The sequence below is a fragment of the Enterobacter cloacae complex sp. P13B genome (assembly GCF_014895915.1).
GTDB classification, from domain to species: Bacteria; Pseudomonadota; Gammaproteobacteria; order Enterobacterales; family Enterobacteriaceae; genus Enterobacter; species Enterobacter bugandensis.
In genome coordinates, this window is record NZ_JADBQN010000005.1 from 1 (window position 1) to 57,671 (window position 57,671).

A 57,671-nucleotide genomic window follows, 5' to 3' on the forward strand; every position below is an offset into this window, starting at 1 on the left:
TTATGGGGATTCCTCAGCCCCGTGGGAGAGGGCCGGGGTGAGGGCATCAGGCCGCACCGTCGTTCAACACGACCTCCTGCCTGAACCGCCGCAATTCCACCAGCGCCACCAGTAAGATCGCGCCAACCATCGCTAACACAAACCCGCTGCTGCTCGCCGACGCCACCGGGGTCATTATCGCCCCCAGCCCGCCGAGGATCGCCGCGCCAATCGCATCGCCCGTCACGTTCTGCGCGGTCCACAGGCCGTTGATACGCCCCAGCATCCCTTCCGGCGTCTGGGTCTGGATCAGGGTGTACTGTAAAAGTGAGCTGACCGCACTCAGCCAGCCGAAAATCACCAGACACATCACCCCCAGCGCCCAGACCGGCATCAGGCTGAAGAAGCCGATGGCGATAAACGAGGCCAGCGTCGCCACCAGCATAATCAAGCCCGGACGCGCGCTTTGGGCCAGGTTACCGCTGGTCAGCGCCCCGCAGGCCGCACCGAGCGGAATGGCGGCGTACAGCACGCCAATCTCTGAGGCGCTCATCTGCCACTCGCCCGCCAGCGCCGGGTAAAGCACGCGCACGGCGCTCGCCATCGTCAGCAGGCCGCCGAGCAGCGCAATGCCGCCAATCAGCGGGTTGCTGAACAGAAAACGAATAGCGGCCATCAGGGACTTCAGCGGGTGCTCGCGCGGCTGCGGTGGCGGTGGCAGGAGCGGCAGACGCAGCAGCGTCAGCGTGGTGATAAAGGTCCCCGCCGCCGCAAGACCATAGTTCCACGCCACGCTGCCGGTGGCCAGCAGCAGGCCGCCGACCATCGGCGAAATCACCGAGCCGAGGCGTACCGTGAGCATGGTGATCGCCCCCGCCTGCATCAGGTTCTCGCGCCCCACCAGCGCGGGTGTCGCCGCCAGCAGCGCCGTCACGCCGAGCGAGGCGAAAAAACCGTCCCACAGGCCAAGGGCATAAATCGCCATCAGCGACGGCTCCGGCAGCATGGCGTTCAGACACAGCCCGATAAAGCCCACCCCGCAGGTGCCGCGCGCCAGCAGGATCAGCTTTTTACGCTCGTAGCGGTCCGCCAGCACGCCGCCGACCATCAGGCCGATGAACATCGCCCCGCCGGTTAAGGTGACGGATAACCCCACCAGCCAGCTGGAGTGCGTCATGGTCTGGATCTGTACCGGCACGGCCACGCCGAGCAGACCGAGGGACAAAATGGAGATAAAGCGAGCGATAAAAACGGCGCGATAGGCCGGGTGCGTTTTCAACAGGCTGAGGTTAAGCAGCCAGGATTTTTGATTCATGACAAAGCCTTGAGTCTATTTCTACCCATTCCATGGGCGCACATGCTAACATAGCCAAATAAGATAGATAACGATAATCACTATCATTATCAAATCATGGATGTTGCTATGTCGTTTTCCTCTTCTGCGGCGCGCGCCATTGCCGTGCCCGTATTATTGCTACTGCTAATCCTTGCGATTGCACTCAGCCTGCTGGTCGGCGCGAAGCCGCTACCCGCCTACGTTATCGTTGATGCGCTCTCCGGCACCTGTCAGAGCGCCGACTGCACCATCGTGCTCGACGCCCGCCTTCCCCGCACTCTTGCCGGACTGCTGGCCGGTGGCGCGCTCGGCCTTGCGGGTGCCCTGATGCAAACCCTTACCCGTAACCCGCTGGCGGACCCCGGCATTCTTGGCGTCAACTCCGGGGCCAGCTTTGCCATCGTGCTCGGCGCGGCGCTGTTCGGGTTGACGTCACCCTCTGAACAGTTGGCGATGGCTTTCTGCGGCGCGCTGGCCGCCTCGCTGGTGGTCGCGTTTACCGGCAGTCAGGGTGGCGGGCAGCTCAGCCCGGTACGCTTAACCCTGGCAGGCGTGGCGCTGGCCGCGGTGCTGGAAGGTCTGTCCAGCGGCATCGCCCTGCTCAACCCGGACGTCTACGACCAGCTGCGCTTCTGGCAGGCCGGCTCGCTGGATATCCGCACCCTTGAAACCTTAAACGTGGTGGCAATCCCGGTCATTATCGCCGCCGTCGTGGCGCTGTGTTTAAGCCGGTCGCTGAACAGCCTGAGTCTCGGCAGCGACACCGCGACCGCCCTCGGCAACCGCGTCGCGCGCACGCAGCTGACTGGCCTGCTCGCTATCACCGTGCTGAGCGGCAGCGCAACCGCCGTGGTCGGTCCGATCGCCTTTATCGGCCTGATGATGCCGCACATGGCGCGCTGGCTGGTGGGGTCAGACCACCGCTGGTCGCTGCCGGTCACGCTGCTGGCCACTCCTGCCCTGCTGCTGTTTGCCGACGTGCTGGGCCGCCTGCTGGTGCCCGGCGAGCTGCGCGTCTCGGTGGTGAGCGCGTTTATCGGCGCGCCGGTGCTGATCTTCCTGGTACGTCGCAGACGCGGAGGTGGCGCATGATGGCTCCTTCCCGTCGTTTACTCACCAGCGTCTTCCTGCTGGCTATCGCCATTACTCTGCTGGCGGTCTGGAGCCTGCAAAGCGGTGCCGTAACGCTTGATTTCGCGCAGGTCTTTCACGCCCTCACCGGCAGCGCGCCGCGTAACATCACCATGGTGGTCACCGAATGGCGACTGCCGCGCGTGGCGATGGCGATCCTGGTGGGCGCGGCGCTCGGCGTCAGCGGCGCGATTTTCCAGTCGCTGATGCGTAACCCCCTCGGCAGCCCGGACGTGATGGGCCTGAATACCGGCGCGTGGAGCGGCGTGCTGGTGGCGATGGTGCTGTTCGGGCAACATCTGACGGCCATTACCTTTACGGCGATGGCGGGCGGCATTCTGACCTCGCTGCTTATCTGGGCCCTGGCCTGGCGCAACGGCATCGACACCTTCCGGCTGATCATTATCGGGATAGGCATCCGCGCGATGCTGATGGCCTTTAACACCTGGCTTTTGTTGCAGGCGTCTCTGGAAACCGCGCTCTCCGCCGGGCTGTGGTACGCCGGCTCCCTCAACGGCCTGACGTGGGGCAAAACCTGGCCCGCCGCGCCGCTGATTTTGCTGATGTTTATCGGCGCCCTGCTGCTGGTACGCCGGATGCGGCTGCTGGAGATGGGCGACGACAGCGCCTGCGCGCTGGGCGTGAGCGTTGAGCGTTCGCGCCTGATGCTGATGCTGGTGGCGGTATTGCTGACCGCTGCGTCCACCGCGATTGCCGGGCCGATCTCGTTTATTGCGCTTGTCGCGCCGCATATCGCGCGGCGTCTTAGCGGCACCGCGCGCTGGGGCTTGACCCAGGCTGCCCTGTGCGGTGCGATGCTGCTGCTGGCAGCCGATCTTTGCGCCCAGCGGCTGTTTATGCCTTATCAACTGCCGGTGGGCGTGGTGACCGTCAGCCTCGGCGGGATTTACCTCATCGTCTTGCTCGTTCAGGAGTCACGCAAGAAATGACAGATTCAACAACCCGCTTGCGCGGCGAAAACTTGACCCTCGGCTATGGCAAAAAAATCATTGCCCGTGATTTAACCGTCGCCATTCCGGACGGCCACTTCACCGTGATTATCGGTCCGAACGGCTGCGGCAAATCGACCCTGCTGCGCACCCTGAGCCGCCTGATGTCGCCGACAGAGGGCAGCGTATTCCTCGACGGAGAGCAGATCCAGCGCTTCGCCAGCAAAGAGGTGGCCAGGCGCATCGGGCTGCTGGCGCAAAACGCCACCACGCCGGGAGATATCACGGTGCAGGAGCTGGTCTCGCGCGGGCGCTACCCACACCAGCCGCTGTTTACCCGCTGGCGCAAAGAGGACGACGAGGCCGTGAAGCGCGCGATGGAGGCAACGGGCATCACCGATCTGGCTCAGCAAAGCGTGGATACCCTCTCTGGCGGACAGCGACAGCGGGCGTGGATCGCGATGGTGCTGGCGCAGGAGACCGCCATTATGCTGCTGGACGAGCCGACGACCTGGCTGGACATCAGCCATCAGATTGACCTGCTGGAGCTGCTGAGCGAGCTGAACCGCACGCAGGGGTATACCCTGGCGGCGGTACTGCATGATTTAAACCAGGCGTGCCGCTACGCCACGCATCTGATTGCGCTGCGCGACGGCGAGATTGTGGCGCAGGGCGCGCCGAAGGAGATTGTGACGCCAGAGCTGATCGCGCGGATCTACGGCATGCGCTGCATGATTATTGACGATCCGGTGGCGGGTACGCCGCTGGTGGTGCCGTTAGGTCGGCGGTAATAGCCGGGTGGCGGCTACGCCTTACCCGGCCTACATTCAGGCCCGGTAAGCGCAGCGCCACCGGGCATTTGCACTATCCTAAAATTTCCTTCAGTACCGGCCCAATCTTTTCAAACGCCTGCGGTGAAATGATATCCACGTGGGCGCAGTCCTGGCTGTAGACCTCCAGCTCGCCCACCCACGGCGCCCAGGCCGTATGCGGATCCATCGTTCGCGTGCGTTCGGCAACAAACAGCGTCGCTTTACCGTCAAAGCGTGAACTGTGCGCGGTGGTGAGCAACCGCACCGCGTCCGCGTAGTTGCCTTCAATGGTGTTAAACAATTCGCTGGAGCCCTGTCCCTGCTGAGCGGCGATAAACGCCTGACGCTCGCGCTCGATCTCCGCCAGCACTTCCGGGTCAAGGCCGTTTGCCTCTTTCTCCGCCCAGTTCTGGGTTTCCGGCGGCCAGGTATCCAGCAGGCCGAGGAACGCCACCGCTTCGCCCTGCTCGCGCAGACGCGCCGCAATGCCCTGCGCCAGCGTGCCGCCGAGCGAATAGCCGAACAGGTAATACGGCCCGTGCGGCTGCTGCTTACGCAGCGTTTTCAGGTGATGTTCGATCACCCCATCGAGATCCGCGCACTGCTGCATCGGGCCGTTTGGCCGCGGCGACTGAATGCCGACGATGGACCAGCGCGGGCTGAGGTAGCGCGCCAGGACGCTGAACTGCCAGGCAAAGCCGGACGCCGGATGGAAGCAGAACAGCGTCGGGCCGTTGCTTTCACGCAGCGGCAGCAGGGTTTCATACCCCAGACGCTGCGCCTGTTCGTCGCTCAGTTGCGAGTCCAGCAGCGCGCTGAGCTTGCCGACCGTCGAGGCGACCATAATCTGCCCCGGCGTGACCTTGCGGCTGAACGCACGGCCGAGCTGAGCCGCGAGGCGCATCGCCAGCAGCGAGTGGCCGCCAAGGGCAAAGAAGTCGGCGTCGATATCGTTCACTTCGCAGCCCAGCAGCGCAGAAAACGCCTGCGCCACGGCGGCTTCGGTTTGCGTCTCGGGTGCGCGACCGGAGGTTTTGCTGGTCAGCTCCGGCAGCGGCAGCGCCTTGCGATCCAGCTTGCCGTTGGCGCTTAGCGGCAGCGCGCTGATTTGCAGCAGCACCACCGGCACCATATGCGGCGGCAGCTGTGCCCTGAGCGAGTCCAGCAGCGCGTCGCGATCCAGCGGTAAACCTGATTCAGAAACCACGTACCCCACCAGCTGGCGGGCATCGCCGCCCGTTGCCGCAGCCTGGTTGAACACGCACGCATGCGCCACGGCCTGGGTCACGTCAGGCAATGACAGCATCGCCCGGTCGATTTCGCCCAGCTCGATGCGCTGACCGCGGATTTTCAGCTGGTCATCGCTGCGGCCCAGATATTCCACCGCCCCGTTGTCCAGCCAGCGGGCGACGTCTCCGGTGCGATACATCCGCTCGCCTGGGGCAAACGGATCGGCAATAAAGCGGCTGGCGGTGAGGTCGGGACGTCCCAGATACCCCTGTGCCAGCTGAATGCCGGTGAGATACAGATCGCCCGCCACGCCGAACGGCACCGGGCGCATCATCGCGTCCAGAATGCGCAGCCCCGTATTCCACACCGGGAAGCCGATCGGCACGCTGTTGCCCTCCACCGCCGCCAGCTCCGGGCCGTAAGCAGGATACCAGCTCACGTCCACCGCCGCTTCGGTTGGGCCGTAGAGGTTATGCAGCGGTACATGAGTGAGCTGCTCCCACTCGCGGCACAGCGCTGTTGGCAGCGCCTCGCCGCTACAGAACACCTGCTTCAGCGTCCTGCAACAGTCGACGTTTTCCGGCGTCAGCGAGGCGACAAATGCCGCCAGCATCGAGGGCACGAAGTGGGTGGTGGTTACGCCATATTCTGCGAAGAAGCTCTGCATCGCCTGCGGATCGCGGTGCGCGTCCGGCTCGGCCATCACCAGCTTTGCCCCGGCGATAAACGGCCACCAGAACTCCCACACCGACACGTCAAAGCTGCACGGCGTTTTCTGCGCCACGACGTCATGCGCCGCCAGTGGATAATGATCCTGCATCCACTTCAGGCGATTAACGATGGCGGTATGCCCCACCATCACCCCTTTCGGGCGTCCCGTTGAACCTGAGGTAAAGATGATGTACGCGGTCTGCTCCGGCTTCGCCAGACGCAGAGGTTCAGCATCGGTGGCCGGTAATAGTGTGTTGTAACTAAAGGTGGCGATCGGCAGATCGTTAAAGCGCGGAAGCTGTTCATCGGTAGTAATGAGCAGGGACGGCTTCGCGTCCTCGAGCATCATCCGCAGGCGATCGTCCGGGTAGCCGGTGTCGAGCGGCAGCCACGCGGCGCCCGCCTCCACAATGCCGTGCAAGGCTAACGTCAGGAATACCGAGCGCGGCAGGGCCACTGCCACGCTGTCGCCCGGCTTCACGCCGCGCGCGCGCAGCAGGTTTGCCAGCGCGACCACCTGCTCACGCATCTGACGATAGCTGAGTTCAACGTGCGCATCCGCCAGCGCGGGCGCGTCCGGCGTTTTGCTCGCCTGTTCCGCCACCAGATCCGCGAGCGTGGTGGACGGCAGCGCCAGACCGGTATCGTTGATGCGCGCGAGTTTTGCGTATTCCTGTTCTGAAACGGTTTCCACCTCGCCGCAGCGCAGGTCCGGGTTGGCCGCAAACTGCATCAGCATCGCGTTCAGGCGCGCAACGTGTCGCGTCAGCGTCGCCTCGTCGTAGCGCTGCTTATTGGCGAGGATCTCCATGCTCAGCCCGCCCTGCTCGTCCGGGAACAGCGCCAGCTCCAGATCGTTCACCGGGCCGGTCGCCAGCGTGTGGGTGATGGCCTCCACGCCGTCGATATCCAGCTGGTAGTCGAAGACTTTTACGTTCAGCACCGGGCCAAACAGCGCTTCATCACCCGCCGCTTTTCCGCTGTCGCGCACGATCTGCTCGGCGTCGTAGCGCTGATGTCGGCGCATCTTTTTCAGCTGGTTCGCCAGGCGCAGCGCCAGCTCCGGCAGGCTCTCAAGCGGATTAATATTCACCGCCAGCGGCAGGACGTTAAGCACCGGGCCGGTTGCGGTCAGCGCGGCGGACCCCATGCGGCGCATAAAGATAAACCCGGTGGCGTAGTCCAGCCGTCCGGTGAGGCGGCCCAGCCACAGCGCCACCAGCGCAAGCGCCAGATCGGTGCGCTGTGCCTGCCCGGCTGCCTGCGCCAGCTGGCTAAAGGCGCGAGCGTCCATTGCAATTTTCAGGCGCAGGATGTCGGTAGTGGCGGCGCGGCCCGGCAGCGGCGCGGGGGAGAGCGAGACCGGAGAAGGCAGCTGTTTGCGCTGCCCGGCCCAGAAGGCGCCGTCGCGCCGGTACGCCTCGCTGTCGCGGTAGCGCTGATACTCGTCCACCACCTCTGCAAATGGCGTAAACGGGGATGCGGGCGTCGGTTCACCCTTTTTCCACGCGGCATAAATCGCGGCGATCTGGCGGGTTATGGCCGGGAAGCTGAAGCCATCCACCACCAGATGGTGATAGCGCTGATACCAGTACCAGTGGTTTTCACCGGCCTGAATCAGCTGATGAAAGGCCAGCGGCTGCCCGCTGTCGACGCGCAGGTTCTGGTTAAGATCGGCGTTCATCAGCGCCACGGCGGCGGCGTGGGAATCAACGCGAACAATGGACGGTTCCGGCAGAATGAAGGTGTCATCCACCCACTGCCACACCTCACCGTTGTCTTCCGCAAAGCGCATGCGCAGGGTATCGGCCTGCATCATGCCCGCGGCAACGGCTTGTGCCAGCAGCGGCGCATCGATATCGCCTTTCAGCTCGGTGTAGTGCGCCACGCTCCAGGCGTTTGGCAGCGAGGAAAGCTGTTCCGCCATCCAGATACCCGGCTGGGCGGCGACGAGAGGAAGACGGTTCATGCGCGCTCCCCCGCAAAAGAGGACGGCTCAAGCGTCTGCCAGCGTTGCGCCAGCCACTGCTGGCACGCCTCCTGAGAGTGCGGTTCGCACACCACGCGCCAGCCCGCGGGCAATTCGCACTGCTGCGGCCACAGGCTGTACTGCCCCTGGTCATTTTGCAAAATGGCGAACTGTCCCTGCGGATTATCGAAAGGATTGCTGAATTCCATACAGACTCCGTTATTGAATGAGCGGCTGCCAGAGGGTCATCAGCCCCTGCGTCAGCCCACCGCGCCAGCAAAGCGCATCGTGTCCGCCGTCAACCTGACGCCAGATAACTGGTTGCTGAGTGTGTAGTTCGGCGAGGATCGCCTGGTTTGCGCGTAAGATAAGCGGCTCGTTGCGCCCGGCTTCAAGAAGGATGCGTAGCCCGCGAGGGGATATTTCGCCGGTTTTAAGTTGTTCGATTAACAGCCCGTCCTGCTGCCCGCCGCGGTGCGGCCACCAGTAGGAGCCGGACTGGCTAAGCACGCAGCCAAAACGCTGCGGCCAGTGCAGTGCGGCATAAAGGGAAGAGAGACCGCCAAAGCTTTGCCCTGCGACCACCGTACGGTCGGCGCGGTCGCTAAACGGCGCGCGTTGTTGGACAAGGGTGAGAAGTTCTTCCTGCACCGCCAGCCAGAAGTCGGGATTACACGGCAGCTCGCGGTTACGGTGCTCCATATTAATAACATCGATTAAGACGTAGACCGCAGGCGGCAGGTTGCGCTCGGCGGTGAGCGACGCCAGCGCAGGCCAGACGGGCATGCTTTCGGCCCAGAACTGCCCGTCGAGCAGCACCGCCAGCGGGCGTTCCCGGTCGTCCCCGCCGGTGGTGAAAATCCAGACGCGACGGCGATTTTTCAGGCGCGCGCTTTCCCACTCAATGCAAATGGGCGCGTTGAAGGGCGTATCAGGATGGTTCCAGCCGGGCTGTACGGGCGCCTCCGGCATCTCAAGCGCCGAGACGGCGTGCCCGCGCCCGCCGCGCCAGCTCTGCGCATTCAGCGGGTCAGAAATTGCGTGAGGCAGCAGCTTGCGCCAGCCTTCGCGCAGCGCCATGCGGTCCGGCTGCTCGCCTTCAAATACTGCATCGGCAAAATCGTTTTCATTCACGGAAGGGATAAAACAGTAACTGCCGCGCCACTCGGGGCTGAACTCGCCCTGCCACTGCCAGACGTCGGTATCGGGAATGCGTTCGAGGGACTGCGGGCGGGCATTTTGATGGTGATCGGTCACGCCGGTGACGTAGAGCCAGACGCGTTTGATCCGTGACGTTGTTTGCGTTCCTGCCGGGTCACGCCACCAGAACGTGACGCGATAGTTTCCCTTTTCCGGCCTCCATTCAGGCCCGTTTTTCGACTGCCACCACGCTTCACTTCCCGTTGTTAACGCCGTCACCCTTATAACCTCATGTTTAACAGTCTTTTTTGTTTCAGAGCAAATTTTATTGATAATATTATTGATAACTATTTGCATTTGCAATAGCGTAGTGGCCGCGCTGTGGGAAGCGCTCATAAAACAACCATAAAGCAGGACGTACAATGAATAAGAAGATTCACTCTCTGGCCTTGCTGGTCAATTTAGGGATTTACGGCGTCGCGCTGCCCGCTCTCGCAGACGACAACACCGCCTCAGCGCAGCACGAAGACACGATGGTGATCACCGCTGCCGAGCAGAATCTGCAGGCGCCGGGGGTATCGACCATCACCGCCGATGAGATCCGTAAAAACCCGCCCGCGCGCGACGTGGCTGAAATCATCCGTACCATGCCGGGCGTTAACCTGACCGGTAACTCCACCAGCGGCCAGCGCGGGAATAACCGTCAGATTGACATTCGCGGCATGGGGCCAGAAAACACCCTTATCCTGATCGACGGCAAGCCGGTGACCAGCCGTAACTCTATCCGTCTGGGCTGGCGCGGCGAACGTGACACCCGCGGCGATACCGGCTGGGTCCCGCCGGAGATGATCGAGCGTATCGAAGTGATTCGCGGTCCGGCCGCCGCGCGCTACGGCAACGGCGCGGCAGGCGGCGTGGTGAACATCATCACCAAAAAATTCGACGACCAGTGGCACGGCTCCTGGAACACCTACCTGAATGCGCCTGAGCACAAGGATGAAGGTTCCACCAAACGCACCAACTTCAGCCTGAGCGGCCCGCTGGGCGGCGACTTCAGCTTCCGCATGTTCGGTAACCTGGACAAAACCCAGGCCGACGCGTGGGACATCAACCAGGGTCACCAGTCTGAGCGTACCGGAGCCTACGCCAACACCCTGCCCGCGGGCCGCGAGGGTGTAGAGAACAAAGACATCAACGGCGTGGTGCGCTGGGACTTCGCGCCGATGCAGTCGCTGGAGTTTGAAGCGGGCTACAGCCGCCAGAACAACCTCTATGCGGGTGACACGCAAAACACCAACAACGACAACGCGCTGGTGAAGAAGAACTACGGCAAAGAGACGAACCGTATTTATCGCCAGAACTTCGCCGTGACCTGGAACGGCGGCTGGGACAACGGTATTACCACCAGCAACTGGGCGCAGTACGAACACACCCGCAACTCCCGTCTGGGCGAAGGGCTGGCGGGCGGTCTGGAAGGTCTGTTCAACAGCAATAAATTCACCGACACCGACCTGGCCGACGTGATGCTGCACAGCGAAATCAACCTGCCGATTGATTTCCTCGTTAATCAGAACCTGACGCTCGGCACCGAGTGGAACCAGCAGCGCATGAAGGACTCGACCTCCTTCACGCAAACCCAACAGGGGGGCACCATCCCGGGCATGAGCGAAGACCGTAGCCCTTACACGTCAGCGGAGATCTTCTCCCTGTTCGCTGAGAACAACATGGAGCTGACCGACAGCACCATGCTGACCCCTGCCCTGCGCTTCGACCACCACACCATCGTGGGCAATAACTGGAGCCCGTCCCTGAACCTGTCGCAGGGTCTGGGGGATGACTTCACCCTGAAGATGGGCATCGCGCGCGCCTATAAAGCGCCAAGCCTGTATCAGACCAACCCGAACTACCTGCTCTACAGTAAAGGCCAGGGCTGCTACGCAAGCTCCGACGGCGTGGGCTGCTACATGATGGGCAACGACGATCTGAAGGCCGAAACCAGCATCAACAAAGAGATTGGCCTGGAGTGGAAGCGCGACGGCTGGCTGGCGGGCGTGACCTGGTTCCGCAACGACTATCGCAACAAGATTGAAGCGGGCTATGCGCCGATTGGCCAGACCTCCACCGGCAAAGTCACCACCGATATCTACCAGTGGGAAAACGTGCCGAAGGCGGTGGTGGAAGGTCTTGAGGGCTCCCTGAACGTGCCGGTCAGCGACACCATCAACTGGACCAACAACATCACTTACATGCTGCAGAGCAAGAACAAGGAGACCGGCGACCGTCTGTCGATTATTCCTGAGTACACGCTGAACTCCACCCTGAGCTGGCAGGTGCATCAGGACGTGTCGCTCCAGTCGACCTTTACCTGGTACGGCAAGCAGCAGCCGAAGAAGTACAACTATAAAGGTCAGCCTGTTACCGGATCTGAGAAAGACGAAGTCAGCCCGTACAGCATCGTTGGCCTGAGCGCGACCTGGGACATGACCAAAAACGTCAGCCTGACCGGCGGCGTGGATAACGTCTTCGACAAGCGCCAGTGGCGTGCAGGTAACGCCCAGACCACGGGTAACGCCACCACCGGCGCGTATATGTACGGTGCTGGGGCGTATACGTATAATGAACCGGGTCGCACCTGGTATATGAGTGTGAATACACGTTTTTAAGGCACTGAAGTCAATCCTTCCCTCTCCCCGCCGGGGAGAGGGTCAGGGTGAGGGGAAAAATCATGCACACCACCCACAGCACATTTTCTCTCGCTAAGCTCACCGTCCACCACGTCATCTTCGATCCCACGACCTTTACCGACGCAGATCTCCTCTGGCTCCCCCATCACGCCCAGCTCGCTGACGCCGGACGTAAACGCAAGGCTGACCATCTGGCAGGACGCATCGCCGCCGCGCACGCCTTGCCTGACCACACCGTTCCCGCCATCGGCCCCAGCGGGGAACCGCTCTGGCCGGACGGAATTTCCGGCAGCATCACCCACAGCGGCACGGAGGCGATGGCTGTCGTCGTGCCATACCCTGCGCTTATCGGTATCGATAGTGAAGCGATCCTCGCCGAAAATGAAGCAAGGGAAATCAAAGATGGCATTATAGATGCCCATGAAGAGCGTGTGTTTTCCCGCTCGGGTTACCCGTTCGCCCTCGCCCTGACGCTGGTTTTCAGCGCCAAAGAGAGCCTGTTTAAGGCCCTCTTTCCGCAGGTGCAGGCTTACATGGGGTTTGACAGCGCGCGCGTCACGATGCTCGATAAAGAGACGCTAATGCTGGCGCTAACTCGTCCGCTGACGGGATTTGACGAAGGTTTAGCCTTCACACTTCACTGGCTAGTCGACGGCGAACAGGTCATCACCCTGCTGTCACACGTTCCTGCCGACGCGCCTTCACGCTGGTCACCACAAACGTCACGATAAACACCACCGCGAACAGGACCACTATGGTCGGCGCGGGTGCGCTGTCGAGATAAAACGAGGCATACACGCCGCTGACCGACACCAGTACTGATACCACCACTGCCACCAGCAGCGCCATGTGGAAGCGTCGGGCGATCAGCACCGCCACCGCGCCGGGGGCAATCAGCAGCGAAATCGACAGAATAATCCCCACCGCCTTCAGCGTCGCCACGATGGTCAGCGCGACCATGCACAGCAGGCCATAGTGCAGCCAGCGGGCGCGCAGGCCGCTCGCCTGGGCCTGCTGATAGTCAAAGCTGAAGAGCAGGAAGTCGCGCCACTTGAGGCCAATCACCAGCGCAATCAGGCCCGCCACGAGGCCGCTTTGCAGAATATCCATCCCGTTAATGCCCAGCATATCACCGAACAGAATGTGGTCGAGATGCACTTCAGGTTTGACGGCGATATAGAGGATCAGCCCGGCGGCGAACATCCCGGAAAAGACAATCCCCATCACCGTATCCTGCTTGATTCGGCTGTTGTCCTTCAGGTAGCCGGTGGCGACGGCGCAAAACAGGCCGGCAACGAATGCGCCCAGGGCCAGGTGCAGGCCCATCACCCACGCCAGCACCACGCCGGGAAACACCGCGTGGCTCATGGCGTCACCCATCAGCGCCCAGCCTTTCAGCACCAGAAAAACCGACAGCAGCGCGCAGGGCACGGCTACCAGAAGTGAAATCAGCAGCGCGTTGTTCATGAACGCAAACTGGAAGGGTTCAAGGAGCAGCGCCATCATGGGTGTGCCTCCTTCGCGCGACGACGGCTGGCGAGCAGCCCGTGCTTCGGCGCAAAGACGAATGCCAGCAGGAACAGCAGCGTCTGGGCGACCACAATAATGCCGCCGGTCGCGCCGTCCAGATAATAGCTGGCCCACGCGCCGAGGAAGCTGGTGAGGCTGCCAATGGCGACGGCAATCATCAGCAGGCGCGGGAAGCGGTCGGTCAGCAGCCACGCGGTCGCGCCGGGGGTGACCACCAGACAGATCACCAGAAACGCGCCGACGGTTTGCAGCGCCGCCACGGTAGAGACCGCCAGCAGGGTGAAGAACAGGATCTTCAGGCGCTCCGGGCGCAGGCCGATGGCGCGGGCGTGGTTCTCATCAAAAAAGGTCACCATCAGATCTTTCCATTTGAACAGCAGGATAACCATCGACACCACGCCGATAATCGCCAGCTGGACGATATCCTCCGGGGCGATAGCCAGAATATTGCCGAGCACGATGGTCTGAATATTCACCGAGGTCGGGTTAAGCGAGACCATAAACAGCCCCAGCCCGAAAAAGGAGGAGAAGATCAGCCCGATAATGGCATCCTCCTTCAGGCGGCTGCGCTGGTTGAGAAACAGCATGCTGCCCGCCGCCAGCCCGCCCGATAAAAACGCCCCCAGCGAGAACGGCAGCCCAAGCATGTAGGCTCCCGCCACGCCCGGCACGATGGAGTGCGAGAGCGCATCGCCGATCAGCGACCAGCCTTTGAGCATCAGATAGCAGGAGAGAAACGCGCACAGCCCGCCGACCATCGCCGAGACCCACATCGCGTTAAGCATGTACTCATAGCCGAAGGGTTCGAGAAGCGCGTTCATTTTGCCTCCTGCCGGTGCGTCACGAAGGGCCGCTCGTCGTCGGTGATAATGCGCTCTTCAGAACCGCTGAGCACCACGTGGCGCAGCACGCCGCTGAAGGCACGCTCAAGGTTTTCGGCGGTGAAGGTGGTTTCCGTCGGGCCGCTCGCCAGCACGGTGCCTTTGACCATCACCGTGTAATCGCAAAACTCCGTGACCGAGCCTAAATTGTGGGTCGAGACCAGCATGGTTTTGCCCTCATCGCGCAACTCGCGCAGCAGGCTGATGATTCTGGCTTCGGTTTTGACGTCCACGCCGGTAAACGGCTCGTCGAGCAGGATCACTTCGCCCTGCTGGGCAATCGCCCGCGCCAGAAAGACGCGCTTCTTTTGCCCGCCGGACAGTTCGCCAATCTGCCGATGGCGCAGCTCAAGCATGTCCACGCGCTTCAGGGCGTCGGTCACGATCTGCCGATCCTGCGCTTTAGGCCGCCGCAGAAAACCCATGTGTCCGTAGCGCCCCATCATCACCACGTCCTCAACCAGCACCGGAAACGACCAGTCGACCTCTTCAGACTGCGGCACGTAGGCGACCAGGTTCTGGCGCAGCGCCCGGTGAGGCGGCAGCCCTTCAATAGAGATTGTGCCGCTCGCCGCCCGCACGAAGCCCATCACCGCCTTAAACAGCGTGGATTTACCGGAACCATTCACCCCCACCAGCGCGGCAATCGATCCGCCCGGTACGCTGAACGACGCGTCGCGGAGCGCCGTATGGCCGTTGCGGTAGGTCACGGTTACGTTCGTGACAACAATGCCCTTCTGCATGGTTACTCCTTCATGCCGTCGCGAATGCCCTGCACCAGCGTGCGGGTCGTGACGTTCAGCAGGTCGATATAGGTCGGCACCGGGCCGTTTTCCGCACTCAGGGAGTCAACGTACAGCACGCCGCCGTAGTGGGCGCCGGTTTCCCGCGCCACCTGACGCGCCGGCTTATCGGAAACCGTGCTTTCGCTGAACACTGCCGGGATGCGGTGTTTCTTCACCAGATCGATCACCTTGCGCACCTGCTGCGGCGTCCCCTGCCGATCGGCGTTGATCGGCCACAGGTAAAGTTCCTTCATGCCCAGATCCCTCGCCAGGTAGGAGAAGGCGCCCTCACTGGTCACCATCCAGCGCTTGTCTTCCGGGATGGCCGCCACCTGCTTGCGCAGCGGTGCGAGGGTGGCGACGATCTTCTGCTTGTAGGCTTCGGCGTTGCGCTGATACGTCTGCGCATTCGCCGGATCGTACTTCACCAGCGCGTCGCGGATGTTATCGACGTAAATCAGCGCGTTGTCCGGGGACATCCACGCGTGCGGGTTGGGCTTGCCGTCGTACGGCCCTTCGCTGATGCCCATCGGCGTAATGCCTTTGGTGACGATCGCTTCAGGCACGCCGTTCAGATGCTGATAAAACCGCTGGAACCACAGCTCCAGGTTCATGCCGTTCGCCAGAATCAGCTGCGCCTTCTGCGCGCGTTTGATATCCCCCGGCGTGGGCTGGTACTCGTGGATTTCCGCCCCCGGTTTGGTGATGGAGGTGACGTCTGCGGCGTCACCCGCCACGTTTTTCGCCATATCGGCGATGACGGTAAAAGTGGTGATAACCTGAAATTTTTCAGCCGCCTGCGCGCCGGTGGCGGTCGCGGCCATCAACAGCGCGCCGAGCAACAGACGCTTCAATCCTTGCCGTGGGTACATCGCAGCACTCTCCCGAGGTGATTAAATTCAAAGCAAAATTAGCCCGTGCTATAAGGTATAGCACAGGCTATATTTAAATGAAAATGGTTATCATTAAAGTTATGTCAATGAAGGGCGGGCCTGACGGCGCTTCGCTTATCAGGCCTACGGAAAAGCAGTTTTGAAGGCCGGGTAAGCGCAGCGCCACCCGGCAAAAAAATGGCTGGATTTTTAATTAAAGGAGCTTGTCATTACTCAAACATCCGGGAACATCACGCTATTCCCCGGCGCTTCCCTGTGCAGATGGATAAAGTTCAGGTGCCGTTCATACTGGTCCAGAATATCCGTAATCACCTGTTCCTTGCTGTAGTCCATCAGGTCATTCCCCTGGCTCCCTTCCAGCAGGAACGTCTCCAGCCGGTAGTAGGTTGATTTCCCGCTGCGCGCCCGGTAGGTAAAGCCGGGTACCGAGTACTGCTGCGGCCAGATCTGATAGACAAAGTTCTGCTCGTCGCCCATGTGCACCAGCAGATCCAGGTGCCCCAGGGTTTCGCCCTCCTCCGGCGGCAGGTTTTTCAGCTCCACGTACGCACCGCGCAGCTTCAGCTCCTGCGCCACCTCTTCCATCGCCGGGAAGCAGACCGTCTCCATCATCTGTTTGGTGTAGCGCGTGCCCGGGTAGTTCATCAGGCGCGACAGGCGTTTCTTCCAGCTCAGCCTGTCCTGAGCGCCCATTGGCCGCGGTGCGGTGTCGCGGCTGGCGCTGACGCGGCGGTAGTCTTCCACCTTGAGCGATTTATACAGCCCGGCCATCACAAAGAAGATAACGAAGCTGAAAGGCAGGCCCATAATCACCGTGGTGTTCTGCAGCGCCGAAATGCCGTTGGTCATCAGCATGCCGAGCGTAAGCAGGCCGATGGCGACGGACCAGAAGATGCGCAGCCAGTTCGGCGCGTCGCTGTTGATGTCCTTCAGCTTCGAGGTGAAGTTCCCCAGCACCAGCGCGCCGGAATCCGCCGAGGTGACGTAAAACAGCAGGCCGGTGATGGTCGCCACGGAGGCGCTAAAGGTGAACGCCGGATACTGCGCCAGCAGGCTGTAGAAGCCGCGCTCCGGGTGCGCCATCGCTTCCTGGGCAAAGGTTGCGTTGCCGTGGATGATCTCGTGCAGCGCGCTGTTGCCGAAAATCGACAGCCACAGCAGGGTAAAGGTGAACGGGATGATCAGGGTGCCCATCACGAACTGGCGGATGGTACGGCCACGCGAAATGCGCGCCAGGAACAGGCCAACAAACGGCGACCACGCGACCCACCACGCCCAGAAGAACAGGGTCCAGCTGTTCATCCACTCCACCGGGCGGTCAAAGGCGAAGCTGTTCAGCGTCATGCCCATGAAGCGGTTCACGTAGTCGCCCACGTTCAGCACCAGGGCGTTGAGCAGGAACGACGTGTCGCCCATAAACAGCACGAACAGGATCAGGCCCAGCGCCAGCGCCACGTTCAGCTCGGAGAGCACGCGGATGCCCTTATCCACGCCGGAGGTCACCGAAATGGTGGCGATAATCACCGAGAGCGCAATCAGCGCCGCTTTCGCCGCCATCGAATCCGGGATATCAAACAGCACGCTCAGCCCGTAGTTGAGCTGGACCACGCCAATGCCGAGCGTTGTAGCAATACCGAAGATGGTGCCGATCACCGCCGCGATATCGACGCTGTGGCCAATCGGGCCGTTAATTCTTTTCCCGAAAATCGGGTACAGCGCGGAGCGGATGGTGAGGGGTAAATTATAACGATAGCTAAAGTATCCGAGCGCCATGCCCATCAGGGCATACATCGACCAGCCCGTCAGGCCGTAGTGGAACAGCGTCCAGACCATCGCCTGGCGCGCGGCCTCCATCGTCTGCCCTGCCCCTTCCGGCGGCTGCATATACTGCGTGACCGGCTCGGCTACCGAGAAGAACATCAGATCGATGCCGATGCCCGCGGCAAACAGCATCGCCGCCCAGCTCAGCAGGCTGAACTCGGGCTTGGACTGCTCTGGCCCGAGCTTCACCGAGCCGAAGCGCGAGCAGGCAATGCAGACCACGAAGACGATATAGAGCGTCGCCGCCAGCAGGTAGTACCAGCCGAAGGTCTTCGACACCCAGTTCAGGGTGCGGCCAATCCACTCGGCAGAAAAATCGTTAAAGAAAATGGTCGTCAGGGAAAACAACAAAATCAGCCCGGCGGACGTATAAAAAACGACCGGGTTGATTTTGTCTTTTTCTCTGTCTTGTGAAAGGTCTGTCATCCAGTATCCCCACTGTTTTTGTAACTATTAAAATCCAAATCCGCAACAATTAAGACACATTTTATATTGAACGTCCAATCAAAAACCGCTTTAATAGATTACCAACGCTGATGAATGGAGTGGCAAAAATGCCCAAAGTGGGGATGCAGCCGATCCGGCGCAGGCAACTTATCGACGCCACGCTGGAAGCAATTAATGAAGTGGGCATGCATGACGCAACCATCGCGCAGATCGCCCGTCGGGCGGGCGTGTCCACGGGGATCATCAGCCACTATTTCAAAGATAAAAATGGCCTGCTGGAAGCGACCATGCGCGACATCACCGGCCAGCTGCGCGATGCGGTATTAAGCCGCTTACGCGCCCTGCCGAACGGCAGCGCGGAGCAGCGTTTGCAGGCGATTGTCGGCGGCAATTTTGATGAAACCCAGGTCAGCGGCGCGGCGATGAAGGCCTGGCTGGCCTTCTGGGCGAGCAGCATGCACCAGCCGATGCTCTATCGCCTGCAGCAGGTGAGCAGCCGCCGACTGCTGTCGAACCTGGTCTACGAGTTCCGCCGCGAGCTGCCGCGTGAGCAGGCTCAGGAGGCGGGCTACGGACTGGCGGCGCTGATCGACGGGCTGTGGCTACGCGCCGCGCTGAGTGGCAAGCCGCTGGATAAAACCCTGGCACAGTCGCTCACCAGCCACTTTATCAGCCAGCATTTACCGACCGAATAACCGAGGAGAATTTATGTCCCGAATGGCAGAACAGCAGCTTTATATCAATGGTGGTTATACATCGGCCACCAGCGGTCGCACCTTCGAGACCATCAACCCGGCCAACGGTGAAGTCCTGGCGACCGTGCAGGCCGCCGGACGCGAAGACGTGGACCGCGCCGTAGAAAGCGCAACGCGCGGGCAAAAAAACTGGGCGGCGATGACCGCCATGGAGCGCTCCCGCATCCTGCGTCGCGCCGTCGACATCCTGCGCGAGCGCAACGACGAGCTGGCAAAGCTGGAGACCCTCGACACCGGTAAAGCGTTTTCTGAAACCTCGACCGTCGACATCGTCACCGGCGCGGACGTGCTGGAGTACTACGCGGGGCTGATCCCGGCGCTGGAAGGCAGCCAGATCCCGCTGCGCGACACCTCATTCGTCTACACGCGCCGCGAGCCGCTGGGCGTGGTGGCGGGCATCGGCGCGTGGAACTACCCGATCCAGATCGCCCTGTGGAAATCCGCCCCGGCGCTGGCAGCGGGCAACGCGATGATCTTCAAGCCGAGCGAGGTCACCCCGCTCACCGCCCTGAAGCTGGCGGAAATCTACACCGAGGCGGGCCTGCCGGACGGCGTGTTTAACGTCCTGCCGGGCGTGGGCGCGGAAACCGGTCAGTACCTGACCGAGCATCCGGGCATTGCCAAAGTCTCCTTTACCGGCGGCGTCGCCAGCGGCAAAAAGGTGATGGCGAACGCCGCGGCCTCGTCCCTGAAGGAGGTGACGATGGAGCTGGGCGGCAAATCCCCGCTGATTGTGTTTGACGATGCGGACCTCGATCTCGCCGCAGACATCGCCATGATGGCCAACTTCTTCAGCTCCGGGCAGGTGTGCACCAACGGCACCCGCGTGTTCGTGCCTGCAAAATCTAAGGCCGCGTTTGAGCAGAAAATCGTTGAGCGCGTGGGCCGCATCCGCGCGGGCGATCTGTTCGATGAAAGCACCAACTTTGGCCCGATGGTCAGCTTCCCGCACCGCGACAGCGTGATGCGCTATATCGCCAAAGGCAAAGAAGAAGGCGCGCGCGTGCTGTGCGGCGGCGACGTGCTGAAGGGCGACGGATTTAATAACGGCGCGTGGGTGGCCCCGACCGTGTTCACCGACTGCACCGACGAGATGACCATCGTACGCGAAGAGATCTTCGGCCCGGTGATGTCCATCCTCACCTATGAAAGCGATGAAGAAGCCATTCGCCGCGCCAACGACACCGACTACGGTCTGGCGGCGGGCATCGTCACCGCCGATCTGAACCGCGCGCACGGCGCCATTCATCAGCTCGAAGCGGGCATCTGCTGGATCAACACCTGGGGTGAATCCGCCGCGGAGATGCCGGTTGGCGGCTACAAGCACTCCGGCATTGGCCGCGAAAACGGCGTGATGACGCTGCAGAGCTACACCCAGGTGAAGTCCATCCAGGTTGAGATGGGTAAATTCCAGTCCATATTTTAACCGGGAGGTTTATTTGCAATTTGACTACATCATTATCGGGGCCGGCTCTGCCGGCAACGTACTGGCTACACGACTGACTGAAGATCCGAACACCACCGTCCTGCTGCTTGAGGCGGGCGGGCCGGACTACCGCTTTGACTTCCGCACCCAGATGCCCGCCGCGCTGGCCTTCCCGCTGCAGGGCAAGCGCTACAACTGGGCGTACGAAACCGAGCCAGAGCCTTTCATGAACAACCGCCGCATGGAGTGCGGACGCGGAAAAGGGCTGGGCGGTTCGTCGCTGATCAACGGCATGTGCTACGTGCGCGGCAACGCGATGGATCTGGACAACTGGGCGAAAGAGCCGGGTCTGGAGCACTGGAGCTACCTCAACTGTCTGCCCTACTACCGCAAGGCAGAGACCCGCGACGTGGGGCCGAACGACTACCACGGCGGCGACGGTCCGGTGAGCGTTACCACCTCGAAACCGGGCGTGAACCCGCTGTTTGAAGCAATGGTGGAAGCAGGCGTGCAGGCGGGCTATCCGCGCACAGACGATCTAAACGGCTATCAGCAGGAGGGCTTCGGCCCGATGGACCGCACGGTCACGCCGCAGGGCCGACGCGCCAGCACCGCGCGCGGCTATCTGGACCAGGCGAAACCGCGCCCAAACCTGACCATCCGCACCCACGCCATGACCGATCGCATCCTCTTTGAGGGCAAGCGCGCGGTGGGCGTCGAGTGGCTGGAGGGCGAAAGCACTATTCCGTCCAAAGCAACCGCGAAGAAAGAAGTCCTCTTGAGCGCCGGGGCGATTGCCTCCCCGCAGATCCTCCAGCGCTCCGGCGTGGGCAACGCTGACCTGCTGAAGCAGTTTGATATCCCGCTGGTGCACGATCTGCCCGGCGTGGGGGAAAACCTGCAGGATCACCTGGAGATGTACCTCCAGTACGAATGCAAAGAGCCGGTCTCCCTCTACCCTGCCCTGCAGTGGTGGAACCAGCCGAAGATTGGCGCGGAGTGGCTGTTTGGCGGCACCGGCGTGGGTGCGAGCAACCACTTCGAAGCGGGCGGATTTATCCGCAGCCGCGAGGAGTTCGAATGGCCAAATATTCAGTACCACTTCCTGCCGGTGGCGATTAACTACAACGGCTCGAACGCGGTGAAAGAGCACGGCTTCCAGTGCCACGTCGGCTCCATGCGCTCCCCGAGCCGTGGACACGTGCGCATTCAGTCGCGCGATCCGCACCAGCATCCGGCGATCCTGTTCAACTATATGTCCCACGAGCAGGACTGGCAGGAGTTCCGCGACGCGATCCGCATTACCCGCGAGATCATGCACCAGCCCGCGCTGGACAAGTACCGCGGCCGCGAAATCAGTCCGGGTATTGACTGCCAGACCGACGAACAGCTGGACGAGTTTGTGCGTAACCATGCCGAAACCGCGTTCCATCCGTGCGGCACCTGCAAAATGGGCTATGACGAGATGGCGGTGGTTGACGGTGAAGGCCGCGTTCACGGGCTGGAAGGATTACGCGTGGTGGATGCGTCGATCATGCCGCAGATTATTACCGGCAACCTGAACGCCACCACGATTATGATCGGTGAGAAAATTGCTGATGCGATTCGCGGGCGCGAGCCGCTGGCGAAGAGCACGGCGGCGTATTACGTGGCGAACGGCGCGCCGGTTTGTCAGGCATTACAAAACGTTTAATATTCTGCCCTCTCCGTAAAACGAGAGGGTTTTCAATACATCCCTTCATTACGATAATATTTTTCGATAACTATAAGAAATAAATATTACCCGGCAATTATTTTGTTCATTTAAAAGTCTGTTGACACTGCTCTCGTAATTCAACTAAGTTTAATCGAATGTCTTTCCATTCGAAATATACAATATATTTAAAACTGAAATTAAAGAAAGCGTCATTATTTTTTAATTCTCCCCTGCCTTTATTTTTGCATCACTCAACCGCGAGATAAGATCATGAATAATAGTGCAAACAACGTTGTTGTTATCACCGGCGCCAGCAGCGGTATCGGTCAGGCTATTGCCCTGTATTTAGCGAATAAGCCTTTTTCTCTGGTACTGGTGGCGCGTCGCCTGGACAGAGTTAACGCCCTGGTGGATCGCATTATCCAGCAGGGCGGCCGGGCGATTGCCGTGAAGGCGGACGTGACCCGTCAGGAGGAGGTTCAGCACGCGATTGACGCTGCCGTTGCCGCATACCAACGTGTCGATGTGCTGATCAACAACGCGGGCTTTATGGCTATCGCCCCCATCAGCGAGCGCAAGACCGACGAGTGGGATCGGATGATCGATACCAACCTCAAAGGCGTTTTATACGGCATTGCGGCGGCGTTACCGGTGTTCCAGCGCCAGGGTGGCGGGCATTTTATTAACGTTGCGTCTGTGGCCGGTATTAAGGTGCTTGCGCCCGGCGGCGTGGTCTACAGCGCCACGAAATTCGCCGTCCGCGCGCTGAGCGAAGGCTTGCGTCAGGAGGTGGGTAAAACGGTCCGCACTACGCTTATTTCCCCCGGTGCGGTCGAGAGCGAACTGCAGTTCGGCAGTTCTGACGAAGAGAGTAAAAAATTTCTCCATGAATTTTATAAGCAGGCTATTCCGGCAGATGCCATTGCGCGGGCCGTATTATTTGCTATCGAGCAGCCTGATGATGTTGATGTAAATGAAATTGTCGTCCGGCCAACGCAGGAAGAATTTTAGCATGACTTAAATAACGCTGAATGAGGTGTCATTATGATTAAGTCATTAACGTCCTTATCAGATTTAAATATGCGATCAGGTGCCGACATTCTCCTTGAGGTTCTTGAGAGTGAAGGCGTGGAATATATATTTGGCAACCCCGGCACGACGGAACTCCCGCTGATTGACGCCCTGCTCCGGCATGAAAATATTCACTATATTCTGGCGCTCCAGGAGAGCAGCGTGGTCGCCATTGCTGACGGCTACGCGAAAGCCTCCGGCAAGACCGGTTTTATCAATTTGCACACCGCCAGCGGTCTTGGGCACGGAATGGGAAATTTAATTAACTCGCGGATCATGAAAACGCCGCTGGTTGTCACCGTCGGGCAGCAGGACACGCGGCACTACGTGCGCGACCCGCTCCTGTACGATGACATAGTCTCCATTGGATCGCCGGTGGTGAAATGGGCGCAGGAGGTCACCAGCGCCGACCAGCTCCCGGTGCTGGTGCGTCGCGCGTTCCATGCTGCCAGCTATCCCCCCGCCGGGCCCGTATTGCTCTCTCTGCCAATGAACGTGATGGAAGAGCTGAGCGACGCCGGGATACAAACGGCCTCCAAAGTGAACTATCACACCGTCGCGGGCTCCCTGGACGAGCTGGCGGCGGACCTGAGCCAGGTTACGCCCGGCAGGATCATGATTGTGGCGGGGGATGAAGTTCACTCCAGCGGCTCGACGCCGGAGATTGTCCAGCTTGCAGAAGCGCTAGGTGCACACGTTTACGGCTCATCGTGGCCATTGAATTTGCCCTTTCCCACGCAGCATGCCCTCTGGCGCGGCAATATGCCTACCACCGCCAGTGAAATTGCCAGCATCGTTAACGCCTACGACGCGGTGTTTATCATCGGGGGCAGAAGCCTGATCACCATATTATACAGCGAAGGAGACGCGATTCCTGGCTCATGCGCGGTCTACCAGCTCTCCGCCGACATGAACGAGTTGGGCCGCACCTACGCTACACGCCTGTCGGTGATGGGGGATATCAAACTCTCCCTGAAGGCGCTCTTACCTCTGCTTCAGCAGCGCCTGGTGGCTGGCAAATTGACGCATCAGCGGCTGCTCAAAACGGCACGCGCTGAACGTGAAAAAGAGTGGCAGCTGCAGGAAGAACGTCTGGCTGCCGAGCGGCTACGCCCGGCCATTTCGCCGATGGTGGCGGCCTATGAAGTCATCAAAGCCGTTCCGCCGGGCGTCACCATTGTTGATGAAGCGATTGCCACAGCCAGACATGTCCGACGTTTTATCTCCGACACGCAGCACCAGCGCTACTATTTCATGCGCGGCGGCGGTCTGGGCTGGGGTATGCCTGCGGCGGTGGGCCACTCGCTGGGGCTGGGCCGCGAGCCGGTAGTGTGCCTGATGGGCGACGGCGCCTCGCTGTATTCGCCGCAGGCGCTCTGGACGGCAGCACACGAAAACCTGCCGGTCACCTTTATCGTGATGAATAACCTGGAGTACAACGTTCTTAAAAACTTTATGAAAGGACAGCCGGGTTACAGCTCGACGCAGTTGGGGCGCTTTATCGGGATGGATCTGATTAATCCGCACATCGATTTTCAGTCGCTGGGCACCGCCATGGGCATTCGCTGTTGTCGGATAACCGATGCTGCAGACATCGCCGAAGCGGTAACCCGCGGACTGCAGTCAGGAAAAACCAACCTGATTGAAATCGCGATTTCCGCGGATTAACTGCATCTTTGCGCTGTACCCTACATCAAAAGCTTATAAACGAAACGCCTCCAGCCGCTTAATCTGCCGCCCCTGGGCGTCAAAATTCTCCGCCGCCAGCCACGCGCGCAACGCCGCGTCCCTTTGCGGCCACTCGCCGTCAATAATAGAGAGCATGTCGCTGTCGCGGTTGCGCCCTTTACGTACCAGCCTCTGGCGCAGGCGCCCTTCCCAGACAAACCCCAGCCGCTCCGCCGCGCTGCGTGAGGCGGTGTTCATCGAATCGCATTTCCACTCCAGCCGACGGTACTTATGCTCAAAGGCATTTTTCAGCAGCAGCCACACCGCTTCGGTGCCGATGCGGGTGCCTTTCATCCTCCGCGACCAGGTGACATGGCCGATCTCCACCGAGCCCTGGAACCGCTCTATCGCCATGTAGCTCACCAGCCCTACCGCTTTTTCAGTGCGTAAATCGATTACCGCAAACGGGACCAGATCGTCATCCATCACCTTGCCGAGCACCCAGTGGGCGGTGGCTTCCACGCTTTCAGGCTGGGTGCTGGCAAGCCACGTCCAGTCGCTGTCATCACCCAGCGCGTAGGCCTCATATAAATCAGCCGAGTGACGATCGGCGTCCAGCGGCTCCAGACGACAATACTGACCGGTGAGCGGGGTGCGGGTTAAGACCCGGGCGCATTTCCAGTCCGGGACGATATCGTTAACGGTTTGACCATATTGATTGATTTCGGGCACGGCGATGACTCCCTGAAAGGTAAGGAGTTTGTTATAGCAGGTTAAAAAGCGGGCGAAAAGGGAGGATTTGCAGGCCGGGTAACGTGGAACCGCCACCCGGCATAAAATTACTTCAGCAGTTTAACCGTCGCGTCGATGTCGATTTCATCTTCGGTAAAGATCATCGTCGTGTTCTGGAAGGTGGTGATCGCCAGCTTCTTCACCGTACGCATTTCGCCCGGCTTCTTGTCGGATTTTGGTTTGATGCTGTTCATCAGCAGACCCACCGACAGCACCGCGTTCTCTTTGTCGATTTTGGTCTCAACGGGCTCTTCTTCGCTGAACACCACGAAGGATTTGATCGAGGTGAGCTTCACGCGCTCGCCTGCAATATAGAGGTGCTTACTTTCGGGGATCACCTTCACCGCGTACGCGGAAAGGCCTTTGGTGTTGGTGGTTGGCTCGAAGGTCACCGCAGCGTCTTTTTTAATCAGATCGGGGTTCGCGACCTTAATCACATGAAAATAGCGGTTGTCGCCGTTTTCATCTTTGATAAATCCGAAGCCTTTATCTTTAAACCACGTTGTGATTGTACCGTTCATCGCTGTTACCGCCTGTCAGATCGTAATAACTAAAGTTTTGCAGCGCGCAGTGTAATGCACAATGGCGGAGGAGACAAAAAAAAGCCCCTGCGCGGAGGCAGGGGAAAACTCATGTCAGAGCTTATTAGAATTTAGTTGAACACCATCCCACCATCGATGAGCAGAGACTGGCCGGTCATATAGTCAGAGTCTGGCCCGGCAAGATATGAAACGCAGGCGGCAACGTCTTCCGGTTCGGACAGGCGGCCAAGCGTAATGCGTTTGGCAAAGGTCTCGGTCCCGTAGCCGAGCGGTTTACCCGCTGCCTCGGAGACCTGACGGTCGATCTCCGCCCACATCGGCGTTTTAACGATGCCCGGGCAGTAGGCGTTAACGGTGATCCCCAGCGGAGCAAGATCCCGTGCGGCGGTCTGGGTTAAGCCGCGCACCGCAAATTTACTGGAACTGTAGACGGCCAGCTCCGGGTTGCCGGTATGCCCCGCCTGTGAGCAGGCGTTGATGATTTTGCCGCCGTGCCCCTCTTTGCGGAACGCGACAATCGCGGCCTGGATCCCCCAGATCACCCCTTTCACGTTAATGTTGTAGACCTTGTCGACAATCTCCGGCGTGATGGATTCGATTGGCGTGGACGGCGCGACCCCGGCGTTGTTGACGATAACGTTGAAGCCGCCCAGCGCGGTGCGGGCTTTCTCCACCGCCGCAAATACCTGCTCGCGGTCAGAGACGTCCACCTTCACGGCAACGGCCTTCCCGCCGCTGCGGGTGATTTCATCGGCGACCGCTTTCGCCGTCTCCTCGTTATAGTCGGCGATGGCGACGGCAAACCCATCCCTCACCAGGCGAAGCGCAATCGCTTTACCAATCCCCTGGCCTGAGCCTGTTACGAGAGCAACTTTTTGCATTTCTCTGTCCTTATGTTGAGTCACAAAATCTGGCTGAGATGGAGCTGGCCCATCAGCAGCGGGTTATCGCTGTAGTCGACGGGAATGGCCACCACGGCCGGGCCATCGACATCCATCGCCGCACGCAGCGTCGGTTCGAGCGCGTCGGCGCTCTCCACGGCAAAGCCTTTCGCGCCAAAGGCGTCGGCATAGGCTTTGAAGTCGACCGGGCCGAACTCGACGCCGGAAAGACGCTGGTATTTTTTCTCTTCCTGAATGGCAACCATGTTGTAGGCGTTATCCACCCAGATGATGTGCAGCACGTTGGCGTTGAGGCGTACGGCGGTTTCCAGCTCCATGCTCGACTGCAAAAAGCCGCCGTCGCCGGAGACCGAAACCACCTTGCGGCGCGGGTTGACCAGCCACGCGCCAATGGCCCACGGCAGCGCGACGCCCATGGTCTGCTGACCGTTGGAGATCATCACCTGACGCGCGCGGAAGCTGTAGAGGTAGCGGGCGATCCAGATGTGGAAGCTACCCATATCGACGGTAAGCGTCACGTCGTTGTTCACGATGTCCTGCATGGCGCGCACGATGCGCAGCGGATGCAGGGCAAACTGGTTAAGCGATGCGCCGCGGCGGTCGAGGAGGTCCCGCTGATGCTGGCGATCGACCAGAATTTCCGAGGCGCGCTGGCTCAGTTCAAGCTTGTGCTCAATGCGGCTGGCGAGCAGGTTCAGCGTGGCGGCGATATCCCCCACCAGTTCCAGATCCGGGACGTAGTTACGTTCTTCATAGGCAGGCAGCACGTCGATGTGCACCAGCGTGGCGTCGCCGCTGTTCCACATGGACGGCTCGTACTCCACCGGGCTGTAGCCGATGCAGATAATCAGATCCGCCAGATGCAGCAGCCGGTCACCCGCCTGGTTATTGAACAGACCGACGCGTCCGGCAAAGCGGGTGAAGTGCTCCTGGTTCACCGCCCCGGCGGCCTGGTAGGTGCTGGTGACCGGGATACGGCTTTTTTCCAGCAGCTTGCGCAGCGCGGCGCTGTTCGCGGGCTGGCTGGCCATCAGGCCGAGTAAGATGACCGGGTTTTTGGCCTTTTCAATAAGCTTCGCCACGTCGTTAATGGCGGATTCCGGTGCCGGCCCCATCAGCGCGGGACCGCTGGCGGGCAAAATCGCCCCCGTGGTGGGCTGGTCGACAATATCCTGCGGCAGGCTGACAAACGCCCCGCCCGGCCTGCCGTGCTCGGCGGCGCGAAACGCGTTGGAAACCACCTCAGCAATCGCGTCCGGGGAGTTCACTTCCACGGCGTATTTCGTCACCGGGCTGAACATGGCGACGGTGTCCATGCTCTGATGCACCAGCTTGGCTTTATCCGCCCGCTTCACCGCCCCGCCCAGCGCGACCACCGGGTCGCCTTCGCTGTTGGCGGTGGCAATACCGGTGATCAGGTTCGAACAGCCCGGTCCGGAGGTGACCAGCGCAACCCCGGCTTTGCCGGTCAGACGCCCCACTGCCGCCGCCATAAACGCCGCGTTGGCCTCGTGGCGTACGGGAATGATCTCAATGGAGGAGTCCAGCAGGGAATCAAAGACCTTGTCGATTTTTGCGCCCGGGATCCCGAACACCTGCTTCACGCCCTGCGCTTCCAGCTGGCCGACAACCATATCGGCGCCGTGCGCCCACTGACGTGACTGTTTCTCACTGTTCACGGTAGTTCTCCTGTTAGTTTTCGACGGCGCGGATAGCCGCATCAAGGTTGCTGGGGTGCAGGTTGGCCTGTAAAAACGCGCTGTCGGCGGGCAGGTCGATCATCAGCTTGTGAATTTCACCGAAGGTGAGTACGCCGCTCTCCAGCTGGTAATCGAGCAGATGGCCGCCGCCCTGTCGGTCGTCGGTGATGAAGTGTTCGTGATAGCCCGCCACGTTGATGCCCTGCATATGCTGCGGGGTACGGAACCCCACCAGCACGCCCTCGCGCTGGTTAAAGCGGAACACCGGCTGGTCGTCCAGCACGTCGGTCATCGCCCGGTACGGCGGCGTCTGGCGCGGTACGGTGCGGGTGTGCGCATGGCGGAAATTGCCGTCGATGCGCAGCGCGCAGAACAGGTTGTCGGAGGGGATCTGCTGGTCGATCACGTCGTGGATCTGCTGACGGCTGACCGGCCCGTCGAAGGTTTTGCGGTACTGGGGCTGGAACCAGGTCATCACCGCGAACGGCGTTTTCTGCTCCGGCTTCGCGGCGCGGGCGCTGCCGTCGGCGCGCAGCTGGTACACCTGGCTGCTGAAGGCAATCATTTCGCCGTCCAGCTCGTTAAAGGTGCCGAGGCCAAAATCGCCGTGTGCCAGCAGGTCGGCGATGGTGGTCTCCCCTTCGTAGACGCCGCTTAGCAGGGCGCTCATTAGCGATGTCTGATAGATCACGCTGTCAGGATGTTGAGCCGAGAACCCGCGCAGGGTCTCGCATAAACTCGCCTCACAGTCGCATGCAGATGAATGCATCATCATGCTCGTCCTCTTCAACTTTATTTATAAAGGTTAAATAAATGTTGACCCGATTCAGCAGAGAGTTCCAATATAGAATCCATGCTGGTTTGAGACGTTTTTGATATGGAACTTCGTTATCTGCGCTATTTTGTCGCGGTAGCACGCGAGCGACACTTCACCAGGGCGGCCAACGCGCTGGGTATTTCACAACCTCCTCTGAGCCAGCAGATCAAACGGCTTGAGGAGGAAGTGGGCACGCCGCTGTTCAGGCGCCTGACGCGGGGCGTGGAGCTGACCGAGGCGGGAGAAGCCTTCTATGAGGACGCCTGTAAGATCCTGGCGCTGAGCGACGCCGCGCTGGAGAAAGCCCGGGGCATCGCGCGCGGGCTGAACGGCAGCCTGTCGATTGGCATTACCAGTTCGGATGCTTTTCATCCCAAAATCTTCGCCCTGATCCGCCAGTTTCAGGTGCAGAACATGGCAGTGCAGGTTCACCAGGTGGAAGCCAACATGTCGTCGCTGACCACGATGCTGGCGGAGGGTGAACTGGATATCGCCTTCGTGCGCCTGCCGTGCGAAAGCAGCAAGGTATTCGAATTAAAAATCCTCGACCGGGAGCCAATGGTGGTGGCGCTGCATCGCGATCATCCCCTGGCGACGTGCGGCGATCTGGCGCTGGAGGAACTTCGGGATACGCCGGTGGTGTTGTTCCCGCAGGAGGTCGCGCCGGGGCTGTATGACCGGGTTTACGGCTGCTGCGAGCGAGCCGGAATAAACGTGCAGCGCGCGCTGCAGTCGTCGCAGCTTTCCTCTTCCCTGAGCATGGTCTCCGCCGGCGGCGGGTTCGCGCTGGTGCCGAAATCCATGGCGGCCATTTCACCGCCGAATGTCACCTACCACGCGCTGCGCTCGCCGGAGCTTTATACCGATATCGCGCTCTGCTGGCGGCGCTTCGAACGTTCGCGGACGGTGAAGCGGTTTCTGGCGATGATGAGCGAGGATTAATGGTGCGGCGGTGCCCGGAAATGCCGTTCTGGAAGCCGCCTCGCAAACCTGCAAGCAACCTTATGTAATTCAGGGTTATCGCTTTTCATCCCTTGTTTATGGTCGTAAAGTGCCTGCGTTGCGGCACAACCGTAACCGGGCGTAGGAACCCGTTAGCATAACATGACATTTTTTAGACAAAGAGGATGCTAAATGGCGACTACCCCAGGATTTTCTTACGCGCTCTATGAAGAAAGCGCTGTTCATCACCTCATCAACGCTTCAATTTCCGATTCTGCGGATCTTTTTGAAGTGGTCGATGCCTGTACCGCGTATGTCAGCGTACTGGTGGAAACTGACGACGCAGTGACCTTTGCCACGCTCTGTAAGCGATTGCTGGAGGCGCTGAAGCAGCTGCGGGAATGCTGTGATGCTGAGCTCCCACCGTATCTGGTTGAACAACTGATTGCGGGGGAAAAGATCGCTTCCTGTGTGCCGGACTGCTGGCAAGAGACAACGTTGCAGGTGGACTATGCCGTAGCGTTAACGCTGGCGGTAATGGGAGGGACATTACCTGCGAGCGTGGCGAAAGAACTCACCGGGCTGCTGCATGATATGGTCTGGCTGCTGGCGGAGTTTGTGAAGGAGCCTTATATAACGGCACACTGAGGCGGATGATGGGAGGCCGGGGTTCTGCTGGGTAAAAAGCAGGTCTTTGGCCTTAATAAAAGAAGAGCGTTGTTTGTTGAATGTCCGTTAAGAGCGAGGAGCGGACTCTGGTATTATTTGTTTGTATTGGTGATAAGTGATAATGCTTGCTAATATCTGAGCGTATGCAAAAAAACAAACATATCTTTGATATGTTAATATGGAAGGCGGAAATGGCAAAATTATATGTTGTCGACAGATACAATCGCTACCAAGAAAAACAAATTGTATCGCTGAAGAAATTTGATGATATCACACCTATCGAACTGGGAGATTTAGTGATGGATTTATTCCCTGATGGTGTGTCAGATCAAGGTAACTACTATTTCCTTTCGAATGTACCTTATATAGACCCAACGATTAATATAGATTGGTCATTTGAATTTTATCGGCGCGCAAAGTTCCCAACCAAACCATCGCGATGGCAAAGCTTATACGCTTGGCAATCCTTGAGTGAAGCGGTAGCGTTCAGAAACTCTAATGGAAGTCCCGATAATCCCATTTATGAGCTTGACGTAGATTTAAGTAGATGCCATATCGCGGATATGCGCTTATTAGATAATTCCGACTCTGCACTTGTACATACTTACCGTGCAGAGTTGTATTGGCAGGGACAAACAATACCAACTCATATTGTTCCCGACTGGCCCACTAAATGGGAGGTTCTGGTTCCCTTACCAATCACAATAGGGAAGCAGATTTATTAAGATTATCAACAAGAGTTACCTGTTTACAACTCAGGGCTGCTGTTGCAGCCCTGACAATCTTAGACTTCAATCGACTCAGAGATCTCTAACGCATCATTGACTTCAATGCCCAGATAACGGACTGTGCTTTCCAGTTTCTTATGGCCCAACAGAAGTTGGATCACCCGGAGATTCTTGGTTTTCTTGTAGATTAAGTAAGGTTTTGTTCTTCTCATGGAATGTGTGCTGTAAAGCGAATCTTCGAGACCAAGCTTTTCTACCCACCCATGAAAAATTCGGTTGTATTGCCGGGTTGATATATGCTGGTTAGTTCCGACCCGAGAGCGGAACAGGAAGTCTTTACTATGCAAGTTGCCGAGCTTTATCAATGCAGTAACCGCTTCCCTTGTCCCTTTGGCTATCTCAAATTGGACAGGGCTGCCGGTTTTCTGTTGCAACACCGTTGCTCTGCTTGAAACAGAACTGCCATATGCAACATCTGATACTTTGAGTTTGACCAAATCACAGCCCCATAGCTTACTGTCCAAAGCCATGTTGAACAGAGCTAGATCGCGTGTTTTACCTTCCAGCTCAAGTCTAATCCGGATCCCCCAGATATGAGATATCTGAAGTGGCCTTTTTTGACCGATGGTACGGTCTTTATTCCACGGTGACGTTTTCATATTCAAATCTCCTGCAATGTGGGAGATTTGAGTATGGTTGTCTCTCAAGAGCGAAAATAAGTCAACTATCACTAGTTGTTGCGCATGTACGTATTCTGTCAATTAATTATTGACAATCATCAATTCTGGAATGATCAAAATCATCATATCGAATTATAGTCTGGTTGACTGTATCTATTGTTGGTGTCATTTCAGTTATAATATCCTGATAACCTAAAGAGTTAAATACATTTACTAAGGCCTCACACCGAAGGGCCGTAGCAATTACAACATTATAAATTGCCAGCCGTTTATTTTCTTGTTTAACTGCAAGAATGAATTCGATAGCAGTAGTTTCATCGCTTTGGATTGCATTATATAGAGATACTATATTTGCCATATCATCAGAGAATGTATGTATTGAATCACAAAGGGGAACGTAATGGGCATGATAGTGTGTTTCCCAGCCAATTACTTCAAAAATCTTTCTGGTTCCTGGATATTCAGGTGTATTTGGCCACAATCTATTAAATCTATCAGTTAGTTCTTTTCCCATGCGAATCCTTTCATTTGCTGCTGGATTAGTCATTTCTTTGGATTTTAAACACTCCAGCCACCGCTTTCCATTACTATGAACTAATTTCTTACTAGCCTTGAGTAATGCTTGTGCATTTTCACCATCATCTATTGCTATATAAAATTGATTGGCAGCCTGTTCTATTATAACCCTAGTTAATACTTCCGATGCTGAAAAGGCTCCGATATTCAAAGAAGAGATAGCCTGATTACTAAGTTCATTCAGTACATTAAAGTACTGTAAGACCATCAATTTTTGTTCCACACCCTTTAGGTTGTCTATTTTATTTTTATGCTCCCCAAATTTTGCATGGATATATTTATTTATCGCGGCTATTTTTTTTACATCTTCGTCGAAATCAAACGGGCAACGTCCAAACGATTCTTTTTTCATATATTTCTCCTGTTGTACAAGCTTCCATAAGTTGGCAGATTATACACTGAAGATTACCTATAAATAGCTGTGCGGCATAGCAGGTCAGTGCAAGAAGTACAACCAAGTGAACTGTGCGTATTCAGATACCTGGCCTAACGTTCGCGATAGCCGTCCCCTGCACAAAGCCATATATTAGGTGTATTAGCTCAGACCTTATCTGACAGGTTGGGTAGGTAGAATCTAATCAAAGCTGACAGTCTGGTTTGGAGTGTGAGTTCAACCGATGGATGCAACACACAGCGATCTACGGACATTACTAGCATAGCGGTGTATTAATCATCGGGGAGCAGGTCAGTCCGCTCCTGGCACAAAGCTGCCTAAAAGGGTCCAGTCTATCTAAGGTCAGGACGGACGTTCTGGGTGAAAATGTTGAGTGCCGCTTTGTAGCTGATTCGCCCTCAGAGACATTTAACCATTTTTAGCAAAAATCGGCATATTTTTTATCCAATAAGACAATAATGCACTATCCGCAACAATCTGCTGGGTTTTGTTAAATTTTGGCAATAATCCCCCTTTCCTTCTCCGCAGATCTGAAAAAAGCCAAAATTGAATATTAGGATGAAGAATCTTGCATGAAGGGCATCGGGATACATTTTCCTGAGAAAAAATGGTCATTACCGCTTATTATTCATGGAATTTCTTATGAATAATGTAGGATATCTATGTTTGGAAAAATCCTCACAAGTGTCTCATGGCTGGTCAGGGCTGAGTTGCGCCGTAGCCTGAAGTCGAACCGGGATTACAAAAAACTCAGCTGGAACCCGATAGAAAGAGTTCTGGTTTCCTGCTCCACCTATTACATCCGAGCTATGCTTTTCCTTTGGCTCACTGCAATCGGTGCTGTTGGCGTGGTGGAATACTTTCGCCCTGTATTGCATCCGTTCGCTCTTCTGCATTTTAAGGGGATTACCCTACTTTCAGGATGGATGTCTAATTTACTGGGTAGCCAGTTGACTATTATCGGTATTGTTTTTCCACTGGTCGTGGGTCTTATAAGTGTTCTGTTTCAAAAGAAATCTGCAAGGATCCATATCCAGTCTGCGTATCAACTTCACTCCGGATATATGTTTTCTGGTCTGAGTGGACTGTCACTTGCCGCATTTATTGTGTTAGCCGGTATGACATTATCATTTGGTGACAGATATCTTAATACAGCTTTCGCCATTACAGCTTTCGTGTGGATGCTTTTCAATATTTTTCTGTCTATCTGGTTCTTTGTCTCCAGTCTCAATGTTCTGGATGAGAATAAACGTGATCGTCTTATGAATAAGTATTTTTTGTCACAGATAGTGGATGACTATATTCAAAATGCATTTATTATGGCATGGCTGCGTTATCCGGGAGCAAACATCGGTGAGAGTTATCTCGGTAGTATTAAAATACTTCCTTACTCAATATCTGAAGATGAGGAAATGACGCATTTTAAATTTGATGTCAGTAAAAACGATGTTGTTATAGATATCTATATAAGACCACTTTTATTCCTGCTGAGAAGACTAAAAGCGGCAGATGGACAAGATGCAGAAATTATCATTTTGCCTTCTTTTGGTGTTCGTTCTGGTGAACTGACTTTATTGTCATCGAAAGGTCTCATGCCTGTTTCAGGATTATGGCGGTGGTTATGCCGGCGTTGCATTGTGACCGGGCATTCCGAGAACAAAAGGGATCTGGATGATATTACTTTTGATTTCTTTGGTGAGGCATACGATGCCCTTAATGATAAAAACATTAGTGTCTTCAGGACAGGTGTTGAACGATTGACGGATACCTATACCTCTATTAAGCGAAGTTATAATTACGGGGGTGACAGAAATTATGTGGATGAAGTAAAAGAATCGGGGTTTAGCCATGCATTCAGTGATTCATTCCACTATGAATTGAGGAAATTTGTTCGTGAAACCGTAAAATCCATAGAATATTCAGGCGAGTATTTCCGTGAATCTATGGCTATTCCATTACATGTTTACAGAAAAACACAGAGTACTCGTTTTACCGATTTCAGACAATTTTTACTTTCGCTTTTCAGGGTATGGCATGTGTTAAACGAGTGGAAAGCGGGACTGGGGGGCACCCTCACGGCCAGCCAAGAGCAGACTCACCAGACGCTTATCCGCGATTTTATCGGCCTGTGGGAAGGCTGGAGTATGGGCACGATCATTGGCAAACCCGGTAGTGAAGATTCTACTGACCGTCTGATGTATCATCTGCATAACACCACCAGGCTGCTTATCCCGTCAGTGGTTGCCGATAATGCTTCTTCCGTGCGATATGCTCATGACGTTCTCTGTCTCTGGCTTAACCAGAGCCGGTGTTCACGGCACTGGGAGGAAGAGTACCGCTGGCACAGTTTCTTCCTGACTCCGGATTACCTGTCTCTGGAGGAAACAGATTCGCAGTGGGATATGTTACTCAGGGGGAGCCTATATAAAAAAGATGCGGCTTTATCCATTATATTTTCAAATGCCTTATCTGATTTACGCCTGTTAATGGCAGGCTATCTTATTGCGCATTTCGAACCACAAGAAAATATAGACTTAGCCGACCTTGTTAATCATCTCATTATGTCTGAATTATATGAAGAAAGAGACACTCATGATACACTGACACCTGCATTCAGACGTTCTGTCGATATCATTGATATGATATTGAGAATTGAATACTGTAATCTTCATACAAATACAAATACAAATACAAACTGGTATAGTGGTTTATCAGAAACCATTGAGGTTATGAACTCTTATAATGAAAGGCCTTACATTTCCTCGCGTACGTATACAGGAGTACATGAGGATGTTGGGAGCCTATACGGAGCGTTTTCCTTGCTGGCTATAAAGCTCGCCAAACCTACTGAACAGGTTACACAGCGTGTTAATGAAGCTCTGGCGGGAGGGTTGTTTTCCTATTCCAGTAAAGTCCGAATAATTTCTATTCTTGAACGACTGAAGCGGGATCCTTCAATCCTTTATGAAGGCTATATCATTTCAGAAACGGATTATGCAACGAATGTAGTTTTCTTTAATGATGTTCTGGATAAATATATTGAAGTCTTCAATCGTAGCAAATTGGCAGATATCGTTGCTGCCGAAGTAGATCTTGAACGTCTCAGAAATACCGACAATCGTCTAACAAATGAACTTCCTGGGGCATTGTCTGAAGATACTCTACTCAATCACTTCACATTTTCTCAAAATTCAGAATGTGATCGCAACTGGCTGGTGAGAAACATTCCTGTTGGTGTTTCCAAAGATTATGTTGCCAGAGAAGTTAATCGGAATGTATACGGTGATTTCCCATCGGCATCAGAAGTGAAGAAAAATATTCTCCACAGACTGCATTATTTACTGTGGCAATCACAGGCTAAATTAACGATGGAGGTCAAAAACCTCGAAACGCTGTTAATGGAAGTTGCGCAACGGTCCGCTGATCAGAATAATTACATTCTGGTGATCTATGGTTCCCGCTTTAGCGAAGAACTGAGGGAACTGGTCTATCAGCCGGAAAGGCATGGCGCGTTTAGCATACATGTTGATGTGACAGCCAGAGGTATCCGCTCTCTGCCCTTTAGGATCAATAACTGTCTTGTTTACCTTGTCATCAATTCCGAACAGGAATTTTCTCTTATGGTCAGTGCTGAATCATTTGGTGAACTCAGGCTGTTCAGGTACCCGGATGGTACCCTTTTTAACACTTTCTACCGCAGTAGCGACGATCCACTTGAAGGTGTGATGAAAACGCTCTGGGAAATGGAAATGGAAATCACTGGTCCACTAGTGGCGCGGTTTGAACATAGCTGAGCTAAATTACGGCGACCCTTTATGGGGTCGCTGTTAAATTGCTTTATAGTTAATAATGAATTTGAATTTTGTAATTAATATCAATAATCCCCTAATCGCAACAATTCGTCAATTTTTATGACTCTCTAGCAATAATGTCTTTCTCTTTCTCCGCAGATCCGAAAAAATCTAAAGTCGGATCTGGGTGGATTAATCGTATGCAAGGGCGAAGGAGATACGGAAGAAAGGGGGCAAAGCAAAAAGCAGGTGGGAAAGAAAGGTCCGCTTTGAGCGAAGCGGACATCGCGGAGACAATGTGCTGCCGGGTGCGAATGTCCCACGGCTCGTCATATCGCTCGCCGTATCACTTGTTATTTGTATTTGAAACGAGAAGTTGATGCAATTCCTTCAGGGATAGGTCCAATAACTCATTCTCCCTGATGAGATTGTTATCAGCATCTGTACCCTCTGCGCAGGATTCATTTAAATAGTTCAGAGTTTCCTGATCATCATCCAAGCATTCATAGCTGCCTGAATAAAATTCATCGCAACTTGCTTTGTTATTTTTGTCAATGTAACCAATGCATTGAATCACGCCTTTAACAACTTCAGCAGCAGAATAAACAAAGTAACTGCATTCATTTATATAGCGTTCAACATCAGAAATCATATAAAAATAGTGCATCGAAGCTTTTTCAATTTCAAACTCACTTTCAATCGTAGCAACTTCACATTCAAGGTCTTTCAGACCATCTAACATTATGGAAAGTTTATATTGTTTTTCTTGCGCAGTTTCATTCTTAAATGACTCTCTACCCTTTGCCCTGATATTTATTCTTTCTTCAATTGCATAAATATAAGCAGGATATGTCCGCGACCACACTTGGTTTACTTTCAGGATTAACCGGTCTCTTTTCAGTCTTTCTTTTTTAGCTATAAATTCTGCATATAGTGCGGCATCCTCTTCGCACCATACATCAACTTTTCGTTTATAACCCAACTTTAATTCTTTCCCTACGCATACAGGAAACAAAGGATCAAAGGCCTTTAAGTATTCAAACTCACTTAGATAGAACCCTATATTATAACGATTAAATAATTGTCTAAACTCTTTCCCACTTAAGGTTTTCATTATCTCGCCAACTCCATTTTCATTAAAGCAAAATCAACAAGATAAAACCATAAACACTCTTACACAACCGGTTGATGTTGTTCAAATGGAAGATAATATAAGACAAGCATAACCTCGTTCACTTCCATACTGCTCCTACCGTTGTTTTGCGTCACAGGACACCTGCCGGACAGCTGCATCGCAGACCAGACGGAACTGCTGCCGTCGATTAATCAGATGCTAGCGCATGACCACGATCAACAACCTGTTTGACAGCTTCAATTTTAAACTCTTCGGGATAACGCTTACCGTGTAGTATCCCTGCAAAGTGAACCATCATTTTTAGAGGGCCTCTGGCACTCCAACTTCCGCTCTTGGCACAGAGCGGATATTCATATTCATCTCCCTTCCTCTCTATCGGCCCGCGGCCACTGTCAGGTATGAATGCGTTTATCACCTTTTTTAGAAAAGCGATAGGCAGCACGGCCGCCCATTTCTTTGCCGAAAGGAAAAACAGCGGCCGTTAACCCGGCCCCTCGCTCCCCGCTGCCAGCAGCGGCACCACCACGTCGCTGATGGGCACCGCAATGCCGTGTTTGCGGCCGTAGCGCTGGATGACGCCGTTACGGATATCCCACTCCATCGGGCGATCCGCCTGACGGTCAGCGAGAATCGACGTACCCAAATCCACGGGCGCGCGTTGGAAGTTCTCCAGAATCTCCTGCGCCACCTCATCGTTCAGCTTCGCCCCTTCAGCGCGGGCGACGGTCAGCCCTTCGCGCAGGTAGGCCAGCGCCAGCTCGCTGACATCCTCGCGCCTGAACATCCCGGCGCGGCGGTTGGCCAGCACCATCAGCCCGGCGACCGCGTTTTGCAGCAGCTTGCGCCAGGCGACGGTGGCGAAATCTTCCGAGAGCTCAACCGCGCAGCGCGTATCACGAAGCGCTTCGACCACCCGCTGCGCCAGCGGAACGTCCGGCAGCGTCAGGTGCGGCTTCGCCCGGAGCCAGACGGAGGCATCCGGCTCGCGCTGCGCCGGGAACCAGACCACCGACGGCAGCACCGTTGCGCCACTGACCAAAGGCTCAAGCTGCGCCTTCTGCTCTACGCCGTTTTGCAGCGCGCAGACCACGGTGTTTTCATCGCACAGCGCGCGCAGCCACCCGGCGCTGTCGGAATTTTGCGTCGTTTTTACCGCCACAAAAACAAGATCTGCGGGGCGAGTAATGACGGACGGATCGGTGAATACCGGACCGGGCACAACCGTTTCCCCCTCGTCGTAACGCAGGCGTAATTCCGGATGCGCGGTGCGTCCGCAGAGCAGCGGCGTGCGGCCAGCGTCATGCAACACCGCGGCAATGGTGGTGCCAATCGCACCGGGACCAATCAGCGCAATCACTGGATTCTCAGACATGGTTAACCCCTCTTTTCGCTAAGCCTGCTAACAGTTATACCACCCTGAAAAGTGAGCGCCACGTCGTTGTCTATACTCAACACACAACAGACAACGGAGTGCGCCATGCCTTTACCTGATTTCAAATCCTCTGAACCGTTCACCCTCGGCATCGAACTCGAACTGCAGGTGGTTAACCCGCCGGGCTACGATCTGAGCCAGGACTCCTCTGCCCTCATCGCCGCCGTCAAAGACGACATCAAAGGCGGTGAAGTCAAACACGATATCACCGAAAGCATGCTCGAAATCGCCACCGGCGTGTGCCAGAACATTGACCAGGCGGCGGCGCAGTTCTCGGTGATGCAGCAGAGCATCCTGCGCGCGGCGGCGGAGCAGCATATTCAGATCTGCGGTGGCGGGACGCACCCGTTCCAGAAATGGCAGCGTCAGGAGGTGTGCGACGACGAGCGCTATAACGTCACGCTGGAGCGCTTTGGCTATCTGATTTTGCAGGCAACGGTGTTCGGACAGCACGTGCACGTCGGCTGCCGGACCGGGGATGACGCCATTTATCTCCTGCACGGCCTGTCGCGCTTTGTGCCGCACTTTATCGCCCTGGCGGCCGCCTCGCCGTACATGCAGGGCACCGACACGAAGTTCTCCTCGTCGCGGCTCAACATCTTCTCCGGGTTCCCGGATAACGGCCAGATGCCGTGGGTTAACAGCTGGCAGGAGTTCGAGGGGCTGTTCCGACGCCTGAGCGCTACCAGCATGATCGACAGCATTAAAGATCTGCACTGGGACATTCGCCCCAGCCCGCACTTTGGCACCGTTGAGGTACGGGTGATGGATACCCCGTTGACGCTCGGCCACGCGATTAATATCGCCGGGCTGATCCAGGCGACGTCCCACTGGCTGCTGACCACGCGGCCGTATAAGCATCAGGAGCGGGATTTTCTGCTGTACCGCTTTAACCGTTTTCAGGCGTGTCGCTACGGGCTTGAGGGGGTTCTGACGGACGTGCATACCGGCGAGCACAAAACTGTGGCGGAGGATATCGCCTGGCTGCTGGAGCAGGTTGCGCCGTCGGCCGAGAAGCTCGGCGCAACGAGCGCCATCAAGGAAATTGCCCTGCTGTTAAAGCAGGGCAAGAGCGAGGCGCAGCGCATGCGGGACTTCATCGCCGACGGCGGCTCGCTTATTTCTCTGGTTCAGAAGCACTGCGAGCTGTGGGCGACGAGTCCGTAAGGCCGTGGCCCCACTCGCGCAGGCGCTGGAACAGCACGAACAGCGCGGGGATAAACACAATCCCTACCACGGTTGCCACCAGCATGCCGCTGAACACCGTGGTGCCAATGATGCGGCGGCTCTGGGCACCCGCCCCGGTCGCCAGCATCATCGGCAGGACGCCGATGATGAACGACACGGCGGTCATCACCACTGCGCGGAAGCGGCGCGATGCCCCTTCCCGCGCGGCATCGACAATCGCCATCCCGTCCATCCGCCGCGCGCGGGCGAACTCCACGATAAGAATCGCGTTTTTCGCCGCTAACGCGATCAGCAAGACCAGACCGATCTGCACGTACACGTCGTTGGCGTAGCCCGCCAGCCATAGCCACACCAGCGCCCCGCCGATGGCGAACAGCACCGAAAGCATCACGCTCGCCGGGAGCGTCCAGCTCTCGTACTGGGCGACGAGGAACAGCCACGCCATCACCACCGCCGCCAGCACAATCCATACCGCCTGGTTGCCGGTCTGCTGCTCCTGATACGACATGCCGCTCCAGGCGTAGTCGTACCCGGCAGGCAGGCTCTGCGCCAGAATTTCGCCCATCGCCGCCATCGCGGTGCTGCTGCTTACCCCTTCCGCTGCCGAACCGCTTACCGATACCGACGGGAACTGGTTGTACTGCTGAATAAATGGCGCGCCGACGGTCGGCGTGATGGTGACGAGGTTGCTCAGACGCACCCGCTCGCCGCTGTTGCTGCGCACGAACAGCTCGCTGATTTGCTCCGCGCGCTCGCGCCACTGCATCTCGTTCTGCATCACCACGTGGTAGACGCGGTTGTTGACGCTGAAATCCCCGGCGCGGGTGCCGCCGAAGGCGGTTTGCAGGCTGCTGAAGATGCGCGACACCGGCACGTCGAGCCGGGCCGCACGCTCGCGGTCAACGGTCAGCGTCAGCTGCGGCACGTTGCTGCTCCAGGTGGTGAACACGCGGCTCAGCTGCGGATGCTGGTTGGCTTTTGCCAGCACCTCACGCGTGACGTGCTCCAGCTCCGCCGGGCTCTGCCCCGCCTGCGCCTGAATGCGCAGGTCGAAACCGGAGGCGTTGCCCAGCCCCGGCAGCGTCGGCGGCGCGAAGGTCATGATGGTCGCTTCCGGCAGGGCCAGCAGCTGGCGCTGAAGGGTGCCCATCACCTCGTCCAGCGGCGGGCGCTCGCTCCAGTCCTTCAGCATGATGGAGATAAACCCGCCGTTGGAGGCGCTGGTGCCGTTGAGGATGTTAAACCCGGAGACCTGAATGACGTCTTCCACCGCCGGGTTTTTAGCGATCAGCGCGCGCGCGGTAGCCATCACCGCTTCGGTGCGCTCCAGCGAGGCCGCCTCCGGCAGCTGGACGCTGGCGAAGAAGTAGCCCTGATCTTCCTGGGGCAGGAAGCCCTTTGGCATCGACATAAAGCTGAACGCCACCACCGCCGCCGCGCCTGCGGTGGCCAGCAGCGCCAGCCACGGACGCCGGTTGAATACGCTCACTATCCGGGTGTAAAGCGTGCGCGTGGCGTCCAGCCCACGGTTGAACCCACGGAAAATGGCGGCAGGCTTCGCCGGACGCGGGCGCAGTAGCATGGCACAGAGCGCGGGCGTCAGGGTCAGCGCCACCAGGCTTGAGAGCGTGACGGCGGTGGAGAGCGTCACCGCGAACTGGCGGTACAGCTCGCCCACAATTCCCGGCAGGAGCGCCACCGGCACAAACACCGCCAGCAGCACCAGCGTGGTAGCAATCACCGGCCCGGCAATCTGGCGCAGCGCCAGCGCGGTCGCCGCCGTGTGGCTCTGCCCTTCCGCCATCAGGGTTTCGACGCTCTCAACCACCACGATGGCATCATCCACCACCATGGTCAGCGCCAGAATAATGGCGAACAGGCTCAGCGTGTTGGCGGAGTAGCCGAGCGCGTAGAGCACCGCAAAGGTGCCCACCAGCGACACCGGAATGGCGAGGGCGACAATCAGCGTCGCGCGCCAGCTTTGCAGGAACAGGGAAACGACCACCACAACCGCCAGCATGGTCAGCGCCAGCGAGACGCCAATCTCTTTAATGGTGGCGGCAACAAAGGTGGTGGTGTCGAATTTTACCTCGTAGACCAGGTCGTCCGGGAAGCGCGTCGAGAGAAGCTCCAGCTCCGCGCGCACCGCGTCGGCCACGCGCAGGGCGTTGGCGGACGGCGTCGGGTAGATGCCAAGGTAAGCAGAGTCATGCCCGTTCAGCTGTGCGCCCGAGCTGTAGCTGCGCGAGCCGAGCTCGATGGTGGCGACGTCCTTCAGGCGCACCAGCTGGCCCATCTCCCCGGCGCGAATAATGATGTCGGCAAAGTCTTCGGCCTGGCTTAAGCGCCCCAGACCGTTGATGGTCAGCGTCTGCTGCTGGCCATTGAATACCGGTGGTGTACCGATCTGGCCCGCCGCCCCCTGCACGTTCTGCTCGCGCAGCGCCTGCGCCACGTCATCGGTGGTCACGTTCAGGGCGTTCATGCGGTCCGGACGCAGCCAGATGCGCATGCTGTAGTCCCGCGCGCCAAACATCTGCACCTGTCCCACGCCCGGCAGACGCGACAGCGCCTCGCGCACCTGCGTGCTGGCGTAGTTGCTGACAAACAGCGGCGTGTGGGTGTTGTTCGGTGAGTAAAGGCTTACACCCATCATCAGGTTGGTGGCGCGCTTGCGCACCTGCACGCCGTTTTGCTGTGCCTCGGTCGGCAGCTGCGCCACGGCCTGCGCCACGCGGTTTTGCACGTCGATGGCGGCGAGGTCCGGATCGGTCCCTGCCGCAAAGGTGATGTTCAGGCTGTAGCTACCTTCATCCGAACTGGTGGACTCCATATAGAGCATGTGATCCACCCCGTTAAGCTGCGTCTCCAGCGGCGTGGCGATGGCCTCCGCCACGTCAGCCGAGCTGGCGCCCGGCCAACTGGCAGAGACATTCACCACCGGCGGGGTGATCTGCGGGTACTGCTCCACCGGAATGATCCTCAGCGCGATCGCCCCCAGCAGGGTGATGACCAGCGCAATCACCATCGCGAAGCGCGGGCGTTTGATAAAAAACGTCAGCATGATGGCTCCTTAATTGAGTATCTGGACGGCAGCGCCAGGCTGCACGCGCTGCGCGCCGTCGGTAATCGCTCGCTCACCGGGCTTCACGCCGGAGGCAATCTGAAACTGCTGGCCGATCTGGCCGGCCACGTTTAGCGGGCGCATTTCGGCGTTGCCGTCGGCGTTAACGACCCAGGCAAAGTAGCCGTCGCCGTTCTGCTGAACCGCAGCGGCAGGCAGCGTCAGCACCGGCTGCTCGCTCGCCGGACGCAGATAAACATTCACATTGCCGCCGGGCAGCAGCTGGTGGCGCGGGTTAGCAAACTCGGCGCGCAGCATCACGCTGGCGGTGCGCGGATCGATGCGGTTGTCCACGGAGGTAAGTTCCCCGCCGACGCGCTGGCCGTTGCTGTCGATCAGCGCCTGCCAGGCCTGCTTCATGGCACCGATATCCGCGTGCTGTCCGGCTTTGGTGGCAAACGTCCCCTCCTCCAGCGCAAAGGCGATGCGGATGGGATCGAGCTGCACCACCTCCACCAGCACGCCGCTGGCAGGATTCACCAGGCTGCCCACGTGGAACTGGCTGTGGCCCACGCGACCGTCAATCGGCGAGGTGATGCGGGTGTAGTTCAGGGTGACGCTGCGGGTGTCGAGCCGGGCTTTCGCCTGCTCCAGCGCGGCGCTCGCCACGTCGCGCTGCATGCGGGCGTTGTCCACGTCGTGACGGCTGATGGCGTTGCTGTTGCCCAGGCTTTCGAAGCGGGAAAGCTGCTGCTGCGCCTGACGCAGCGTGGCTTCAGCGCTTCTCACTTCGGCCTGCGCCAGACGCAGTGCAGCGCGCGGCTCGGCGTCGTCCAGCTCGAACAGCACGTCGCCTTTTTTCACGTACTGCCCGTCGCGGAAGTTGATTTTCGTTATCACGCCTTCCGTACGCGCGCGCAGCTCAACGGTGTGAATGGCTTCGATGCGGCCCGGGATCTGGCGCTCGGCGGCGTGGGCGGTCTGCTCCACGGTGGCGACGCGAACGGGGACCGCGGCGGCGAAGACGGGTTGCAGGGTACTGACAAGAAGGGCGAACAGGAGTGGAAGTTTCATGGGAGTACCTCAGCGTTGTTTCTCCCCTCACCCCGGCCCTCTCCCCAAAGGGGCGAGGGTTAGGGTGAGGGGTAAGATTTTCGTTATGCAGCCTTACGGAACCTGCGGGTCAGTCGCTTCTCGATTTCGACGACGAAGAACATCACCCCAGCCACCGCCAGCGTCACGAACCAGTAGCGCAGCGGCAGCGCTTCGGTGCCGAACAGCATCTGCATAAACGGCAGGTAGATAATCGCCGCCTGGAGCAGGAACAGTACGCCCGTCACCAGCCAGATCCCTTTGTTCGCCAGCAGGCCGCGGTTGAGGGAGAACCCTTCGGTGTTGCGGCAGTTAATCATGTACACCCACTGGGCGCAGACCAGCATCTGCAGCAGCACGGTGCGGATGAACTCCGCGCTGTGCCCGCGCGGGGCCAGCCAGGCTTCAAGCGCAAAGGCGGCGATGGCAATCATGGTGCCGACGAAGGCCACGCGCCACACGGCGTAGGCGTCCATTACGTGCTGCCCGGTCTGGCGCGGCGGGCGGCGCATGATGTTGCGCTCGGCGGCCTCAAAGGCCAGGCCGAAGGAGAGCGTGGCGGAGGTCGCCATGTTCATCCACAGAATCAGCACCGGCGTTAGCGGAATGATGTTCCCCGCCAGCAGCGCAATCACGATCAGCAGCCCCTGCGCCAGGTTGGTCGGCATGATGAACAGGATGGTTTTCTTCAGGTTGTCGTAAACGCGCCGCCCCTCTTTCACCGCGCTGGCGATGGTGGCGAAGTTATCGTCCGTCAGAACCATGTCCGCCGCCTCTTTGGTGACTTCCGTGCCTTTGATGCCCATCGCGATGCCGACGTCCGCCTGGCGCAGCGCCGGGGCATCGTTTACGCCGTCACCGGTCATGCCGACAATTTCACCTTTGTCCTGCAGCGCTTTCACCAGGCGCAGCTTATGCTCCGGGCTGGTACGGGCGAAGATGTCATACTTCACCGCCGCTTCCGCCAGCTCGGCGTCGTCCATTTTCTCCAGCTGATAGCCGGTGACCGCCTGCTCGCTGTTGGTGATCCCCAGCATCTGGCCGATGCTCATCGCCGTCTGCGGGTGATCCCCGGTGATCATCTTGACGCGGATCCCCGCCTGCTGGCAGGCGTTAATCGCATCAATCGCTTCCGGGCGCGGCGGATCCATCATTCCGGCGATGCCGAGGAAGATCAGGCCGTGGCTCAGGTCGTCGTGCGTCAGCTCCTGCTCGCCGTTCGCCGGTTTGAACGCCGCGGCAACCATGCGCAGCCCCTGACGCGCATAGCGCTCCATCTCCGTTTCCCAGTACGCACGGTTGAACGCTTGCGCACCGTTACGCGTCTGCTGCTGGTTGCACAGGGCGAAAATGACGTCCGGCGCGCCGGTAATCAAAATCTGCTCCTCACCGCCAATCTGGTAGTGGGTGCTCATGTACTTGTACTGAGAATCGAACGGGATCTTGTTAACCAGCGTGGTCGCCACCGGCTCAAGGCTGGCCTTCGCCGCCAGCACCTTCAGCGCGCCCTCGGTTGGCCCGCCGGTGATGCCCCACAGGCCACGCTCGTCCTGAATCAGCTGGCTGTCGTTGCACAGGTCAACGGTGCGCAGGTACTGCTCCAGGACGGTGCCCGGCAGGATCTGCACCGGCTCGTCGCTGCCTTCCAGGTAGATATTGCCTACCGGCTCGTAGCTGTTGCCGTCCACGCGGTAGCAGACGTCGGCGGTGATGATGGCTTTTACCGTCATCTCGTTCATGGTCAGGGTCCCGGTTTTATCCGAGCAGACCACGGTCATCGCGCCCAGCGTTTCAACCGTCGGCAGCTTGCGGATAATCGCCCGCTTGCGTGCCATCGCCTGTACGCCCAGGGAGAGGATGATGGAGATAATCGCCGGCAGGCCTTCCGGTACGGAGGCGACCGCCAGGCTGATCAGGGAGAGCAGCAGCTCGCCCATCGGGATCTCGCGGAACATCAGGCTGAAGACGAACAGCGCGGCCATCATCGCCAGGATAATGGCGAAGATCGCTTTACCGAGCTTGTCCATCTGCACCAGCAGCGGGGTACGGTGCTTTTCAATGCCCGCCATCATCTGGTTGATGTGGCCGAGCTCCGTATCCTTACCGGTGGCAATGACCACGCCGATGCCGCCGCCTGCGCTCACGGTCGTCCCGGAAAAGACCATATTGGTGCGGTCGCCCAGCGGTAATTCGCCGCTCAGCGGATTCGTGTGTTTATCCACCACGGTGGACTCACCGGTGAGAATCGCCTCCTCCACGCGTAAATTATGCGCCTCGATTAAACGCATATCCGCCGGAATACGATCCCCCGCGCGCAATACAATAATATCGCCCGGAACTATTTCCGTCGTCGGTATGGTTTCATGGCTGCCGTTACGAATAACGCGCGCCTCGCTGGAAAGCATATTGCGAATACTCTTCAGCGATTTTTCCGCGTTGCTTTCCTGAATGTGGCCAATTAGCGCATTGATGACCGCCACGCCCAAAATTACCAGCGTATCGACCCAGTGCCCCATTACCGCCGTTAATACCGCGGCGGCCAGCAGAACGTAAATCAGCACATCGTTAAAATGGGCCAAAAAACGCAGCCAGGCGGGTTTACCTTTTTTCTCCGGCAGCGCGTTCGGCCCTGTTTTTTGCAGACGCGCCTGCGCCTCTGCACGATCCAGACCGCTGGCCTGGCTCTGCACGTGGGTAAGCACCTGCTCTGCGGTCTGCTGGTATGCCAGCCCGCCGGAAGGCGGCACGTTTGGGGAGTATTTTTTTTCGGTCATCATATTTTTCCTTCAATATCCGGTGAACAGAAGCCTGAATTCCTTTCTGGCTTAAATAAATTGATTTTAAAGTCTTGCGGGTAAAATTGATCTACCGCAATATATTTACCACTGGGTTATTCAAAATTGATTAAAATTATTTCGACGAGCTGATTTTTACAAAATATTTCTAAACCAATCCTAAACGAGGGGGAACCATGTTTGGTATTTATCGCGGACGGCGCCTGGCGTTATACATTGTCGCAGCCATTGTTATTGCGACGTTAATTGGATATAGCACCTATATGTTTGTAAAATTATTTTCGTGATGCAGACATTTATTTACATAGCGCGATATTAATTTAATCATCAGGATTAAATTATTCTCCTTCCGCGCATTATTCTTCGGGGGAAGGAATTATTTAATTAAAAAAGGGCCGCCGGGTTGATATTGCTTTACGTTAAAGGATGCCGGACAATGACATTTTTAACTGACGATTAACATTACGATGAAACACCCGTTGGAATCGCTGCTGACTGCGGGGGGCATTTTATTGATGGCCCTGATCTCTTGCTTACTGCTACCCGCGCCGTCGCTGGGTCTGGTGCTAGCGCAGAAGCTGGTTCAAACCTTTCATATGGTCGATCTGAACCAGCTCTACACCATTTTGTTCTGCGTGTGGTTTTTACTGCTCGGCGCTATCGAATTCTTCATCCTGCGTTTCGTCTGGCGCCGCTGGTTTTCACTGGCGTCGTAGGCCAATAAAAAAGCCGGGTAGCAGCGATGCCTTACCCGGCCTTTGTTTCGTCAATTTCAATGCGCCCGACTATGGTTCTCTTTTCGGTAAGCCCCGGGCGGCTGATGGAAGGTGCGGGTAAAGATGCGCGTAAACGTCTGCTGCGATTCAAAGCCGTAGCGCAGGCAGATTTCGTACACGCGCTCGTCAGATTCACGCAGATCCCGCGCCGCCAGCAGCAGCTTGCGCTCGCGGATGTAGCGCCCCAGGCTTTCGCCTTTGTACTGCATAAACAGCCGCTGTAAATGCCACTTGGAGTAACCCGCGTGGCGGGCGATCTCTTCGATGCGTAGCGGCTGGTGTAGGTTGTCATCGATCCATTCGACAATCGTATCAATGACCTGAGCGGAAATCGTCATGCTGCTCTCCCCCTCTGTTTCTTGGTTCAACATTATTCCCACCACTCACGAAATTGTTGCGTGCTATCGCTCACACGGACCGGCTCACCCAGCTCCGGCGTCAGCAGCCGATAATTTTTGTCCTTGCTGGCCCGCGCCAGCTGGATCAGCGGATCGTTCCAGGTGTGTTTCGCCAGCACGAAGCGTCCGTTATGCCCCGGCACCACCGCTTTCGCATTGAGGTCCGCCGAGGCCTGCGCCGTTTCATCCGGCAGCATGTGGATGTACTTCCAGTCCTGGTCGTACTGGCCGTTTTCCATGATGGCTAAATCCACTTCACCAAACTGCTCGCCGATGGCCTTAAAGTGCGGGCCATAACCGGAATCGCCGCTGTAGTAGACCTTCTGCTCTGGCGTGACAAACATGAAGCTGCCCCACAGGGTCTGGTCACGCTTAATGCCGCGCCCCGAGAAGTGGCGCGCGGGCAGAACATGAACCGTCAGCGCATCGCTGATGTGCACCGACTGGTTCCAGTCCCGTTCGTCGATAATCTCAGGCTTCATTCCCCAGTAGCGCAGGTGGGAGCCCACGCCGAGCGGCGTAACGACGCGCTTCACCTTCGGCAGCAGCGCCCGGATGGTGGCGTAGTCCAGATGGTCGTAGTGATCGTGCGAGATAATCAGCAGGTCGATTTCCGGCATGCTCTCCGCGCGCCACGGATACTCTCCCGCAAACGCTTTATTGAGGAACGAGAACGGCGCGGCGTAGTTGCCGAGGACCGGGTCGATCAGAATGCGTTTTCCCGCCAGCTGCATATACCACGAGGAGTGGCCGAGCCACACCAGCGTATCCTCCTCCAGAGGCAGGCTCGCCAGATCGGTTTTCACCAGCGGCAGCGGCTGCGCCGGACGAGCGTTTTCGGTTTTACGGGTCAGGAACTGCCACCACGCCACCAGCATGTTTTGCTGCCCGGTAAAGCCAGGCGTCGGGAGCGCGTTGTGAAACTTCCCGTCGCGATAGTGCGGAGAAGCCTCCACTTCCGTGAGCTGCGCACCCTGCGGCGGCTGGCCAAATCCGGCATTCAGAACAAACGGTAAACTCGCAGCTGAAGCAATAATCATGAGGAACACCACGCAGATGAAGAGAGGCTTTTTCATATCCTGACCCGAAAACGCGCGCCATCCGATGGTTTACGCGGGGGGAAACTTGATTATGAGTGAGTAAGCACTCATTATAGATATGATGATAAAGTCGTCAAGACGTTTTCGATCTTTGACATTCCGCGTTGCAGCGTGTCAAAGCACGTGTTTCAATCAGGGTTTTTATAATTGAAAGGGGGAAAAATTTAGTGGCACGTCCGAAAAGTGAAGATAAAAAACAGGCCTTACTGGAAGCCGCGACGGTGGCATTTGCACAGTCAGGTATTGCCGCCTCAACGGCGTTAATTGCCCGTAATGCGGGCGTCGCTGAAGGCACGCTGTTTCGCTACTTTGCTACTTTGCTACAAAAGACGATCTGCTGAATGCCCTTTACCTGCACCTCAAGCAGGATCTCTGCCAGACCATGCTGGCGAACCTCGATCGCACCCTCACGCTTCCTAAAGAGCATACCCGCAATATCTGGAACAGCTACGTGGACTGGGGGATTCGTAACCCCGTGGCGCATGCGGCGATCCGCCAGATTGGCGTGAGTGAAAAGCTGAGCGCTGAAACGGAACAGGCAGTGAAAGAGATGTTTCCGGAACTTCACGAGCTATGCCGCCGTTCGGTGCGCCCGGTGTTTATGTCCGATGAATTCAAAACGTTTGGCGATGCGCTTTTCTTATCGCTGGCGGAAACCACCATGGAGTTTGCCACCCGCGATCCGTCCCGCGCCACCGATTTTAAAGCGCTGGGTTTCGAAGCCATGTGGCGCGGGCTGGCTCAGGAGGATAACGATGGACAGTAAATCCCTGCAGGCGCACGCAAAACGCGTCGCGCTGGAGATGCCTTTCACCGAACACTGCTGGCCGTTTGGCCCCGAGTACGACGTGTTTAAGGTGGGCGGGAAAATTTTTATGCTGATGGCCACCGCGCACGGACGCCCCCACGTTAGCCTGAAATCCGACCCGGAAAAATCCCTGTTAAATCAGCAGATTTATCGTGGCGTTGAGCCGGGCTACCACCTCAATAAAAAACACTGGATTTCGCTCTACGGCACCGAGGACATCACGCCAGAACTGGTCGCCGACCTGATCGCGGATTCGTGGAACCTGGTCGTCGATAAGCTGCCGAAAAAAGACCAGAAATGGATACGCCCTGCCTGATTGTTCGTCTGTGCCGAACAGTATAACCGCTCGAATCGCACTTATCTTTTGCCGCTTCGCGCGGTAATCTGCTCTCCTTTCGCGCCCGCGCACGGGCGAATTTCATTACCAGGAGTAGTCATGGATATCATTTCTGTCGCCCTGAAACGCCACTCTACCAAGGCGTTCGACCCAACCAAAAAACTGACCGCTGAAGAAGCAGAGAAAATCAAAACCCTGCTGCAGTACAGCCCTTCCAGCACCAACTCCCAGCCGTGGCACTTCATTGTGGCCAGCACCGAGGAAGGAAAAGCCCGCGTGGCAAAATCCGCCGCAGGCACTTACGTGTTCAACGAACGCAAAATGCTGGACGCCTCTCACGTGGTGGTGTTCTGCGCGAAAACCGCGATGGACGACGCCTGGCTGGAACGCGTTGTCGACCAGGAAGAGGCCGATGGCCGTTTCAACACGCCGGAAGCTAAAGCCGCGAACCATAAGGGCCGCACCTACTTCGCCGACATGCACCGCGTGGATCTGAAAGATGACGACCAGTGGATGGCGAAACAGGTTTACCTGAACGTCGGTAACTTCCTGCTGGGCGTGGGCGCGATGGGTCTGGACGCGGTGCCGATTGAAGGCTTTGACGCGGCGATTCTGGATGAAGAGTTTGGCCTGAAAGAGAAAGGCTTCACCAGCCTGGTGGTGGTCCCGGTCGGGCACCACAGCGTGGAAGATTTTAACGCCACGCTGCCGAAGTCTCGTCTGCCGCTGAGCACGATTGTGACCGAGTGCTGATTCAAACGGGCCGCTGCACGCGGCCCGTTACGTTTTACTGATAACCAGCCTGCGGTGTGGATGTACATCGCGATCGCTTCCCCAGGCAAAGGCAATCCAGCGCTCTTCCAGCTCGGCGTAAGAGTTTACGGGCGTTAACGTCCATTCTTCTCCCACTGTACCGTCTGCCACGCTAATGCGATAGTTCATGGTGAACGCCCAGTCGATCATGCGCAGCCAAAACCGTTGCCCGTCCCCCGTTTGCTCGCTGTCGGAGACAACGATGTCGTATTCGCTGAGCACCCACTGGAAAAATAATTGCGGTAATCCGCTTATTACGCGCTGGTGGACGGCGCGCGGGGTGCGCCATACCATCACCTGCGTGGCGGCACCGTGGGGAAAGGTAATTTCTTTATGAAATGTAAGCTTCACGGCATACGCCGTATAAGGCTTACCGTCATCGGTAGTCACGAGACGATATTCATCACCATAACGCGATTTTAAAAGCCGGTATCCGACAGGCAGCAAGAACCCCGGCAGATGAAAATCCGCAGTACCCCGCGCCAGAAATGCTTCGGTATGTTCGACGTTTCGGGAGATAAGCCCGAGTTTTTGGCTGAACTCTGCGGAATCAATCATTAGTGGCGACATTAGTTGTTTCTCATCGCATAAGTATAGTCAACTTAACTTCCAATAGAAATCGCGTAAATTCAGCAAGTTGATTAAGCGTCAATAGAGCGTAATCTGCGGATGCTTTATCCCGCACACCAGCGCATAACGCGTTAATGTATCGAGACTCGCCCGGGTAATATTCGCTTCCATTCTTGATACCGTTGGTGCGCTGACGCCCATCCGCTCCGCCACCTGGGCGCGCGTCAGGCCAGCATGATTGCGCCATTGCGCCAGCATCTCCCGCAAACGCTCCTTGCGCTCTTCTGCATCAAAGGAAGCCTGAACCTCTGAATCGCTTAACAGTTCAGCCCTGAGTTCATCCCAGTCAATAATCTTCTTGCTCATCCCACATCTCCTGTTGTCGCTTCAGTGCCAGACGAAGTTCAGCAGAGGGCGTTTTTTGCGTCTTCTTAACAAACACGCGCAAAAGAAAAATCGTCTTTTCCCGCTGGTAAACATAGATACCTCGGGTATGGATCAGCCCAACGGTCCTTATTTCAAACAGGCCATGCGGCAATGGTTTGCTGTCAGGTTCCCGAAGAGCCGTCGGGTTTAAACGCAATTTATCAAGCTGGCGAATCAGCTTCGCCTTCACCCCAGCAGGCAGTAAGAGAATCTCTTCCCTTACCGCCTCATGAACGATAAGTCTGAACACGATATTTCATCCCTGATGATATTAGCATATAAGGCAATTTGCATTAAAGGCTAATTTAGCTTTTCGTGTCCCACCTTAACCATTTTTAACAGGAAGAACCGGACCCGCTTTGATTCCCTGAAAGCCCCTCGCAAAAAACTTACTTCCCCTGTGCCGCCAGCCATTCCATCGCCCTTTCCCCCGCCTCATCCACCGGCAGATACACCAGCAGCCGCGATCCGTTTCGCGGCGCGGAGTACCAGTACATCTGCTGCAGCGTAAAATCTCCCAATTCTGGATGGGTAAACAGCTTGAGCTGGTTCTCTACGCCGCGCACGTCGTTGCGCTGGTGCCACAGGGTTTTGAACTCTTCGGACACCGCGAAGAAGCGCGCCAGTTTGGCTTCCCAGAGCGGGTCGCCCCGGTGCTCGGCCATTGCCGCGCGGAAGTAGGAGACGAAAATCGGCAGCACGTCGTCGCGTCTGCCGAGACGCGCGCGCCACGCCGGATGGGTAAGGAACAGATAAATACAGTTGCGGTCTTCCGGCGGGATGGCGTTGAAATCGACGCCCATGAGATGCCCGAAGCTGTCATTCCACGCGACGATGTCGAAGTTGGGCTTCTGAATGCTGGCGGGTTTAGGCATCAGGGTATCGAGCAGGCGGCGCGTGCCTTCGCTGATGCCCTCGCAGCAGACCGCCTGCGGGGCTTCACCCGGCGGCAAGCCGGCGAGCACGAAAAGATGCCGGGCCTCGGTCGGGGTGCACTGCAGCGCTTTTGCGATGGCGGCCATCACTGCGCTGGAGGGGTTGACGTCTCTGCCCTGCTCAAGCCAGGTGTACCAGGTCACGCCCACGTCAGCGAGCATCGCCACCTCTTCCCGGCGCAGGCCCGGCGTGCGCCGCCGACCGCTGCGCGGCAGGCCGAGACGCTGGGGATCGAGGCTTTCCCGCCGGGCACGTAAAAATGCCCCCAGCTGTTTTCGGGTGTCATCCTGAAGTGAGGTGACGGGTTCAGACATCAAGGCCATAAATCCCCCTGCATGGTAGTGCCAGTACCAGTATAAGCAAGAACTGGTACCCGTTTATCAGATGGTTGATGCTACGACCATCTGATGAATGACGCAATGGAGTTACCATGAATACGTCAGTTGTTTCACCGGGTCGCGCAGGCCTGATATTGCTGTTAACCGGCCAGATGCTGCCGATGATTGATACCTCAATCACCAACGTGGCGCTGGACGCCATCACCCACTCGCTGCATGCCACCGCCACCGAGCTGGAGCTCATTGTCGCTCTCTACGGCGTGGCCTTTGCCGTCTGCCTTGCGCTCGGCAGCAAGCTGGGGGATAACCTTGGCCGCCGTCGCCTGTTTATGTGGGGCGTGGCCGTTTTTGGGCTGGCCTCGCTGCTGTGCGGGATGGCGGGAAATATTGAACAACTGCTGGCCGCACGCATCGTTCAGGGCGCGGGGGCAGCGCTCATCATGCCGCAGATCCTCGCCACGCTGCACGTCACGCTAAAAGGTAGCGCCCACGCGAAAGCCATTAGCCTGTTTGGCGGCATTGGCGGGATTGCGTTTATCGTCGGGCAGATGGGCGGCGGCTGGCTGGTGTCGGCGGATATCGCCGGGCTGGGCTGGCGTAACGCCTTCTTTATCAACGTGCCGATTTGTCTGGTGGTGCTGGCGTTAAGCCGCCGCTACGTGCCGGAAACCCGTCGTGAAACGCCGTCGCGCATCGACTGGACAGGCACCGTGCTGCTGGCCCTCATTCTTTGCTGCCTGCTGTTCCCGATGGCGCTCGGTCCCCAGTGGCACTGGCCGTGGTCGCTGAAGGTTATGCTTCTTGCCATTATTCCGCTGGCCTGGCTGATGGCGCGAAACGCGCGCAAAAAGGAGCGAGAGAATGCCCATCCGCTGATCCCGCCACGCCTGCTTCAGCTTCGCAGCGTTCGCTTTGGCATCGTGATTGCGCTGCTCTTTTTCAGCGTCTGGTCCGGGTTTATGTTCTGTATGGCGCTGACCATGCAGACCGGTCTGGGGATGGCGCCGTGGCAGTCCGGGAACAGCTTTATCGCCCTGGGCGTGACCTATTTTATCTCTGCCTGGTTCGCGCCGCGGTTGATTGCCCGCTACAGTACCAGCACGATTCTGCTGACGGGTCTGGCAATTCAGATAATCGGCCTGCTGGCGCTCATCGCGACGTTCCGGCTTTGGGGCGTGAACAACACCGCGCTGACGCTGGCCCCTGCCACCGGGCTGGTGGGCTACGGTCAGGCGCTGATTGTAAACAGCTTCTACCGCATCGGGATGCGCGATATCCAGCCTGACGACGCAGGGGCCGCAAGCGCCATTCTCAGCACGCTGCAGCAGGCCGCGCTGGGTCTGGGACCGGCCATTTTCGGGGCGATTTTGCTGCACGGGCTGCAGAATTACCACGGGGATTACGCGCAGGCGATTAACCTTTTCCTGGCGGTGGAAACCGGCCTGATGGTTATCCTGACTCTGGCGACGCTGCGCATGCGTCATCGTCTCTGCCTGCCGGTAGTGAAGGTCTGTGAGGCCGCCAAATAACCCTGTGAATTTGCATAATAGATCCGCAGCCGCCATTATGGGGCTGCATCAATACAGGAGACGTTATGCAGGAATTAATTGCTCAGGTTGAAGAGTTAGGGATTGAAATTAATCACACCACCTCTTTAGTGATTATCTTTGGTATTATTTTTCTCACCGCCATCATTGTTCATTTTATTTTGCACAAACTGGTGCTGCGCGCATTCGAGAAACGCGCGCAGGCCAGTAGCCATTTATGGCTGCAAATTATTACCCAGAATAAATTATTTCACCGTCTGGCCTTTACCCTGCAGGGGATAATCGTCAACGTTCAGGCGGTACTGTGGCTGCAAAAAGGCAGCGAAGCGGCGGAAATACTCACCACCTGCGCGAAGCTGTGGGTGATGGTTTATGCCCTGCTCTCCTTCTTCTCGCTGCTGGACGTGATATTTAATCTGTCGCAAAAGATGGCGACCGCCTCGCAGCTGCCGCTGAAGGGGATCTTCCAGGGCATCAAGCTGGTGAGCGCTATCCTGGTGGGGATATTGATTATCTCCCTGCTGATCGGCCAGTCCCCGGCGATTCTGATCAGCGGTCTGGGTGCGATGGCCGCCGTCCTGATGCTGGTGTTTAAAGACCCGATACTCGGCCTTGTGGCGGGTATTCAGCTTTCCGCCAACGACATGCTCAAGCTCGGCGACTGGCTGGAGATGCCGAAGTACGGCGCTAACGGCACGGTGACGGACATCGGCCTGACGACCGTTAAAGTACGCAACTTCGATAACACCATCACCACCATTCCGACGTGGGCGCTGGTCTCCGACGCCTTTATCAACTGGAGCGGGATGTCCGCCTCCGGCGGGCGACGCATCAAGCGCAGCCTGAATATCGATACCACCAGCATTCATTTTCTCGACGAGCAGGAGCAGCAGAAGCTGATTCAGGCGAAACTGCTGAAGCCTTATCTGGCCGCGCGCCATGAGGAAATTAGCCTGTGGAATCAGCAGAACGGCGAAGGGGAATCGGTATTAAACCTGCGCAAGATGACCAATATCGGCACCTTCCGCGCTTACCTGAATGAATATCTGCGTAACCATCCGCGTATTCGTAAAGATATGACGCTGATGGTGCGCCAGCTGGCGCCGGATGCCAACGGGTTGCCGATTGAAATATATGCCTTTACCAATACGGTAATCTGGGCGGAATACGAAGATATTCAGGCCGATATCTTCGACCATATTTTCGCGGTAGTGGATGAGTTTGGCCTGCGTATTCACCAGTCGCCGACCGGGAACGATATTCGCTCCCTGGCAGGCGTTATTGCCAGATAATCAGGTGCTGGCGCGGGAAATAAAGCGCCAGTCCATCATCACCCTTTCCGTGGGCGCATCCGGATTGTCGATTTTGTTTAAGAGAAGATTGACCGCCTTGCGCCCGATATCGCGCGACGGCTGTTCGATGGTGGTAAGTGAAATCATGTCCGCCAGCTCCGTACCGTCAAAGCCGA

General features: G+C 57.5%; 48 protein-coding genes and 1 pseudogene (1 of these 49 running past the window's edge). 21 read left to right on the forward strand and 28 right to left on the reverse strand.

The annotated features are described in order from the left end of the window. Positions 1-46: 46 nt before the first annotated feature. Positions 47-1,294 carry an enterobactin transporter EntS gene (entS, locus tag IM273_RS02080; RefSeq protein WP_193051795.1) on the reverse strand — a complete coding sequence of 416 codons (1,248 nt, stop codon included), beginning with the start codon at positions 1,292-1,294 and terminating at the stop codon, positions 47-49. A 108-nt stretch (positions 1,295-1,402) separates the two neighbouring features. On the opposite strand from entS, the gene fepD reads away from it, so the two are divergent. Genes fepD through fepC form a run of 3 tightly spaced genes read left to right on the forward strand, consistent with a single transcriptional unit; the run spans position 1,403 to position 4,187 of the window. Continuing rightward, positions 1,403-2,407: a Fe(3+)-siderophore ABC transporter permease gene (gene fepD / locus IM273_RS02085; protein ID WP_047363685.1), complete on the forward strand. Its 1,005-nt coding sequence runs from the start codon at positions 1,403-1,405 to the stop codon at positions 2,405-2,407. Next, positions 2,407-3,396 carry an iron-enterobactin ABC transporter permease gene (gene fepG / locus IM273_RS02090; protein ID WP_120266909.1) on the forward strand — a complete coding sequence of 330 codons (990 nt, stop codon included), beginning with the start codon at positions 2,407-2,409 and terminating at the stop codon, positions 3,394-3,396. Before fepD ends, fepG begins: the two co-directional genes overlap by 1 nt. Beyond that, positions 3,393-4,187: an iron-enterobactin ABC transporter ATP-binding protein gene (gene fepC / locus IM273_RS02095; protein WP_193051796.1), complete on the forward strand. Its 795-nt coding sequence runs from the start codon at positions 3,393-3,395 to the stop codon at positions 4,185-4,187. The genes fepG and fepC overlap by 4 nt, the downstream gene beginning before the upstream one ends. Positions 4,188-4,260: 73 nt before the next feature. Here fepC and entF read toward each other — a convergent pair whose 3' ends face one another. Genes entF through fes form a run of 3 tightly spaced genes read right to left on the reverse strand, consistent with a single transcriptional unit; the run spans position 4,261 to position 9,537 of the window. Next, entirely contained in the window at positions 4,261-8,118 is a 3,858-nt protein-coding gene (gene entF / locus IM273_RS02100) for an enterobactin non-ribosomal peptide synthetase EntF (protein WP_193051797.1), read from the reverse strand. Beyond that, a complete protein-coding gene (locus IM273_RS02105; protein ID WP_028012289.1) occupies positions 8,115-8,327 on the reverse strand; it encodes an MbtH family NRPS accessory protein in 213 nt (70 codons plus the stop codon). The genes entF and IM273_RS02105 overlap by 4 nt, the downstream gene beginning before the upstream one ends. 10 nt (positions 8,328-8,337) lie before the next feature. Next, on the reverse strand, positions 8,338-9,537 hold the full coding sequence (gene fes, locus IM273_RS02110; RefSeq protein ID WP_193051798.1) for an enterochelin esterase: 1,200 nt from the start codon (positions 9,535-9,537) through the stop codon (positions 8,338-8,340). Positions 9,538-9,680: 143 nt separating this feature from the next. Between fes and IM273_RS02115 the strand changes: the two genes are divergently transcribed. Both IM273_RS02115 and entD read left to right on the forward strand, forming a co-directional pair. After that, positions 9,681-11,921 carry a TonB-dependent siderophore receptor gene (locus tag IM273_RS02115; protein ID WP_193051799.1) on the forward strand — a complete coding sequence of 747 codons (2,241 nt, stop codon included), beginning with the start codon at positions 9,681-9,683 and terminating at the stop codon, positions 11,919-11,921. A gap of 62 nt (positions 11,922-11,983) precedes the next feature. Continuing rightward, a complete protein-coding gene (gene entD, locus IM273_RS02120) occupies positions 11,984-12,673 on the forward strand; it encodes an enterobactin synthase subunit EntD (protein ID WP_193051800.1) in 690 nt (229 codons plus the stop codon). Here the strand turns inward: entD and IM273_RS02125 are convergent. The 5 genes from IM273_RS02125 to betT all read right to left on the reverse strand — a co-directional run bounded on the left by IM273_RS02125 (position 12,609) and on the right by betT (position 18,278). Beyond that, positions 12,609-13,448, reverse strand: a complete 840-nt coding sequence (locus IM273_RS02125) for a metal ABC transporter permease (protein ID WP_193051801.1) — start codon at positions 13,446-13,448, stop codon at positions 12,609-12,611. The genes entD and IM273_RS02125 overlap by 65 nt on opposite strands. Then, a complete protein-coding gene (gene sitC, locus IM273_RS02130) occupies positions 13,445-14,293 on the reverse strand; it encodes an iron/manganese ABC transporter permease subunit SitC (RefSeq protein WP_048959550.1) in 849 nt (282 codons plus the stop codon). The genes IM273_RS02125 and sitC overlap by 4 nt, the downstream gene beginning before the upstream one ends. Further along, positions 14,290-15,096, reverse strand: a complete 807-nt coding sequence (gene sitB / locus IM273_RS02135; protein ID WP_193051802.1) for an iron/manganese ABC transporter ATP-binding protein SitB — start codon at positions 15,094-15,096, stop codon at positions 14,290-14,292. Before sitB ends, sitC begins: the two co-directional genes overlap by 4 nt. Before the next feature lie 2 nt (positions 15,097-15,098). After that, the gene (locus IM273_RS02140; protein ID WP_193051803.1) at positions 15,099-16,010 is read right to left on the reverse strand and encodes a metal ABC transporter substrate-binding protein; all 912 of its coding nucleotides are present in this window, start codon (positions 16,008-16,010) and stop codon (positions 15,099-15,101) included. Positions 16,011-16,244: 234 nt separating this feature from the next. Next, positions 16,245-18,278 carry a choline BCCT transporter BetT gene (betT, locus tag IM273_RS02145; protein WP_045260749.1) on the reverse strand — a complete coding sequence of 678 codons (2,034 nt, stop codon included), beginning with the start codon at positions 18,276-18,278 and terminating at the stop codon, positions 16,245-16,247. A gap of 128 nt (positions 18,279-18,406) precedes the next feature. On the opposite strand from betT, the gene betI reads away from it, so the two are divergent. The 5 genes from betI to IM273_RS02170 all read left to right on the forward strand — a co-directional run bounded on the left by betI (position 18,407) and on the right by IM273_RS02170 (position 24,915). Beyond that, on the forward strand, positions 18,407-18,994 hold the full coding sequence (gene betI, locus IM273_RS02150; protein ID WP_193051812.1) for a transcriptional regulator BetI: 588 nt from the start codon (positions 18,407-18,409) through the stop codon (positions 18,992-18,994). Between the two features lie 13 nt (positions 18,995-19,007). Continuing rightward, positions 19,008-20,480 carry a betaine-aldehyde dehydrogenase gene (betB, locus tag IM273_RS02155; RefSeq protein ID WP_193051804.1) on the forward strand — a complete coding sequence of 491 codons (1,473 nt, stop codon included), beginning with the start codon at positions 19,008-19,010 and terminating at the stop codon, positions 20,478-20,480. A gap of 13 nt (positions 20,481-20,493) precedes the next feature. Next, a complete protein-coding gene (betA, locus tag IM273_RS02160; protein WP_193051805.1) occupies positions 20,494-22,173 on the forward strand; it encodes a choline dehydrogenase in 1,680 nt (559 codons plus the stop codon). 273 nt (positions 22,174-22,446) lie between these two features. After that, positions 22,447-23,187 (forward strand): SDR family oxidoreductase, encoded by a 741-nt coding sequence (locus IM273_RS02165; RefSeq protein ID WP_023299541.1) that lies wholly within the window; start codon positions 22,447-22,449, stop codon positions 23,185-23,187. 33 nt (positions 23,188-23,220) lie between these two features. Continuing rightward, positions 23,221-24,915, forward strand: a complete 1,695-nt coding sequence (locus IM273_RS02170; protein WP_193051806.1) for a thiamine pyrophosphate-binding protein — start codon at positions 23,221-23,223, stop codon at positions 24,913-24,915. 33 nt (positions 24,916-24,948) lie between these two features. Here the strand turns inward: IM273_RS02170 and IM273_RS02175 are convergent, their stop codons facing one another. From IM273_RS02175 to budA, 5 genes are all read right to left on the reverse strand, one after another. Beyond that, positions 24,949-25,647 (reverse strand): GNAT family N-acetyltransferase, encoded by a 699-nt coding sequence (locus IM273_RS02175; RefSeq protein ID WP_126818656.1) that lies wholly within the window; start codon positions 25,645-25,647, stop codon positions 24,949-24,951. A 107-nt stretch (positions 25,648-25,754) separates the two neighbouring features. Next, the gene (locus tag IM273_RS02180; RefSeq protein WP_045260739.1) at positions 25,755-26,228 is read right to left on the reverse strand and encodes a cold-shock protein; all 474 of its coding nucleotides are present in this window, start codon (positions 26,226-26,228) and stop codon (positions 25,755-25,757) included. 131 nt (positions 26,229-26,359) lie between these two features. Continuing rightward, positions 26,360-27,130 carry a (S)-acetoin forming diacetyl reductase gene (locus IM273_RS02185; RefSeq protein WP_193051807.1) on the reverse strand — a complete coding sequence of 257 codons (771 nt, stop codon included), beginning with the start codon at positions 27,128-27,130 and terminating at the stop codon, positions 26,360-26,362. Between the two features lie 20 nt (positions 27,131-27,150). After that, entirely contained in the window at positions 27,151-28,830 is a 1,680-nt protein-coding gene (alsS, locus tag IM273_RS02190; RefSeq protein WP_193051808.1) for an acetolactate synthase AlsS, read from the reverse strand. 13 nt (positions 28,831-28,843) lie between these two features. Beyond that, positions 28,844-29,623 carry an acetolactate decarboxylase gene (gene budA / locus IM273_RS02195; protein ID WP_028012263.1) on the reverse strand — a complete coding sequence of 260 codons (780 nt, stop codon included), beginning with the start codon at positions 29,621-29,623 and terminating at the stop codon, positions 28,844-28,846. A gap of 105 nt (positions 29,624-29,728) precedes the next feature. Between budA and IM273_RS02200 the strand changes: the two genes are divergently transcribed. The 3 genes from IM273_RS02200 to IM273_RS02210 all read left to right on the forward strand — a co-directional run bounded on the left by IM273_RS02200 (position 29,729) and on the right by IM273_RS02210 (position 32,004). Then, positions 29,729-30,610 carry a LysR family transcriptional regulator gene (locus IM273_RS02200; RefSeq protein ID WP_048998942.1) on the forward strand — a complete coding sequence of 294 codons (882 nt, stop codon included), beginning with the start codon at positions 29,729-29,731 and terminating at the stop codon, positions 30,608-30,610. Between the two features lie 192 nt (positions 30,611-30,802). Beyond that, positions 30,803-31,258 carry a hypothetical protein gene (locus tag IM273_RS02205; protein ID WP_193051809.1) on the forward strand — a complete coding sequence of 152 codons (456 nt, stop codon included), beginning with the start codon at positions 30,803-30,805 and terminating at the stop codon, positions 31,256-31,258. Between the two features lie 212 nt (positions 31,259-31,470). Then, positions 31,471-32,004, forward strand: a complete 534-nt coding sequence (locus tag IM273_RS02210) for a hypothetical protein (protein WP_193051810.1) — start codon at positions 31,471-31,473, stop codon at positions 32,002-32,004. 59 nt (positions 32,005-32,063) lie between these two features. Here the strand turns inward: IM273_RS02210 and IM273_RS02215 are convergent, their stop codons facing one another. Together IM273_RS02215 and IM273_RS02220 are read right to left on the reverse strand one after the other, a co-directional pair. After that, the gene (locus tag IM273_RS02215; RefSeq protein ID WP_193051811.1) at positions 32,064-32,666 is read right to left on the reverse strand and encodes a tyrosine-type recombinase/integrase; all 603 of its coding nucleotides are present in this window, start codon (positions 32,664-32,666) and stop codon (positions 32,064-32,066) included. 106 nt (positions 32,667-32,772) lie between these two features. After that, positions 32,773-33,615, reverse strand: coding sequence for a DUF5677 domain-containing protein (locus tag IM273_RS02220; protein ID WP_193055530.1), 843 nt, complete (start codon positions 33,613-33,615; stop codon positions 32,773-32,775). A 704-nt stretch (positions 33,616-34,319) separates the two neighbouring features. Between IM273_RS02220 and IM273_RS02225 the strand changes: the two genes are divergently transcribed. Beyond that, entirely contained in the window at positions 34,320-37,451 is a 3,132-nt protein-coding gene (locus IM273_RS02225) for a hypothetical protein (protein WP_193051104.1), read from the forward strand. A 343-nt stretch (positions 37,452-37,794) separates the two neighbouring features. On the opposite strand, the gene IM273_RS02230 is transcribed toward IM273_RS02225, so the two are convergent. Continuing rightward, the gene (locus IM273_RS02230) at positions 37,795-38,562 is read right to left on the reverse strand and encodes a hypothetical protein (RefSeq protein ID WP_193051101.1); all 768 of its coding nucleotides are present in this window, start codon (positions 38,560-38,562) and stop codon (positions 37,795-37,797) included. Between the two features lie 502 nt (positions 38,563-39,064). Next, a complete protein-coding gene (locus IM273_RS02235; RefSeq protein ID WP_193051099.1) occupies positions 39,065-39,955 on the reverse strand; it encodes an oxidoreductase in 891 nt (296 codons plus the stop codon). A 105-nt stretch (positions 39,956-40,060) separates the two neighbouring features. Here IM273_RS02235 and IM273_RS02240 point away from each other — a divergent pair, with 105 nt between their 5' ends. After that, positions 40,061-41,182, forward strand: coding sequence for a YbdK family carboxylate-amine ligase (locus tag IM273_RS02240; protein ID WP_041910994.1), 1,122 nt, complete (start codon positions 40,061-40,063; stop codon positions 41,180-41,182). On the opposite strand, the gene IM273_RS02245 is transcribed toward IM273_RS02240, so the two are convergent. The 3 genes from IM273_RS02245 to IM273_RS02255 form a co-directional block, all read right to left on the reverse strand. Next, positions 41,133-44,267: an efflux RND transporter permease subunit gene (locus IM273_RS02245; RefSeq protein WP_193051098.1), complete on the reverse strand. Its 3,135-nt coding sequence runs from the start codon at positions 44,265-44,267 to the stop codon at positions 41,133-41,135. The genes IM273_RS02240 and IM273_RS02245 overlap by 50 nt on opposite strands. 9 nt (positions 44,268-44,276) lie before the next feature. Then, on the reverse strand, positions 44,277-45,341 hold the full coding sequence (locus IM273_RS02250) for an efflux RND transporter periplasmic adaptor subunit (RefSeq protein ID WP_193051096.1): 1,065 nt from the start codon (positions 45,339-45,341) through the stop codon (positions 44,277-44,279). 83 nt (positions 45,342-45,424) lie between these two features. Beyond that, positions 45,425-48,133 carry a cation-transporting P-type ATPase gene (locus IM273_RS02255; RefSeq protein WP_193051108.1) on the reverse strand — a complete coding sequence of 903 codons (2,709 nt, stop codon included), beginning with the start codon at positions 48,131-48,133 and terminating at the stop codon, positions 45,425-45,427. 488 nt (positions 48,134-48,621) lie between these two features. Here IM273_RS02255 and IM273_RS02260 point away from each other — a divergent pair, with 488 nt between their 5' ends. After that, positions 48,622-48,870 carry a DUF1158 domain-containing protein gene (locus IM273_RS02260; protein ID WP_041910998.1) on the forward strand — a complete coding sequence of 83 codons (249 nt, stop codon included), beginning with the start codon at positions 48,622-48,624 and terminating at the stop codon, positions 48,868-48,870. Between the two features lie 56 nt (positions 48,871-48,926). On the opposite strand, the gene IM273_RS02265 is transcribed toward IM273_RS02260, so the two are convergent. Both IM273_RS02265 and IM273_RS02270 read right to left on the reverse strand, forming a co-directional pair. Continuing rightward, a complete protein-coding gene (locus tag IM273_RS02265) occupies positions 48,927-49,268 on the reverse strand; it encodes a RamA family antibiotic efflux transcriptional regulator (RefSeq protein ID WP_028012253.1) in 342 nt (113 codons plus the stop codon). 32 nt (positions 49,269-49,300) lie between these two features. Beyond that, a complete protein-coding gene (locus tag IM273_RS02270) occupies positions 49,301-50,404 on the reverse strand; it encodes a RomA family MBL fold metallo-hydrolase (protein WP_048998951.1) in 1,104 nt (367 codons plus the stop codon). 191 nt (positions 50,405-50,595) lie between these two features. Between IM273_RS02270 and IM273_RS02275 the strand changes: the two are divergent. The 3 genes and pseudogenes from IM273_RS02275 (at position 50,596) to nfsB (ending at position 52,326) form a co-directional block, all read left to right on the forward strand. Beyond that, positions 50,596-51,194, forward strand: a pseudogene (locus tag IM273_RS02275) (TetR/AcrR family transcriptional regulator). Beyond that, on the forward strand, positions 51,184-51,552 hold the full coding sequence (locus IM273_RS02280; RefSeq protein ID WP_045260724.1) for an MmcQ/YjbR family DNA-binding protein: 369 nt from the start codon (positions 51,184-51,186) through the stop codon (positions 51,550-51,552). Before IM273_RS02275 ends, IM273_RS02280 begins: the two are co-directional and overlap by 11 nt. A 120-nt stretch (positions 51,553-51,672) precedes the next feature. Next, positions 51,673-52,326, forward strand: a complete 654-nt coding sequence (gene nfsB / locus IM273_RS02285) for an oxygen-insensitive NAD(P)H nitroreductase (protein ID WP_047367650.1) — start codon at positions 51,673-51,675, stop codon at positions 52,324-52,326. Positions 52,327-52,353: 27 nt separating this feature from the next. On the opposite strand, the gene IM273_RS02290 is transcribed toward nfsB, so the two are convergent. The 4 genes from IM273_RS02290 to IM273_RS02305 all read right to left on the reverse strand — a co-directional run bounded on the left by IM273_RS02290 (position 52,354) and on the right by IM273_RS02305 (position 54,641). Further along, positions 52,354-52,956, reverse strand: a complete 603-nt coding sequence (locus IM273_RS02290; protein ID WP_045260722.1) for a hypothetical protein — start codon at positions 52,954-52,956, stop codon at positions 52,354-52,356. 78 nt (positions 52,957-53,034) lie between these two features. Further along, positions 53,035-53,322 (reverse strand): helix-turn-helix domain-containing protein, encoded by a 288-nt coding sequence (locus tag IM273_RS02295; RefSeq protein WP_028012247.1) that lies wholly within the window; start codon positions 53,320-53,322, stop codon positions 53,035-53,037. Then, positions 53,303-53,632: a type II toxin-antitoxin system RelE/ParE family toxin gene (locus IM273_RS02300; RefSeq protein ID WP_193051094.1), complete on the reverse strand. Its 330-nt coding sequence runs from the start codon at positions 53,630-53,632 to the stop codon at positions 53,303-53,305. Before IM273_RS02300 ends, IM273_RS02295 begins: the two co-directional genes overlap by 20 nt. A 139-nt stretch (positions 53,633-53,771) precedes the next feature. After that, positions 53,772-54,641: a helix-turn-helix transcriptional regulator gene (locus IM273_RS02305; protein WP_047367648.1), complete on the reverse strand. Its 870-nt coding sequence runs from the start codon at positions 54,639-54,641 to the stop codon at positions 53,772-53,774. A gap of 107 nt (positions 54,642-54,748) precedes the next feature. On the opposite strand from IM273_RS02305, the gene IM273_RS02310 reads away from it, so the two are divergent. Beyond that, positions 54,749-56,185 carry an MFS transporter gene (locus tag IM273_RS02310; RefSeq protein WP_045260720.1) on the forward strand — a complete coding sequence of 479 codons (1,437 nt, stop codon included), beginning with the start codon at positions 54,749-54,751 and terminating at the stop codon, positions 56,183-56,185. Between the two features lie 65 nt (positions 56,186-56,250). Continuing rightward, positions 56,251-57,495: a mechanosensitive ion channel family protein gene (locus IM273_RS02315; protein ID WP_041911005.1), complete on the forward strand. Its 1,245-nt coding sequence runs from the start codon at positions 56,251-56,253 to the stop codon at positions 57,493-57,495. On the opposite strand, the gene IM273_RS02320 is transcribed toward IM273_RS02315, so the two are convergent. After that, positions 57,496-57,671, reverse strand: the 3' end of a protein-coding gene (locus IM273_RS02320) for a LacI family DNA-binding transcriptional regulator (protein ID WP_047367645.1). It continues 796 nt past the right edge of the window; 176 of the gene's 972 nt are visible here — the last part of the coding sequence; the start codon falls outside the window, past its right edge — the gene reads right to left on this strand; the stop codon is at positions 57,496-57,498.

Coding starts and splice junctions, on each gene's coding strand:
- betI (WP_193051812.1), top strand. CDS start 18,407: ATGCCCAAAGTGGGGATGCAGCCGATCCGGCGCAGGCAACTTATCGAC.
- IM273_RS02240 (WP_041910994.1), top strand. CDS start 40,061: ATGCCTTTACCTGATTTCAAATCCTCTGAACCGTTCACCCTCGGCATC.
- IM273_RS02185 (WP_193051807.1), bottom strand. CDS start 27,130: ATGCAAAAAGTTGCTCTCGTAACAGGCTCAGGCCAGGGGATTGGTAAA.
- IM273_RS02125 (WP_193051801.1), bottom strand. CDS start 13,448: ATGATGGCGCTGCTCCTTGAACCCTTCCAGTTTGCGTTCATGAACAAC.
- IM273_RS02255 (WP_193051108.1), bottom strand. CDS start 48,133: ATGACCGAAAAAAAATACTCCCCAAACGTGCCGCCTTCCGGCGGGCTG.
- fepG (WP_120266909.1), top strand. CDS start 2,407: ATGGCTCCTTCCCGTCGTTTACTCACCAGCGTCTTCCTGCTGGCTATC.
- betB (WP_193051804.1), top strand. CDS start 19,008: ATGTCCCGAATGGCAGAACAGCAGCTTTATATCAATGGTGGTTATACA.
- nfsB (WP_047367650.1), top strand. CDS start 51,673: ATGGATATCATTTCTGTCGCCCTGAAACGCCACTCTACCAAGGCGTTC.
- fepD (WP_047363685.1), top strand. CDS start 1,403: ATGTCGTTTTCCTCTTCTGCGGCGCGCGCCATTGCCGTGCCCGTATTA.
- IM273_RS02305 (WP_047367648.1), bottom strand. CDS start 54,641: ATGGCCTTGATGTCTGAACCCGTCACCTCACTTCAGGATGACACCCGA.
- IM273_RS02170 (WP_193051806.1), top strand. CDS start 23,221: ATGATTAAGTCATTAACGTCCTTATCAGATTTAAATATGCGATCAGGT.
- IM273_RS02215 (WP_193051811.1), bottom strand. CDS start 32,666: ATGAAAACGTCACCGTGGAATAAAGACCGTACCATCGGTCAAAAAAGG.
- IM273_RS02290 (WP_045260722.1), bottom strand. CDS start 52,956: ATGTCGCCACTAATGATTGATTCCGCAGAGTTCAGCCAAAAACTCGGG.
- IM273_RS02235 (WP_193051099.1), bottom strand. CDS start 39,955: ATGTCTGAGAATCCAGTGATTGCGCTGATTGGTCCCGGTGCGATTGGC.
- entD (WP_193051800.1), top strand. CDS start 11,984: ATGCACACCACCCACAGCACATTTTCTCTCGCTAAGCTCACCGTCCAC.
- budA (WP_028012263.1), bottom strand. CDS start 29,623: ATGATGCATTCATCTGCATGCGACTGTGAGGCGAGTTTATGCGAGACC.
- IM273_RS02200 (WP_048998942.1), top strand. CDS start 29,729: ATGGAACTTCGTTATCTGCGCTATTTTGTCGCGGTAGCACGCGAGCGA.
- IM273_RS02105 (WP_028012289.1), bottom strand. CDS start 8,327: ATGGAATTCAGCAATCCTTTCGATAATCCGCAGGGACAGTTCGCCATT.
- fepC (WP_193051796.1), top strand. CDS start 3,393: ATGACAGATTCAACAACCCGCTTGCGCGGCGAAAACTTGACCCTCGGC.
- IM273_RS02180 (WP_045260739.1), bottom strand. CDS start 26,228: ATGAACGGTACAATCACAACGTGGTTTAAAGATAAAGGCTTCGGATTT.
- IM273_RS02140 (WP_193051803.1), bottom strand. CDS start 16,010: ATGTACCCACGGCAAGGATTGAAGCGTCTGTTGCTCGGCGCGCTGTTG.
- IM273_RS02225 (WP_193051104.1), top strand. CDS start 34,320: ATGTTTGGAAAAATCCTCACAAGTGTCTCATGGCTGGTCAGGGCTGAG.
- sitB (WP_193051802.1), bottom strand. CDS start 15,096: ATGCAGAAGGGCATTGTTGTCACGAACGTAACCGTGACCTACCGCAAC.
- entF (WP_193051797.1), bottom strand. CDS start 8,118: ATGAACCGTCTTCCTCTCGTCGCCGCCCAGCCGGGTATCTGGATGGCG.
- entS (WP_193051795.1), bottom strand. CDS start 1,294: ATGAATCAAAAATCCTGGCTGCTTAACCTCAGCCTGTTGAAAACGCAC.
- IM273_RS02260 (WP_041910998.1), top strand. CDS start 48,622: ATGAAACACCCGTTGGAATCGCTGCTGACTGCGGGGGGCATTTTATTG.
- IM273_RS02165 (WP_023299541.1), top strand. CDS start 22,447: ATGAATAATAGTGCAAACAACGTTGTTGTTATCACCGGCGCCAGCAGC.
- IM273_RS02245 (WP_193051098.1), bottom strand. CDS start 44,267: ATGCTGACGTTTTTTATCAAACGCCCGCGCTTCGCGATGGTGATTGCG.
- IM273_RS02280 (WP_045260724.1), top strand. CDS start 51,184: ATGGACAGTAAATCCCTGCAGGCGCACGCAAAACGCGTCGCGCTGGAG.
- IM273_RS02310 (WP_045260720.1), top strand. CDS start 54,749: ATGAATACGTCAGTTGTTTCACCGGGTCGCGCAGGCCTGATATTGCTG.
- IM273_RS02115 (WP_193051799.1), top strand. CDS start 9,681: ATGAATAAGAAGATTCACTCTCTGGCCTTGCTGGTCAATTTAGGGATT.
- IM273_RS02315 (WP_041911005.1), top strand. CDS start 56,251: ATGCAGGAATTAATTGCTCAGGTTGAAGAGTTAGGGATTGAAATTAAT.
- IM273_RS02230 (WP_193051101.1), bottom strand. CDS start 38,562: ATGAAAACCTTAAGTGGGAAAGAGTTTAGACAATTATTTAATCGTTAT.
- sitC (WP_048959550.1), bottom strand. CDS start 14,293: ATGAACGCGCTTCTCGAACCCTTCGGCTATGAGTACATGCTTAACGCG.
- betT (WP_045260749.1), bottom strand. CDS start 18,278: ATGACAGACCTTTCACAAGACAGAGAAAAAGACAAAATCAACCCGGTC.
- IM273_RS02220 (WP_193055530.1), bottom strand. CDS start 33,615: ATGAAAAAAGAATCGTTTGGACGTTGCCCGTTTGATTTCGACGAAGAT.
- IM273_RS02250 (WP_193051096.1), bottom strand. CDS start 45,341: ATGAAACTTCCACTCCTGTTCGCCCTTCTTGTCAGTACCCTGCAACCC.
- IM273_RS02295 (WP_028012247.1), bottom strand. CDS start 53,322: ATGAGCAAGAAGATTATTGACTGGGATGAACTCAGGGCTGAACTGTTA.
- IM273_RS02265 (WP_028012253.1), bottom strand. CDS start 49,268: ATGACGATTTCCGCTCAGGTCATTGATACGATTGTCGAATGGATCGAT.
- IM273_RS02205 (WP_193051809.1), top strand. CDS start 30,803: ATGGCGACTACCCCAGGATTTTCTTACGCGCTCTATGAAGAAAGCGCT.
- IM273_RS02210 (WP_193051810.1), top strand. CDS start 31,471: ATGGCAAAATTATATGTTGTCGACAGATACAATCGCTACCAAGAAAAA.
- IM273_RS02270 (WP_048998951.1), bottom strand. CDS start 50,404: ATGAAAAAGCCTCTCTTCATCTGCGTGGTGTTCCTCATGATTATTGCT.